At 65.2% G+C, this 53,976-nt stretch carries 61 protein-coding genes and 1 pseudogene; 30 read left to right on the top strand and 32 right to left on the bottom strand.

What is annotated here, in order from left to right; translation table 11 throughout:
- The first annotated feature begins 21 nt into the window (after positions 1-21).
- Positions 22-381, top strand: coding sequence for a hypothetical protein (locus ACHQ4I_RS02085; protein ID WP_420769921.1), 360 nt, complete (start codon positions 22-24; stop codon positions 379-381).
- 130 nt (positions 382-511) lie between these two features.
- Positions 512-1,456, top strand: a complete 945-nt coding sequence (locus ACHQ4I_RS02080; RefSeq protein ID WP_420769920.1) for a TY-Chap domain-containing protein — start codon at positions 512-514, stop codon at positions 1,454-1,456.
- Positions 1,457-1,782: 326 nt separating this feature from the next.
- Here ACHQ4I_RS02080 and ACHQ4I_RS02075 read toward each other — a convergent pair whose 3' ends face one another.
- Both ACHQ4I_RS02075 and ACHQ4I_RS02070 read right to left on the bottom strand, forming a co-directional pair.
- Positions 1,783-2,340 (bottom strand): class IV adenylate cyclase, encoded by a 558-nt coding sequence (locus ACHQ4I_RS02075; RefSeq protein ID WP_420769919.1) that lies wholly within the window; start codon positions 2,338-2,340, stop codon positions 1,783-1,785.
- 132 nt (positions 2,341-2,472) lie between these two features.
- Positions 2,473-2,808, bottom strand: coding sequence for a cupin domain-containing protein (locus ACHQ4I_RS02070; RefSeq protein ID WP_420769918.1), 336 nt, complete (start codon positions 2,806-2,808; stop codon positions 2,473-2,475).
- A gap of 463 nt (positions 2,809-3,271) precedes the next feature.
- On the opposite strand from ACHQ4I_RS02070, the gene ACHQ4I_RS02065 reads away from it, so the two are divergent.
- Complete coding sequence (locus ACHQ4I_RS02065) at positions 3,272-3,790, top strand: hypothetical protein (RefSeq protein ID WP_420769917.1); 519 nt, start codon at positions 3,272-3,274, stop codon at positions 3,788-3,790.
- A 45-nt stretch (positions 3,791-3,835) separates the two neighbouring features.
- On the opposite strand, the gene ACHQ4I_RS02060 is transcribed toward ACHQ4I_RS02065, so the two are convergent.
- A complete protein-coding gene (locus ACHQ4I_RS02060) occupies positions 3,836-4,264 on the bottom strand; it encodes a hypothetical protein (protein WP_420769916.1) in 429 nt (142 codons plus the stop codon).
- Between ACHQ4I_RS02060 and ACHQ4I_RS02055 the strand changes: the two genes are divergently transcribed.
- The 4 genes from ACHQ4I_RS02055 to ACHQ4I_RS02040 are packed head-to-tail and all read left to right on the top strand — an operon-like array spanning position 4,263 to position 6,981.
- Complete coding sequence (locus ACHQ4I_RS02055; protein WP_420769915.1) at positions 4,263-4,640, top strand: WXG100 family type VII secretion target; 378 nt, start codon at positions 4,263-4,265, stop codon at positions 4,638-4,640. The two genes, ACHQ4I_RS02060 and ACHQ4I_RS02055, sit on opposite strands and share 2 nt — an antisense overlap.
- On the top strand, positions 4,637-4,924 hold the full coding sequence (locus ACHQ4I_RS02050; protein ID WP_420769914.1) for a WXG100 family type VII secretion target: 288 nt from the start codon (positions 4,637-4,639) through the stop codon (positions 4,922-4,924). Before ACHQ4I_RS02055 ends, ACHQ4I_RS02050 begins: the two co-directional genes overlap by 4 nt.
- A 15-nt stretch (positions 4,925-4,939) precedes the next feature.
- Positions 4,940-6,286, top strand: coding sequence for a putative toxin (locus tag ACHQ4I_RS02045; protein WP_420769913.1), 1,347 nt, complete (start codon positions 4,940-4,942; stop codon positions 6,284-6,286).
- Complete coding sequence (locus ACHQ4I_RS02040) at positions 6,283-6,981, top strand: HEAT repeat domain-containing protein (RefSeq protein ID WP_420769912.1); 699 nt, start codon at positions 6,283-6,285, stop codon at positions 6,979-6,981. Before ACHQ4I_RS02045 ends, ACHQ4I_RS02040 begins: the two co-directional genes overlap by 4 nt.
- Before the next feature lie 304 nt (positions 6,982-7,285).
- Here ACHQ4I_RS02040 and ACHQ4I_RS02035 read toward each other — a convergent pair whose 3' ends face one another.
- From ACHQ4I_RS02035 to ACHQ4I_RS02010, 6 genes are all read right to left on the bottom strand, one after another.
- Complete coding sequence (locus ACHQ4I_RS02035) at positions 7,286-7,510, bottom strand: hypothetical protein (RefSeq protein ID WP_420769911.1); 225 nt, start codon at positions 7,508-7,510, stop codon at positions 7,286-7,288.
- A gap of 18 nt (positions 7,511-7,528) precedes the next feature.
- Entirely contained in the window at positions 7,529-8,335 is an 807-nt protein-coding gene (locus ACHQ4I_RS02030) for an ADP-ribosyltransferase (protein ID WP_420770167.1), read from the bottom strand.
- A 701-nt stretch (positions 8,336-9,036) separates the two neighbouring features.
- Positions 9,037-9,327 (bottom strand): WXG100 family type VII secretion target, encoded by a 291-nt coding sequence (locus ACHQ4I_RS02025; protein WP_420769910.1) that lies wholly within the window; start codon positions 9,325-9,327, stop codon positions 9,037-9,039.
- Between the two features lie 33 nt (positions 9,328-9,360).
- Positions 9,361-9,651, bottom strand: coding sequence for a WXG100 family type VII secretion target (locus tag ACHQ4I_RS02020; protein WP_420769909.1), 291 nt, complete (start codon positions 9,649-9,651; stop codon positions 9,361-9,363).
- A 409-nt stretch (positions 9,652-10,060) separates the two neighbouring features.
- Positions 10,061-10,999, bottom strand: coding sequence for an ADP-ribosylglycohydrolase family protein (locus ACHQ4I_RS02015; protein ID WP_420769908.1), 939 nt, complete (start codon positions 10,997-10,999; stop codon positions 10,061-10,063).
- A 231-nt stretch (positions 11,000-11,230) separates the two neighbouring features.
- On the bottom strand, positions 11,231-12,319 hold the full coding sequence (locus ACHQ4I_RS02010) for an ADP-ribosylglycohydrolase family protein (protein WP_420769907.1): 1,089 nt from the start codon (positions 12,317-12,319) through the stop codon (positions 11,231-11,233).
- 162 nt (positions 12,320-12,481) lie between these two features.
- Here ACHQ4I_RS02010 and ACHQ4I_RS02005 point away from each other — a divergent pair, with 162 nt between their 5' ends.
- Both ACHQ4I_RS02005 and ACHQ4I_RS02000 read left to right on the top strand, forming a co-directional pair.
- Positions 12,482-12,739, top strand: coding sequence for a hypothetical protein (locus ACHQ4I_RS02005; protein ID WP_420770194.1), 258 nt, complete (start codon positions 12,482-12,484; stop codon positions 12,737-12,739).
- A 12-nt stretch (positions 12,740-12,751) separates the two neighbouring features.
- Positions 12,752-13,114 (top strand): hypothetical protein, encoded by a 363-nt coding sequence (locus tag ACHQ4I_RS02000; RefSeq protein ID WP_420770193.1) that lies wholly within the window; start codon positions 12,752-12,754, stop codon positions 13,112-13,114.
- 87 nt (positions 13,115-13,201) lie between these two features.
- On the opposite strand, the pseudogene ACHQ4I_RS01995 reads toward ACHQ4I_RS02000, so the two are convergent.
- Positions 13,202-13,414 (bottom strand): annotated as a pseudogene (locus ACHQ4I_RS01995) (dihydrofolate reductase family protein); the annotation flags it as partial.
- A gap of 274 nt (positions 13,415-13,688) precedes the next feature.
- Between ACHQ4I_RS01995 and ACHQ4I_RS01990 the strand changes: the two are divergent.
- Entirely contained in the window at positions 13,689-14,120 is a 432-nt protein-coding gene (locus ACHQ4I_RS01990; protein WP_420769906.1) for a restriction endonuclease, read from the top strand.
- A gap of 319 nt (positions 14,121-14,439) precedes the next feature.
- On the opposite strand, the gene ACHQ4I_RS01985 is transcribed toward ACHQ4I_RS01990, so the two are convergent.
- The 7 genes from ACHQ4I_RS01985 to ACHQ4I_RS01955 all read right to left on the bottom strand — a co-directional run bounded on the left by ACHQ4I_RS01985 (position 14,440) and on the right by ACHQ4I_RS01955 (position 19,686).
- Complete coding sequence (locus ACHQ4I_RS01985) at positions 14,440-14,901, bottom strand: hypothetical protein (protein ID WP_420769905.1); 462 nt, start codon at positions 14,899-14,901, stop codon at positions 14,440-14,442.
- An 8-nt stretch (positions 14,902-14,909) separates the two neighbouring features.
- Positions 14,910-16,199 (bottom strand): hypothetical protein, encoded by a 1,290-nt coding sequence (locus tag ACHQ4I_RS01980; protein WP_420769904.1) that lies wholly within the window; start codon positions 16,197-16,199, stop codon positions 14,910-14,912.
- A complete protein-coding gene (locus ACHQ4I_RS01975) occupies positions 16,196-16,501 on the bottom strand; it encodes a WXG100 family type VII secretion target (protein WP_420769903.1) in 306 nt (101 codons plus the stop codon). The genes ACHQ4I_RS01980 and ACHQ4I_RS01975 overlap by 4 nt, the downstream gene beginning before the upstream one ends.
- Positions 16,498-16,833, bottom strand: a complete 336-nt coding sequence (locus ACHQ4I_RS01970) for a WXG100 family type VII secretion target (RefSeq protein ID WP_420769902.1) — start codon at positions 16,831-16,833, stop codon at positions 16,498-16,500. Before ACHQ4I_RS01970 ends, ACHQ4I_RS01975 begins: the two co-directional genes overlap by 4 nt.
- 378 nt (positions 16,834-17,211) lie before the next feature.
- A complete protein-coding gene (locus tag ACHQ4I_RS01965) occupies positions 17,212-17,349 on the bottom strand; it encodes a hypothetical protein (protein ID WP_420769901.1) in 138 nt (45 codons plus the stop codon).
- Positions 17,350-18,648: 1,299 nt separating this feature from the next.
- Positions 18,649-19,014, bottom strand: coding sequence for a hypothetical protein (locus tag ACHQ4I_RS01960; protein ID WP_420769900.1), 366 nt, complete (start codon positions 19,012-19,014; stop codon positions 18,649-18,651).
- A gap of 378 nt (positions 19,015-19,392) precedes the next feature.
- Positions 19,393-19,686 carry a hypothetical protein gene (locus tag ACHQ4I_RS01955; RefSeq protein ID WP_420769899.1) on the bottom strand — a complete coding sequence of 98 codons (294 nt, stop codon included), beginning with the start codon at positions 19,684-19,686 and terminating at the stop codon, positions 19,393-19,395.
- Positions 19,687-19,888: 202 nt separating this feature from the next.
- Here ACHQ4I_RS01955 and ACHQ4I_RS01950 point away from each other — a divergent pair, with 202 nt between their 5' ends.
- Complete coding sequence (locus tag ACHQ4I_RS01950) at positions 19,889-21,670, top strand: ABC transporter ATP-binding protein (protein WP_420769898.1); 1,782 nt, start codon at positions 19,889-19,891, stop codon at positions 21,668-21,670.
- A 204-nt stretch (positions 21,671-21,874) separates the two neighbouring features.
- Positions 21,875-22,279 (top strand): hypothetical protein, encoded by a 405-nt coding sequence (locus ACHQ4I_RS01945; RefSeq protein WP_420769897.1) that lies wholly within the window; start codon positions 21,875-21,877, stop codon positions 22,277-22,279.
- Positions 22,280-22,312: 33 nt separating this feature from the next.
- On the opposite strand, the gene ACHQ4I_RS01940 is transcribed toward ACHQ4I_RS01945, so the two are convergent.
- Together ACHQ4I_RS01940 and ACHQ4I_RS01935 are read right to left on the bottom strand one after the other, a co-directional pair.
- Positions 22,313-23,515: a lipid-transfer protein gene (locus tag ACHQ4I_RS01940; protein ID WP_420769896.1), complete on the bottom strand. Its 1,203-nt coding sequence runs from the start codon at positions 23,513-23,515 to the stop codon at positions 22,313-22,315.
- Complete coding sequence (locus ACHQ4I_RS01935; RefSeq protein ID WP_476445380.1) at positions 23,508-23,954, bottom strand: OB-fold domain-containing protein; 447 nt, start codon at positions 23,952-23,954, stop codon at positions 23,508-23,510. Before ACHQ4I_RS01935 ends, ACHQ4I_RS01940 begins: the two co-directional genes overlap by 8 nt.
- Before the next feature lie 133 nt (positions 23,955-24,087).
- On the opposite strand from ACHQ4I_RS01935, the gene ACHQ4I_RS01930 reads away from it, so the two are divergent.
- The gene (locus ACHQ4I_RS01930; protein WP_420769895.1) at positions 24,088-24,873 is read left to right on the top strand and encodes a GTP-binding protein; all 786 of its coding nucleotides are present in this window, start codon (positions 24,088-24,090) and stop codon (positions 24,871-24,873) included.
- A gap of 340 nt (positions 24,874-25,213) precedes the next feature.
- Entirely contained in the window at positions 25,214-25,666 is a 453-nt protein-coding gene (locus ACHQ4I_RS01925; RefSeq protein WP_420769894.1) for a hypothetical protein, read from the top strand.
- A gap of 50 nt (positions 25,667-25,716) precedes the next feature.
- Here the strand turns inward: ACHQ4I_RS01925 and ACHQ4I_RS01920 are convergent, their stop codons facing one another.
- The 3 genes from ACHQ4I_RS01920 to ACHQ4I_RS01910 all read right to left on the bottom strand — a co-directional run bounded on the left by ACHQ4I_RS01920 (position 25,717) and on the right by ACHQ4I_RS01910 (position 27,638).
- A complete protein-coding gene (locus tag ACHQ4I_RS01920) occupies positions 25,717-25,884 on the bottom strand; it encodes a hypothetical protein (RefSeq protein WP_420769893.1) in 168 nt (55 codons plus the stop codon).
- A 29-nt stretch (positions 25,885-25,913) separates the two neighbouring features.
- Positions 25,914-27,167, bottom strand: a complete 1,254-nt coding sequence (locus ACHQ4I_RS01915; RefSeq protein ID WP_420769892.1) for an FAD-dependent monooxygenase — start codon at positions 27,165-27,167, stop codon at positions 25,914-25,916.
- Positions 27,168-27,263: 96 nt separating this feature from the next.
- A complete protein-coding gene (locus ACHQ4I_RS01910) occupies positions 27,264-27,638 on the bottom strand; it encodes a hypothetical protein (protein WP_420769891.1) in 375 nt (124 codons plus the stop codon).
- 301 nt (positions 27,639-27,939) lie between these two features.
- Between ACHQ4I_RS01910 and ACHQ4I_RS01905 the strand changes: the two genes are divergently transcribed.
- Entirely contained in the window at positions 27,940-28,284 is a 345-nt protein-coding gene (locus tag ACHQ4I_RS01905) for a YrdB family protein (RefSeq protein WP_420769890.1), read from the top strand.
- Between the two features lie 13 nt (positions 28,285-28,297).
- Here ACHQ4I_RS01905 and ACHQ4I_RS01900 read toward each other — a convergent pair whose 3' ends face one another.
- Positions 28,298-28,780 carry a DUF6194 family protein gene (locus ACHQ4I_RS01900; RefSeq protein WP_420769889.1) on the bottom strand — a complete coding sequence of 161 codons (483 nt, stop codon included), beginning with the start codon at positions 28,778-28,780 and terminating at the stop codon, positions 28,298-28,300.
- Positions 28,781-28,865: 85 nt separating this feature from the next.
- Between ACHQ4I_RS01900 and ACHQ4I_RS01895 the strand changes: the two genes are divergently transcribed.
- The 3 genes from ACHQ4I_RS01895 to ACHQ4I_RS01885 all read left to right on the top strand — a co-directional run bounded on the left by ACHQ4I_RS01895 (position 28,866) and on the right by ACHQ4I_RS01885 (position 31,387).
- Complete coding sequence (locus ACHQ4I_RS01895; RefSeq protein WP_420769888.1) at positions 28,866-29,555, top strand: MerR family transcriptional regulator; 690 nt, start codon at positions 28,866-28,868, stop codon at positions 29,553-29,555.
- 129 nt (positions 29,556-29,684) lie between these two features.
- Positions 29,685-30,629 carry an ATP-binding cassette domain-containing protein gene (locus ACHQ4I_RS01890; RefSeq protein ID WP_420769887.1) on the top strand — a complete coding sequence of 315 codons (945 nt, stop codon included), beginning with the start codon at positions 29,685-29,687 and terminating at the stop codon, positions 30,627-30,629.
- Positions 30,626-31,387, top strand: a complete 762-nt coding sequence (locus tag ACHQ4I_RS01885) for an ABC transporter permease (RefSeq protein WP_420769886.1) — start codon at positions 30,626-30,628, stop codon at positions 31,385-31,387. The genes ACHQ4I_RS01890 and ACHQ4I_RS01885 overlap by 4 nt, the downstream gene beginning before the upstream one ends.
- On the opposite strand, the gene ACHQ4I_RS01880 is transcribed toward ACHQ4I_RS01885, so the two are convergent.
- Entirely contained in the window at positions 31,371-34,535 is a 3,165-nt protein-coding gene (locus ACHQ4I_RS01880) for an AfsR/SARP family transcriptional regulator (RefSeq protein ID WP_420769885.1), read from the bottom strand. The genes ACHQ4I_RS01885 and ACHQ4I_RS01880 overlap by 17 nt on opposite strands.
- 251 nt (positions 34,536-34,786) lie before the next feature.
- On the opposite strand from ACHQ4I_RS01880, the gene ACHQ4I_RS01875 reads away from it, so the two are divergent.
- The gene (locus tag ACHQ4I_RS01875) at positions 34,787-35,431 is read left to right on the top strand and encodes a DUF4097 family beta strand repeat-containing protein (RefSeq protein ID WP_420769884.1); all 645 of its coding nucleotides are present in this window, start codon (positions 34,787-34,789) and stop codon (positions 35,429-35,431) included.
- A gap of 79 nt (positions 35,432-35,510) precedes the next feature.
- On the opposite strand, the gene ACHQ4I_RS01870 is transcribed toward ACHQ4I_RS01875, so the two are convergent.
- Entirely contained in the window at positions 35,511-36,320 is an 810-nt protein-coding gene (locus tag ACHQ4I_RS01870; protein WP_420769883.1) for an AraC family transcriptional regulator, read from the bottom strand.
- Between the two features lie 54 nt (positions 36,321-36,374).
- Between ACHQ4I_RS01870 and ACHQ4I_RS01865 the strand changes: the two genes are divergently transcribed.
- The 5 genes from ACHQ4I_RS01865 (at position 36,375) to ACHQ4I_RS01845 (ending at position 40,863) form a co-directional block, all read left to right on the top strand.
- Entirely contained in the window at positions 36,375-37,370 is a 996-nt protein-coding gene (locus ACHQ4I_RS01865) for a zinc-binding dehydrogenase (protein WP_420769882.1), read from the top strand.
- Between the two features lie 221 nt (positions 37,371-37,591).
- A complete protein-coding gene (locus ACHQ4I_RS01860; RefSeq protein ID WP_420769881.1) occupies positions 37,592-37,729 on the top strand; it encodes a hypothetical protein in 138 nt (45 codons plus the stop codon).
- 3 nt (positions 37,730-37,732) lie between these two features.
- Positions 37,733-37,933, top strand: a complete 201-nt coding sequence (locus tag ACHQ4I_RS01855; RefSeq protein ID WP_420769880.1) for a ferredoxin — start codon at positions 37,733-37,735, stop codon at positions 37,931-37,933.
- Positions 37,934-38,013: 80 nt separating this feature from the next.
- Positions 38,014-39,240: a cytochrome P450 gene (locus ACHQ4I_RS01850; RefSeq protein WP_420769879.1), complete on the top strand. Its 1,227-nt coding sequence runs from the start codon at positions 38,014-38,016 to the stop codon at positions 39,238-39,240.
- Between the two features lie 66 nt (positions 39,241-39,306).
- Positions 39,307-40,863, top strand: coding sequence for a serine/threonine-protein kinase (locus tag ACHQ4I_RS01845; protein WP_420769878.1), 1,557 nt, complete (start codon positions 39,307-39,309; stop codon positions 40,861-40,863).
- A 135-nt stretch (positions 40,864-40,998) separates the two neighbouring features.
- Here ACHQ4I_RS01845 and ACHQ4I_RS01840 read toward each other — a convergent pair whose 3' ends face one another.
- Together ACHQ4I_RS01840 and ACHQ4I_RS01835 are read right to left on the bottom strand one after the other, a co-directional pair.
- Positions 40,999-41,643: a dihydrofolate reductase family protein gene (locus ACHQ4I_RS01840; RefSeq protein WP_420769877.1), complete on the bottom strand. Its 645-nt coding sequence runs from the start codon at positions 41,641-41,643 to the stop codon at positions 40,999-41,001.
- Between the two features lie 181 nt (positions 41,644-41,824).
- Positions 41,825-42,745, bottom strand: coding sequence for an RNA polymerase sigma-70 factor (locus ACHQ4I_RS01835; RefSeq protein WP_420769876.1), 921 nt, complete (start codon positions 42,743-42,745; stop codon positions 41,825-41,827).
- Between the two features lie 165 nt (positions 42,746-42,910).
- Here ACHQ4I_RS01835 and ACHQ4I_RS01830 point away from each other — a divergent pair, with 165 nt between their 5' ends.
- Positions 42,911-43,990 (top strand): NAD(P)/FAD-dependent oxidoreductase, encoded by a 1,080-nt coding sequence (locus ACHQ4I_RS01830; RefSeq protein WP_420769875.1) that lies wholly within the window; start codon positions 42,911-42,913, stop codon positions 43,988-43,990.
- A gap of 109 nt (positions 43,991-44,099) precedes the next feature.
- A complete protein-coding gene (locus ACHQ4I_RS01825; protein WP_420769874.1) occupies positions 44,100-44,771 on the top strand; it encodes an NAD(P)-dependent oxidoreductase in 672 nt (223 codons plus the stop codon).
- Between the two features lie 102 nt (positions 44,772-44,873).
- Here the strand turns inward: ACHQ4I_RS01825 and ACHQ4I_RS01820 are convergent, their stop codons facing one another.
- On the bottom strand, positions 44,874-45,569 hold the full coding sequence (locus ACHQ4I_RS01820) for a helix-turn-helix transcriptional regulator (RefSeq protein ID WP_420769873.1): 696 nt from the start codon (positions 45,567-45,569) through the stop codon (positions 44,874-44,876).
- A 121-nt stretch (positions 45,570-45,690) separates the two neighbouring features.
- Between ACHQ4I_RS01820 and ACHQ4I_RS01815 the strand changes: the two genes are divergently transcribed.
- The 3 genes from ACHQ4I_RS01815 to ACHQ4I_RS01805 all read left to right on the top strand — a co-directional run bounded on the left by ACHQ4I_RS01815 (position 45,691) and on the right by ACHQ4I_RS01805 (position 48,674).
- Entirely contained in the window at positions 45,691-46,203 is a 513-nt protein-coding gene (locus ACHQ4I_RS01815) for a DUF2231 domain-containing protein (protein ID WP_420769872.1), read from the top strand.
- 31 nt (positions 46,204-46,234) lie between these two features.
- Positions 46,235-46,648 carry a hypothetical protein gene (locus ACHQ4I_RS01810; RefSeq protein WP_420769871.1) on the top strand — a complete coding sequence of 138 codons (414 nt, stop codon included), beginning with the start codon at positions 46,235-46,237 and terminating at the stop codon, positions 46,646-46,648.
- 487 nt (positions 46,649-47,135) lie between these two features.
- Positions 47,136-48,674, top strand: coding sequence for an FAD-dependent monooxygenase (locus ACHQ4I_RS01805; RefSeq protein WP_420769870.1), 1,539 nt, complete (start codon positions 47,136-47,138; stop codon positions 48,672-48,674).
- Positions 48,675-48,841: 167 nt separating this feature from the next.
- Here the strand turns inward: ACHQ4I_RS01805 and ACHQ4I_RS01800 are convergent, their stop codons facing one another.
- The 4 genes from ACHQ4I_RS01800 to ACHQ4I_RS01785 all read right to left on the bottom strand — a co-directional run bounded on the left by ACHQ4I_RS01800 (position 48,842) and on the right by ACHQ4I_RS01785 (position 53,274).
- The gene (locus ACHQ4I_RS01800; protein ID WP_420769869.1) at positions 48,842-51,133 is read right to left on the bottom strand and encodes a heavy metal translocating P-type ATPase; all 2,292 of its coding nucleotides are present in this window, start codon (positions 51,131-51,133) and stop codon (positions 48,842-48,844) included.
- Positions 51,134-51,175: 42 nt separating this feature from the next.
- Complete coding sequence (locus ACHQ4I_RS01795) at positions 51,176-52,093, bottom strand: hypothetical protein (protein ID WP_420769868.1); 918 nt, start codon at positions 52,091-52,093, stop codon at positions 51,176-51,178.
- A gap of 25 nt (positions 52,094-52,118) precedes the next feature.
- A complete protein-coding gene (locus ACHQ4I_RS01790; protein ID WP_420769867.1) occupies positions 52,119-52,337 on the bottom strand; it encodes a heavy-metal-associated domain-containing protein in 219 nt (72 codons plus the stop codon).
- Between the two features lie 199 nt (positions 52,338-52,536).
- A complete protein-coding gene (locus ACHQ4I_RS01785; RefSeq protein ID WP_420769866.1) occupies positions 52,537-53,274 on the bottom strand; it encodes a carboxymuconolactone decarboxylase family protein in 738 nt (245 codons plus the stop codon).
- A gap of 138 nt (positions 53,275-53,412) precedes the next feature.
- On the opposite strand from ACHQ4I_RS01785, the gene ACHQ4I_RS01780 reads away from it, so the two are divergent.
- Positions 53,413-53,970, top strand: a complete 558-nt coding sequence (locus tag ACHQ4I_RS01780; RefSeq protein WP_420769865.1) for a TetR/AcrR family transcriptional regulator — start codon at positions 53,413-53,415, stop codon at positions 53,968-53,970.
- Positions 53,971-53,976 lie beyond the last annotated feature (6 nt).

The raw sequence follows: 53,976 nt of genomic DNA, 5'->3' as shown, positions 1-53,976 counted from the left end.
TTCGACGACTTCGAGGCGGCCGTGCGCTGGTGTGAGCCGGCCGAGGTGGTCGGTGTCGCCGAGGCGCGCCGGATCCGGGAGATTCAGCTCGGCACTGCAGTCGGCTGCATGACGCTGGTGGAGTGGTTGCGCAAGTACACCGCGCGGCTGACCGGTATCGAGGAACGCACGCGGCACGACTACATCCGCTACATCGACGTCGATATCGAACCGTTCTTCGGCTCCTCGCTGCCGATCACCGCATTCAACCAGGATCTGGACGCCGCCTGGATCGTGCACCTCGAGCAGGACAAGGGCAACGGCGCGAAAACCATTCACAACAAACACGGATTCCTCTCCGCCGGTTTGAACGCGGCTGTGGCCGAACGACCCTCCCGCTAATCCCCTTACAACCCAGTCCACAGCACGCCTGGGTCGCCGACGGCTGGCTGCCGCGCATGGTGCCGTTGTGGACCTTGCTCGCCAGGCGTGTGCCTACCGTCGTGGTGGTTGTTTGGGCAAGGATGGCAGTGTGCCCGATGACTGGACCGAGATCCTCGAAGAAATGCCTTATTTTCTCGAACCCGACATCACCGACGATGGCGACATCATCTACGAGTGGGCGTTCTACCAGCTGCAAGACACTGATACCGGTTTCTTCGTCAACTTCACCTCCGAGGACAAGGGTCTGGCGATCACGGTTCCCGTTCCCCGGCATCCCGTCGTTACCGAGCGAACGCTCGCTGTCCTTCATGCCCAGCCGGAGAACCTGAGATGGACTCAACCAGCTCGGGACTGGCCTGATGCGGCTGCGGAATGGCAGACCGGATGGCGCTACTTCCACGGCGACCCGGCCATCGCCACGTCGGTCGTGGCCGTCATGCGCGACGGGCTGGGCATGAACCCTGCCCGGCTTCGGTGCCGCGCCTGGGATAACAAAGGCCCCAACAGATTTCACACTCACCTGGTGACCCACGACCAGCCGACGGATCGAGGTCTGCCAGCCCGATGCACCGACTGGCACGAGTTCGCCGAACGTCTCGACTGGGTCCTGCATACCCTCCCGCGTCACTCGACGGTCGTGCTCGGTGAACACGATCGCGAGCAGGGGTGTTTCATCCAGTTCGCGCTCAGCGGATACACGTTGTTCTCCGAGGCCCGTGATCTGGACCGCGCGGGGCTCGGCACAGCAGAATTCCGTCGCCGAATGGTTGAACTGGGTTGGGGATACGACACCTCCACGATGCCTGGTATCTCGATCTGGTCGGGCCCTGAAGCGCGATCATGCTACAAACCCTGGCTACGCGATGCTCCCCGGCGGGCGGTCGATACCTTCCGGACGGTGTTCGGGCTCGACAGTCCACATGAGTTGGCCGTCCATGCCTTCTGCGATCGCGCCGAGGTCTCTATGTCCTACGTGGCCAGACAACTCGGCATCACACAGCATGTGCCCGAAACCGCAAAGCACTCGACATGACCCGTCCGCGACCGGCGAGACGATCGAGATCAGGCCACGTCAGTACCGGTTAACGGGACGCCGACCTACGCCGCACACGGCCAACCTGCCGCAGGCGCGAGAATCTTTCCGTTACACAACATCCGCTCTTGCCGCATGGCGCAGCATCGCGGATCGGAAACGAAGGTCTGCGGACACGCTCGGGCGCGCAGACTCGCATCTGATGCGACTTTCTCGCATCAGAGCGGAGCTCGTGGACTGTCGACGATTTCGCTTTGCTGCTGCCGGATTGCAAGCCGAAGTCGACACTCCGCCAGGACGTTTGGATCCTGATGCCTGAGGTGGGGCTAAGCGCCTGTGGTATCGCTGAACAGCAGCGTCGGCTCAATGAGGATGTCGCGACTGGTCTCACTCTTGTAGATTTCATCGACGCTGCCGAAGCGTGCCTCAGCGTAGTCGAGGCCCAGCTGGTCCGCGGCGTGGCGGACCGCCGCTTCGTTCGGGCCCTCGATCTCCAAGAAAGTCGGCAGGTCCGGCCAGGTATCGAGGTCGAACACCACGTCGCCCAGCTGCCATTCCTCGCGATAGTTCTCCTGGTAGCGGACCTCGTGCAGGCCGAGGTGGGTCAAGATCTCGGCCACGGCGTGCAGGTCACCGACCGTCGTTTCGATCTCGGTGGTGCCGTCGATTGTGCTGGCATCGGTGACTTGCTTGAGGGTGAGCGTCGAGCGAGAGCCCTCATTCCGGAGCCGCACCCACGCGCCCGGGGCGAGTGCATCGTTCTCGAATATCTTGCGGGTCAATAGCGTTCGTGGGAATGACCGGGTGGCACCAAGGGCGGTGAGGTTGGCGCGCACGGCGTCGACGTCGATGGCCAGGAACTTGGCTTCGTACTCATGCTTCATCGAGGCTGGATCCGCCTTTCGTGTGGTTTGTCCGGGTACTTCGCGTTGCACCGGTGAGCTCCCGTTCACTCGGCGTCTGGTCTTGACGGCCGGCTGTGCGTTGTCTGGTGCGACACCGGCGCGTTCAAATCTTCAGCGATGCGAATGCCATGTTCGCGGTCGTGTCGTGATCACGTCGCCGGGTTCGATTCGAGACGACACCTCGGCGGAGAAGACGAGCGAGAACTTGCCCGGTGCGGACTGGTGGAAGTCGAGCGCTTCCAGGATTCCCTGGTAGGTCGTTCCATCCGTCTTGTGTAACTCGACCTGTTGGCCAATCGTGAAGTCTCCCACTGCTGCCCGACCGACGACGAACGGATTCGGTCTGAAACGCACCGGGAAGATGTCTTCGACATAGAATTCGCTCACTACTTGTTCTCGTTTCTTCCCAGCGAGATGGCGTTGCCGGAGCGCATCATCGACGGGCATGCCTCATCTTCCAGCTTCTGGTCACTCTTGTTCCTACTCTGCCCTTGTGCGTACTCGTCGAGGTGGCCGCGCTCGTGCATCGAGTTCCGTGGTAGTGCCAGTTCGTCGGCAAATATGCTGGGGGCCCAAAGCGATATGTCCTGGTGCCGTGCTTGCGCTGGCCTCCATGTAGGCGAAGTAGCCCACGTCATTGGCGGAGCTGGCCGCGTATACGCGGATGCCCGTGAGGTCGACACCGGCTCGGCGAGCCTATTCCTCGATGGGTTCATCGGCGGATGGACTCCGCTTTCGAGAACCTCCCGGTTCGTCCGGCACGTGTTTGAATTCGGTCATGGATCTTGTTCGAGGCGACCGGTCTCGGTCGGCGCCCATGGTCCTGGTAGCACTGTCGGTGGTCGCTGCGTGTAGCACACCCGGATCCGACACACCGTCGACATCGACCGCAACCGTACCCACGCCAGCAGTGGGCTACCCGTGCGACGCCAATGCCGTTACGGGCCGCGTCTTCACAGACGACCGCGGGCCCGAGCAGCCGTTCAGTGTGATGGTTCCCGAGCTTCCGGGATGGAAGCGCACCGAGGTCCCGGGCGTCGACTCCCCCCGGGGACTGACCATTCAGCGCAGAGATCAGCTTCCGGATGTGTTCCATAGTCCGACCGCCACGATCACCGTCAACCCGCTCGGCCCCACACCGACGGTGGAGGACGCCGTGGAAGCGATGCGGCGGATGGTGCAGGCGACACCGGGTTGGCGGACTCAGGACGATCAGAAGATCACAGTGTGTGGTCAGGGCGGCGGAAAAGTCACCGGTGTCTTCCCGCTCGCCCAGGTCGAATGGTGGCAGGACTACCGCCTCGTCGTATGCGCATGCAACGGCGCAATCCACCCGGTCTTATTGGTCGGTCGGACATCGGTGGCGGACCTGGGCAGACTCGTTGCCGACATCGCCATCATCCTCAACGGCGTCCAGATCGTGGCGTGACATCCGGGGCCTGCGTCAGCTTATGGGAACGCAGTGCGGGCCCTGTCAGGTCCACAATCTGCCGGTGCCGACCGCACCATCGGCGGCGTTGAAGTCGATCTGCAGTTGGTCGGGTGTTGCCGTGTAGGGCACCAGGATGTCTACGGCGGGCCCGTCCCGATGTTCGAGAACAGCCTTGATGGCGCTGCCGGTGAACGGTGCTGACACAGTGACATCGAACACAGTCGCGCGGGCGCGCAGGGTAGTTCGGTCGGCGCCGATTTCCATTGCGCTGGTGGCTGTTTGCTCGCCACCGTTCCCACGTTGCTGGGTGTACCGGCGCATGCTTTTCCGTCCCGCGCGGTCGATGACCAGCATGAACGGCGCGAAGGATTCGGATTCTGCGAGGATATGGGCTGCGGCGTCGACCCCGTCGCGCAGGAGAGTGTCATAGTCGTCCTGCACGTGCGGCGCGGCTTCGGTTCGCCAGTCCATGCGGATACACCTTGCTCGAGCGAACTACGGATCGATAAACTTTCCCCGTTGTACGGGGGTGGCCATGAGTTTACAAGTCGATCCAGCGGTTCTCCGTCAGGGCGCATCCGAATTGCAGGTCCAGCGAGGTCTTCTCGACGATGTCTTGGCCGGCATCCGTTTCGAGTACTCCCGCCTGCAGGAGGTGTGGTCGGGTCGGTCCGCGGACTACGTGACCGCGCTATGGGATGGCTTGGTCCCGCGGATCGGTACCCATATCAACGAGCTGAATCGACAGGCCACAAGCTTGACCACGGCCGCCGATGCCCTTGTCGCTCAGGATGAGCGGTTCTCTAGCCAGGTCACGGCGAGGACGTCGAGTCTGGACCTTCCATGACTGCTCGCCACTACGACCTGGATGCCATGCAGACCTTCATCGATTTGGTCGACCAGGCGATCGCCGCCGTCGGCGATCACGGTGCGAAGACGAAGAACATCGCCGACGGCGTCCTTACCCAGTTCAGTGGCGCTGCCGCCCAAGCATTCTCCGACAGCCAGCGCGAATGGCTCTCCAGTACAACGACACTCGTCGACGAACTCCGCGCGGTGCGGGACAAGATCGCGGTCGCACACAGCAACTACCTTCAGGCCGAACAGGCCAATCGGGAAATGCGCTCGTGAGCATCGGGGCCCTCGATGACGACGGTTGATCCCGACACCTACTATCGCGTCGGCGAGGCGTTGACGAAGGTGAGTACTGTCCTGGAAGGCCACCTTCGCGCGCTCGACAAAGGTCTGGACGTCTCGCGGTCGGCCGGGCTGTATCCATACGGCGGACCAAGTTGGGGGCGCAGTTTCGACCAGTCGGCAGCGGACCTGTTCGAGGCTGGGTCGACCGCCGCAATGGCATGCAACGCGCTCGGCATCCAGATCCATACGGCGGGACAGAACCTCGCGCGAGGCGAGAACGCCTCACACCCGGGTACGCCCGATCCCATCCCGGATACGCCGAAGGGGACCACTTTGACCATCAACCTCCACCCGACACAGCTGTCGGTCGGCGGAACTGAGGGGAACCCCGATCATTGGGAACTGGTCGAGTCTCAGGTCACCAGGAAATGGGCCGACTGTGATGACACCCGGATCGGAGCTGCGGGAACGCTTTTGTCGTGGTACGGCACCAGAACGTCGGATTTCGCTACCCAGCTGTACCTTGGTGTCAAGGCGCTCTTTCCCGAGGACGCGCAGCGCGAGGACCCGATTCTGACCGAGTACGTTCAGGACACCGCTGCGGTGAGCCGAGCAATCCAGGCTCACTCGGATGCTGCTAGTTACTTGGGCATTGCGTGCACCCAAGTCGCCGCGACCGCCAAATCGGCCAAGGATGATTGCCGCACCTCACTCGGATTGCTGGCCGTCATCATCGCCTCCTACGAAGCGGACAAACTCGCCGCCGAGAGGCTGCCGGCCAGCGACGGAGCGCAAGCAGCGATCGATGCCTTGATCACCTCGAACAAGACCGAGTACGCCAAGGCCATCTCCGGTCGGCTCGGCGATATCGAGACCAAGGTCGCCGACGCCGTGCGGTCGAACACCGGAATTTATACGATGGCGACCACTGAGACCGCCGACCTGAAGGCGATCTTGGGCCGAACTCCGCGTAGCACCAAATACATCGGCAACCGTGACATACGTCAAAATGACGCGGCGGGAGAAGAAGGTGAGCGGCGCGCGGGCATCGACCCTACGGTGACGAAACGGCAGATCACGATCATCGACCGAGACGGCGCCGAGCATACGTCGTTTCCGGACCGTATCGACGATGAGAATCGCCAGGTCACCGAGGTCAAGAACACCAATGAGATCGCGGGCGCCAAGCAGCAGATCCTTATTCAGGAGCAGTGGGCCAGGAACAACGGCTACACCCTGACGCTGATCGTGGATCACCGGACGCAGATCAACGATCCCGACATCCAGGGCATGATCGATACCGGACAGATCGAACTGATTCGTATGGAACTAGACAACGGACCACCCTCATGATCATCAAGTACGCCCGCATGCCGTACGGAAGCGAGAACGGCGGCACCGAGTGGATGAACGACCTTCCTGTCCGCTACAAGGACGGGCAGCGGGGATTCGACCGACGGATCATGCAGGATCTCGCGGCCGTTGGTGTTCCCTGCTACACGCTGGGTGATTTATCCAATGGTCCCCGGACGATCCCGCAGGGCATCCCGATCTTCATCGACTGGCTGGCCAATCTCGAGACTCGGATCCCGGGGCCGGAAACCGAGCACCGCTCCGCGATCCGGTCCGGACTCATCCGCAATCTGATCGACCCCGCCGCCCGCGGCAACCAGGAGGCCATCGATCTGCTGATCGCTCAGGTCCGTCGCAGGCCACCGATTCCGGAGCGGATGCAGACCTGGGCCGGTGATGCCTTGCGCCTGATCGCGGGGCCGAAGAACTTCGTACAGATTGCGGAACTGCTCGAGGAATTGCCGGAGGGGACCGCGATGCTCCCGCTGGTCGAGTACCTCGGGAAGGTCAAGACACCCGAATCCCGTGATATTGCGTTGAAATACCTCGACGGGCCCGCGCGTGGAAGAGCGATCAAGGCGTTGGTCCAGATGAAGGCCACTGGCGTGCGTCACTTGATCGAACCACTCGTCGATGACCGGGCTCCCGCTGTGCGCAAACAGGCCCAGCGCGCCTTGGAGAAGCTGTCATCGTGACCGGGTAGCCCGAGATACCAGGAAGCCCCGGAGAGCGCTTCTTCGGAGGCTTCGTGGCGTCTCTCTTGGAGTGGCCAAAGCCGGTCAGGCCAGGCCGGGGGCGTCGCCGGGCGCGATGCTGCGGATGGCGCGCGCTGTGACGGCTGGCCTCGGCGGCACCGGAGGGCGGCGGCCCAGTCGTGGTGAGTTCTGCGAACTCGGCGGCCAGCCTGGCGGCCTCCCGAGCCAGGACCGCGGTGAAGGCGGTCACGGCGGCCGCTTCAGCGTCGGCCCCTGCTGTACCTGGTCCGGTCCCCTCCTCGCGTCACTTCTTGTCTTCTTCGGGGGTCCACCCCTCGTACTCGGTGCCCGACAAGTCATCGTGGAACCGCTCGGATAGGTCGACACGTTCGGACTCGGGAACCGCGGCCGCGCGTGCCCGGTGTGCGGCCGCGCGTGCCCGGTATTCGGCCATTTCCTCTTCGGTGAATGGCGGTACGCCCGACTCTTCGGGGGTCTGGAAGATCTTGCCCGCAATTTTTTTGGCCATGTTCTATTCTCCTAATTCCTACAGTTCCACTAGTGTAATCACTGTGCGCATGGTTGCCGGGTCGACGCCTTTGTCCACGCACCGGAATTTCGTACCGGACTTGAACAAGATTTCACCCTCGTTCTGCCCCGACCACGGCCCGTAATTCGACATATTCTCGATCGGTTTACCGGTCTTGGAAATAATGGTAAATTCGGTGTTTCCGTCGAATTTGTTGGATTCGGCGAAACGGGACGTCGACGTGAATGCCGTTTCTGTCGTGTCCTCACCGATCTTGTAGCTATCGATTACGTTTTGGGGAAGTTGGACCTTACGGGAGACCTCGCCTTCGAAGTTGGGGACCTTGTCGAGGGCTTGATTCAGTTCGCGTACCCTGGCCGCCTGCTCTTCGGTGAGATTGCCGCTCCGCAGTGCCTCGTTCAGATCCTTATATCCGTTTCCGGTGTAGCGGCTGATCGCGGCGTATTCCTCATCGGTGAGGCCGAGATCTTTCGCGGTCGGCGCTTTGAACTCTTTCGGTGCCGTTTTCGGCTCCACCTTCGGCGTCGCCTTGGCCTTCAAATCCTTGATGCGTTTCAGTTCTTTCGCATGCTTGGCAAGGGTCTGTTCCGATTTCACCCCTTTCGCGATGGCCCGGTTGGCCTTGAATGCATCGATGAGCGCGCGAATCGGGCGCGCGAATCGGGCGGCGATGGCCACGACACGCGCGCTGGCCACGGCGGCGCCGATACCGAAGGTCACCACGCTTGCCGCGATGGCGATTGCGACGGTGATGAGCAGTTCTTTGAGCAGCTCTTCGCCCAGATCCTCGAGGACCTTTTTCATGTTTTCGCGCAGCTCGACCAGGCCGTCGTGGTGGTCTTTCGCGCTGGCGGACAGTTCATAGAATGCGGCGGTGGTGGTCAGGGCGGCGTCACGCAGGGCGCGCAGATCTTCATCGATGTGTTCGTATTCGGGGCTGACAATCGCCTCGAACGACCAGGCGACCCGTTCCAACGCCCCGGCCATTTTTGCTACGGGTTCGGCGTCGGCGATCTTGGTCCAGGTGTCGGCGGCGCGCGCGAGTAGATCGACATTGCCGTCGGGGATGGTGATTCCGATGGCTTCGGCCAGTTGCACACCGCCATCGATCAGGCCCTGGCCGGGTCCTCCGGCGCTGGGCAGCGGCACCCGGCACAGGTATGCCACAGGGCCGGGGGTGGCCGGTTTAGCCGGTGCCGGGGTGTCGGTGTCGACCGTCGCGTTGTATTCGGCAACGGCGTGGTTGTAGCCCATTTCCAGCAGTAGGACGCCGTAGGCGTGCACCGCTTCGGCGAGGTCATTGGACATGTCCAATAGCTCTTCGGCGCGTGTGTCGTAGGTCTTGGCCCATTTCTTGGCCTCGTCGTACGACCCGGTCATGGCGTGGCACTCGTCGAGGGTCGGCCAGAACGAATCAACGGAGGCGAACCAGTCCGCGGCCAGAGAGACGAGCTTGTTACCGGCGTCGTAGTAGACGCTGGTGTCGACATCGAGAACGGTTGCGGTCACGCGCGCCCCAGAGCGCGCAGGTTCTCGGCTACCGCGTCGTTGTAGGCGGTGTGCGCGGTGCGGGCTGCGGTCTGCATGGCCTCGATTCCCTCCCGAACTTCCTGCGCCGCAGTAGCCCATTCTTGATGCGCTTGGGCTTGCCTGTCGGCGGCGTGGCCGTTCCAGCTCTGTTGCATCACGGCCATGCGTTCATCGATCTCGCGTAGGGATTCCCGTAGGAAATCGTTCAGTCCGCCGATGCGGGCGGTTACGTCGTCCAGGTGGTCGAGATCGACCTGATACCTCATGTGCCACAGTCCTGTTCGGTTACGCGGAATCCGCTACGGGAGATCCAGTGAGGATTGCCGCAGCCCGGTGGCGTTGGTTGTGTCGGTGGCTGTGTATTCGACACCTACCACGCCGAGCAGTTCAGCCATGGTGTTCAGGGCTTCGAGTACCTGCAAGGCGCCGTCGCGGGTTTCCTCCCACCCCGTCGAATAGGCGGTGGCCGCAATGCCTTTCCAGCTCGTCATCAGTCCCTGCACGTCTGCGTCGGCCGAGCGCACACCGTTGACGAGAGTTTGCGCGGTCCGCTGCACATACTGTCCGGCATCCGAAACATGGTCGGGCACAATCGCAAACGGTGACGCGGTGGTTGATGAACCTTCAGCCATGCACGTTCTCTCAGTCGTCGGTCGGTCCTGGTCTTAGTAGGTTAGACGCGGACCACGCATGTTCGGTTCCATCAGAGACTCTCGATCCGAACCACGCATCGGTGGCCACTCGTGCAACCAGCTAGTCGCCGGATAGGACGACAACTCCGGTGGTCTGAAACTTCAACGGCGGCCATGGATGTCGGTTCGTCGCCGCAACTGCCTCGCGGACCTCTGGCGTTTGCGAAAGACTGCTGAGGACGATGGAGACCAGCCACAGTAGAGCGTTGGCTGAAGGTTTTCCGGGCCGCGCATGCTGAGGCCGATCCCGGGGCCGCCTGGGCGCGCATGCGATGGCAGGCGGTCGATGCCGGCCGGTCGATCGCGGTCATCTCGACGATGTGCCGGACAGCCATCGTCGAGCACGGCCGAATACTGAATTCTTGCGTCCGCGTGTTCGATCGATGGAGTAGTTGCACCAGTGGGGCAGCGCCTCTCGTGCGGCAAGCCATGTCTGGGGTATCCCAACGATCGGACCCGTGCGGTTGCCGGTGTAGGCGGCGACGATCCCGCCGACGATGGCGCTGGTGGTGTCGATATCTCCGTCTGCTGCAATACATGTGGTGACTGCGGCCGGATAGTCGTCCAGATATGTGGCCGCGACCCACATCGTGAACGGCACCGTATTCTGCGCGGTGACCAGAGATCCGTTGCCGAGTTCGTTCGCGGCCTCGGCGGCGGGGGATCCGAGCAGCGTGCGGGCGCGGCGGATCAGCCGGGTCGTGTCACTGTGGTCGAGGCGGTCCAGGACGCCGGTAATGAATTCGGTCGGTGTGGGCCGTGTCCCGTTCAGGCGGGCTTGCGCGGCGTGGGCTGCGGCGAGTGCAACCGCGACGGCACCGGTGACCCCTTCGGGATGCAGATGCGTCACCTGCGCCGACCGGACCGCTTCGGCGACAACCTTTTCCGGATCGCCGGCATAAAACGCACCCAACGGAGCAACCCGCATGGCCGCACCGTTGCCACAGGAACCTTCGTCACCGAACGCGGCTGCGGCCGCGGTGCGCCAATGCATGCCATCGCGGACTCGGCGCATGGTGGCGACAGTGTTGAAGCCGTAGTCACGGCCCGGGTCGAAGCGTCGCGCGAAAGCGGCGGCAAGTCGATCCTGGTCGATCTCGCCGCGACTGCACAGCTCGGTAACCACAGAGCAGGCCATCTCGGTGTCGTCGGTCCACCCCCACGGCCCGGCAGGAAGATTACCTTCCCGAAGATCTGCGATGGATCGGCGCATGATCGGGAACTGCTGCCCCAAAGCGTCCCCCACGGACAGTCCATCCAAAGAATCAAGCATCAACTCGACATGCATTGCGTCCGATGATAGCCAAGGGGCAGACGATCTACGCGGATGGCGAATGTGTGATCGAGGCAACTATCCGGAAGTTCCGGATGGTTCGCATCGAAGGTGCTCGCGAGGTCGAGCGTATGTACGAGATATCCACGCGATACGACGAGGGCGCCGCCGAAACCCTCGAAGCCGCTTGGTGCTCAGTTCAGTTCAGTTCACCGAAGTGTCGAGCGGATAGCGGGTGTCGAGGCGGGAACGGTCTCGGTAGAAGAAGTTCAGGACGAGATCGTCGGCGATCTGGACCAATTCATCGCGGCCCTCGACCACAGATACCCACTCGGGCGGCAGGGCGGACAATCCGTGGACTGCACCGATAAGGTTGCCGGCCACCGCACCGGTGGAATCGGAGTCGCCGGAATGGTTCACCGATAGCAGTAGCGCGCCACGCACGTCGCCGGTCCGGAATGCGTACAGCGCGCAGTAGACGGCGATGGCGAGACATTCCTCCGCGACCCAGCCCTGCCCAACTTGCTCGACCCGCTCCGCTGTCGGCGGGCCGAGCTGTGCGAACGCCAGCGCACCGGCCAGGGCGGACACTGTCTCGGAGCTGTCTGCCGGTATCGAGGTGAGTCGGATGATGATGTCGCGCACGGCGATCGGCAGTTCGACCCCACTCAGCACGCTGTCGATCAGGGCCGCGAACGCTCCTGCGGCAAGATAGCCGGTCGGATGGCCGTGGGTGAGCTGAGCGCATCGCATCGCGGCGTCGAACGCCTTATGCGGACCGAGCGCGGCGAGACCGAATGGTGCGGACCGCATCACGGTCCCGCATCCCTTCGAATTCGGATTCACCGGCCCCGGCTCACCGGGCAGATGTGGCGCCCGATATTCCTTCGCTTGGAGCCGCAACCCGCTCGTGCACGCATGGCCCGGCGACCGCATCGCATAAAGGAACTGTCGCCCCGCCAACCAGCCGTCGGGTTCGTGCGCGGGCTTGGCTTGCTCCTGGGTGGTCAGCCAGCGCAGATACGCGCGCCGCAGCACTGGAGCTGGATCCGCGCCGGGCGGACAACGCAGCAAGCCTTCGGCGGTGAACATCGTCATCTGTGTGTCATCGGTAATCTGTTGCGGCGCATCGGCTATCAGGCCAGGCAGGAAATCGGTGACACCGGCCACCCCGTGCTGCTCCCTGATCTGCGCCAACTGCAAAAACTCGATTGGCCACCCGAGCGCATCACCAACCGCCCCACCCAACATCGCCCCACGCACCCGGTCGAACAACTTCTCGTCTTCCCGCACGGGCACCGATCCTTGCATGTTCCCAAATCGACGACTTTTGACACACCGCCTAGTCAGCCAGGTCCGCGGCACGGCTGTCGCCTGCAACCCCGAGAAGGTCCACCACTCGCTGCCATTTCGCCGACTGTTCGTCGGCGCATGTCGCGCATATGTCAACCACCCGTGGCGCCGATCAGTGATTTGGCGGATCAGATCGCGGCGAACGGCCCCGCAGCGGGCTTTGTCCTGTACGTCGATCCGGATTTGGGTGGATTCCGCGCCAGGGTACTCGACTTGCTCGACAACCCGGGCACTGTGGCAGAGGCAGGCACCGGGTCAGGGGTTGCTGAGCCTGGACAACGACGACTGGATCGCTCGCAACTGCCACCAATGAATTCGGTTGTCGCGGTGTTGGTTTCAATCGGAATTGCGATCAAATAGGCTAGGAGAGCGATGAATCCGGACAGGGGCGGCACGGGAAGCGCGAAACGTCAGCGAGACCCCCAAGCCATCGAAGCCCGTAACCGTCGGCTGAACAAGATGAGCGAGGACTCGCGCAACCTTCTCGAGAGCGTCGCCGACCGCCTGCCTTCTGACCTGGTCGAAAGCTACCGCACCTATAGCGACGTGGGGGAGTGGGCGATGCTCGTCGACGTGCTGTGTGCCAGTCTCATCAAGCGCCGGATCCCGGTCACTGAAGCCGAACGCGATGCGATGGCGAACGTGCTCGGCCAGTTCAATCCTCCAGTGGAGGGATACCGCTACCTCAGCGACCCCCAAGGCGTGCTTTCTGAGCTCAACGTGGTCGCTGCGTAAAAATCCTCGGGATCTGATTCGGATGGAACTGTACAACGGACCACCCTCATGATCATCAAGTACATACGCATGCCGTAGCGGAAATGTCATCAGGCGGAAGCGGTCGACGAGTTCGTGCTGCAACAGCGTCTGAAGCAGTGTGCCGCTTCCCCAGCTCTGCAACTCGTCGCCGGGTTCGTCCTCTAGCGCGTGCACCGCCGCGACGATGTCACCCGTCAGCAGGCGAGCGGTGTCAGGGTGCTCGCCGCGCCACGTGGCATCAGCCTCGCTGAGCGAATTGGACACGACGTACTTGGGCAACGAGTTGATCGCCGCGGCAATGGGGTTGGCGGATCGGTCTGATCAGGCCAGTAGCCGCGGAAGATGTCGAACGTTTCGCGACCGAACAGGAACGCGCTGGCGTGGCTGTTGAGTTCGATGACGAACTCGCCGACGAGCCGCGATCTCCGAGAACCAGCAGACCAGTCACGCGAACCAACGAACGGCCCCTTACCGTAAAGGCCTACACGTCAGCTGTTAGCTGCTGCCGGTAACGATGCGATTCACCCACCGATCCTCAAACTGATTGCGAAGTATGATCGCTCGCTCCAGGAGGCGCAGTGCAGTACGTGTTCCGTCATTCGAGGCGGCCGAGCATTCGGCGGCAGCGCACATGCGATCTCTCGGATACCGAGATGCGCGAGTGACCCAGAGAGGGTCGGACGGTGGGATAGATGTCATCGCATCGCAGGCTGTTGCGCAGGTCAAATGGCATATGACGCCGGTCGGTCGTCCCGACATCCAGAAGCTGTATGGCGCCCGCGGAACACGGCATCACCTCGACATGCTGTTCTTCGCTGCGGTCGGATTCAGTGCGCAAGCGATCCAATGCGCAGACGAACTCGGCGTGGCTCTATTGGCAAGCTATATCAACTCTCCGCGAATGCTGGTGATTCACTTCGGCTTCGAGAGAAGTCTGACTGCTGACCAGATAGTTGCTTTCGCCAAAGCAACCCGACTTTTGTAGGTCCAAACTCGCTCATTTGGTGTGATCACCGAGCCTTCAGGAGGCCCAGCACCTGCTGGACACCCCGCGGTGTAGCCGGTCCGGTTGGACGTCGGAGGCGTAGAAGTCGGCGGCGGTTGCAGATAAATCTGTACTTGCTACCCGGGCAAACGGCCCGAAGCGCGTTGCTGGGCCGTTCTTCGTTGCCCCTTGGAAGCGGATTTGCATACTCGGCCAAGGTTAGGATTCCGGGTCCTGGATGGTCTTCTAGTGTCGAGGGGTCTGCCGCTCGGAGCTGATTTTGGGTTTGTCCGTCGTTGGCGCGACTTGGCATTGCCCGCTATTTGTTCTCGAATCGGCTCCAGCGAGCCAGGTCTTCAACGATCGGGCCAGAGTCGGGTACGCGGAACCACCACCACCCGCGTCCGGTTATGTCAATGTTCGCGACCGCTGCCATGCGCTTCCCTGAATCTTCGACAGTGATAGACATGAATCTATCGTCTGCTGCGGAGACGTAGCTCGTCATCTTGGTGCCGAGTGGGGCAGGCAGATTATTGATGGCGCTCTCCAGGTAATCCCGTATGGCATAAGCAGCGTTGAGGTCGTATTCGTTCCAGACAGTGCGGTCCGACCAAGGCAGGTTTCTGTCTCGATCGATCTTCTCGACATGGGCCTCCCATGAGTCTGCCAAGCGGATCGCATCGCGTTCTTCGCCCGATTTCAGTGTGATCGAGTTGCTTTTAATATCGGCGATCTCATCTTCGGAGAAATGAAGATGCGCGTGATCGTCGAGGTTCGACATTCTTTTCCTCACAGTTTCCAGGCGGTTGATTTCCAGGGCATTTCGTAGTTCACAACCACCTTGATTCCCTTGTACACGAATTGCTCGGCCTGTTCCGCTGTGCGTCCGTCGCCCATTGGTTCCGGTGTGCCTTTTGTCAGCGCGTCATGAACTTGTTCGGGAGTTGGTCTGTCCATCGTCGGATTCCCGTCCCCGGTATGGCCGTTGATGAATTCTTCTATCTCGGCTTGAGTGTATTCGCTGTGACGGAAGTCTGGTTCATCGGAATCACCGGCGTGGTCGTCGTCGATGGTCGAGGTCATGCCGATGATGGCGGCGAGGCCGGCGATGGCTTTGTCGAGGTCGGTGGTGGGGAGTGCGTGGAAGGCGTCGATGGTGCCGACGGCGCCGGCCGCGAGGCTGGTGAGGCCGATGATTCGGACCATTTGGCTGGCGCGGTAGGAGGTTTGGATTGCGTTGATGGTGAGGGCAACGTCAGCGTCGATCGCGGCGGCTGCGGCGACGGCGGAGGAGCCGAGGCTGAACAGGAACGCGACACCGGCGGTGATGGCGATCAGGCTGATGGACAGCTCCAGCGCGTTGATCGCGCTGGCATTGTCGTTACCGAGGGCGACGGTCGCGTCGTGGTAGTCCTTGACCGGTGTGGCCATCTTCTGGGAGGCGGTGGCGACAGTGTCGGCGCCGGTTTTCAGGGTGGTGAAGTGGTCTTGGATTAGTTGCCGGTTGGTGGCGTCGTCCATGCCGTCGAACAGAGCCGAGATGGCTGAGATGCGGGCGGCGGCGCCGGTGATGGTGTCGTGGTTGGCGAAGGTGTTCCAGGTGGTGTGGGCTTTGTCGAGTTTGGTGTGGTCACCGTTGGGGAGTTTGCCGAAGGCGGCCAGGACTTTGGCGACGAGTTTGTCCAAGAACTCCTTCAGCCCGCCGTGGTCGGTGAAGCCGATCCCGTTATCGTGCACCGAAGACGGGATGGTGACCTTGTATTCGCCGACTTCCTGTGCGTGGATGCGGGGCGCGGTTGGGTTGCTCTTGTTGGCGATGGAGTAGTGGTAGCCGTTGGCGTACAAGACGGCGCCGTAGTTGGTGAGTGCGTTGGCCAGGCTCGAGCAGGCCTGCATGGTCTGCTGGGCGGCTTTGTCGTAGGTCTCACCCCACTCTTTGCAGCCGGGGGCGTCGCCGGCCATCCCGGCGCATTCACCTTTGACCGCATCGTGGACCGGTTTGTCGGCCTTGCGGAGATCGTCGGCGAGGTCGTGGCATTTCTTGGCGGCGTCGTAGTAGGTCTGCCAGTCGACGATCATGCCTGCCCCGACTCCAGCATGCGCCGGTTGACGTCGATAGCACGCGTGTAGCGGCCGTGCGCTTTCTGCGCGGCGTCACTCACGGCGGCGACGCCTTCGGCGAATTCCCGTGCGGCCGCGAGCCATTGGCTGTGGGCGTCGGCGTAAGCGCTGGCTGCCGCGGATTCCCAGCTGCCGCTGTGCAGGGCGGCGACCTTGTGGTCGAGTTCGTCGAGGTGATCGTGCAAGAACCCGGCGAGGCCGTTGAGGCGGGACACGATCCGGTCGAGTTGGTCGAGGTCGACGCTGAATTGAGAGCTCATGGCAGATCCAGGCTGGAGATACCGGACGCGTTGCCGGTGTCGGTGCTCTTGTAGTTGGCCGCGGTGACGCCCAGCTTCTCGGCAAGAGAAGTCAACGCTTGCATGAGTTGTGTTCCGCCGTCACGGGTTTCGGCCCACCCATTGGAGAACTCGTCGGCCGCGTCGCCGGTCCAGTCGGACGTGAGTAGGGTGTCGACCTCGCGGGCAGCGGAATCGAGGGCCTGCTTCATGGCGTCGGCGATGTTGTAGACGTACTGGCCGATCGCCTGCACATCATCAGGAACGACTGACAGATTCTGGCCAGATCCGGTAGGCCCCCCGCTATCTCCCATGCACACGACGATAACGGCGATCTGCCCCGGGCGTCCATATGCTGTCGGCTGCGCCGGTCGCTCCGCACGTACGTCAACCTGACATGGCCACAGCGCTATTCGGACCCCGATACCTGTTCAGCCCAGCCCTGGCGGTCGCACCATTGTTGGCGCGCAGGGTCATTGAGCGATGGGTATCAGCCCGGCGGTGCCGTTGGGGCAGCCAGATCGTCGGTCGTACTGACATCGGCATGGTCGGCACCGCAGTTCGCTGCGGCTATTCGTCTGTCCGATCGACTCGATCGAGGCTTACGACATATAGGCAGCTAACCCGAACGCAAAGACGCCCCGACCAAGTAACAGGTCGGGGCGCCTTGTCATTTCACACTCGCGCCGGTGTCACGGATTGCAACCGCCCATCTGCTGCATCGACCAGGACGCGATGATGTGCGACAGCGCCCCGAATCCGGCGCCGATCAGCGCGCCAGGTATCGCGCCGATAATGAATATCGGGAGTCCGGCGAGCGCGCCGAGCACAGCGCCTATCCCGGCAGACTCCGCAGGAGGTTATAGCGAGAACTGCTGTGGGGCAGGCTGTTTTGTCGGTGAGGGCAAGATTTCCGGCAGTTAGAAATTGTGGCGACCACTGGTCACCTCATCGCGCTCGAACTGTTTGTCCGAGACGATGTTTCTTGCCCACAAGATCTCGCGGATCTGCACGGCCTTCTGGCGGCGGCCTCCCAGGAGGACATGATGCGCTGGCCGAAGGCTGGCAGCGGGGCCGATCCTGGAGGGAGTTGGTCGCTGCGACCGGCGCCTGCGAATGGTCGCGGCCCGGTGCAAACGCCGCGGTTGGGCGGACCTGAAGGAGGTCACCGACCGGATCGGCTTCGACCCGCTCGGCGAGGTCGCCGCCCGGCTGAACCCGGAAAGGGTGTGGGTGCTCGTCATCGACGGTCTGCGGGCAGGGCGGCACATCTCTGTGCATCCGACCCGCGCCAGCGCCGACAGAGCGATCACCCTGCTCCAGGAGCAAGACCGCGCCACTGGTACCGGCAGCACCGACATCACAATCGCCCTTGTACTCCGCAGTCCCGCCGGCCTCGAGCGACGGCAGCCTGAATCTATAGTCGTGCACTGCTGCGAGAATCGCCGGCGCCGACGCCGGGATCTGTTGCGCGCCAGGGGACTACGGATCAGAAGTTCGAGTCGGCTCGGGTGACTGAGCGTGTTCGGGCGCGCGACCCCTGACTGTCGATGACGTGGGTTATCGGTGGTTGGAACGCGGCGCTTTGACGTCGAACCCAACGTCCGGTACCAATCCCGTGACCCGGTGCGGGAGACATCCCGTCGCCCGGTGAGGTGGTGACGTTGTAACCAGAAAGGTGGTAGCTTGGTGCCTCATAACGTACTGAAAATTTCTGAAAGGTCTGTTGCGGCCCGGCATTTGGGCTAGCTCAGCCTATTGACCAGGCGAATCGTGAAGCGCCGGACCAGGGTTCGAATCCCGTCATCCGCTCCACGAAAAGGCTAGGTCAGCACGGTCGAGACAACTTGGTTGTCAAGATATGCGTCGCCACTTGTGGTCACGACGGCTTCTCAGGGCGCCCGCCTTCCGATCCATGCGCGACTGCTCGGCGTCTTGCGCAGCACGGTCTACCTCTCAGAACTCGGCATGGAGTTACCGCAGATAGTCATGGACTTATCTGCGGTAACTCAGTTAGCGCGACTTTCGCAGATCTGGAAGCACATGGCGGGACCCCCGACAGTTCCCGCGGGCGCGCCCGCGCCCCGGATATCAGGACTGGGGCGAGGGGCGCGGGCGCTGGACGGGTATCAGCCGAGGTCGGGCATTAGTGTGACCTTGAGGGTCGCGTTGTTGCCCCCGCTGTCGTCCTTGACGTAGGTGTAGCCCTTCGGGGCTGTCACCCAGGTTTGGTCGGAACCGACGTAGGGGTTATCCCAATAGATCTCGAATTGGCCGCCGCCACCGTTGAGCGAGAAGATAACGTTTCCCTCGGTGCCAGTGGCAAATCCGTCGGATTCGCTTCCCCACTCCGCCTTCGCGGCGGACTTGAAGACGTCCGGTGGAGTGTCTTGGCCATTGTCGCTCCAGATTCCGTGATCGAGTTCTTTGGATTTCTGGGTGAGTTCCTGGCCCGTGAGGTTGTAGGCCTTGATCCAGTACGACCGTTGCGCCATGGTACGGAGCTCCTTCGTGTGTTTCGCCCGTTCGGGCACGACTCTGGCCAGCCCGAACGGGCTCGTTGGTCGATGTGATCTGTTCTCGGGTGAAGCCCGCGTTCCGGCGGGCCGCCACACCTCCCCTTCGGGCGGGGGATGAGCCACCGGAGCGCTTTCCACAGCCCTGGACGTACTCTTACGGGCCGTGAAAGATCAGAAACAGTGGACCGCCGGGTCGAACGTATCGGCGCGAATTACGCAGCTGGAGTTAAAGTTTCCGTAGACACGAATTTCGTGAGCGGATAGCCCATCGCCCGCGAGTTGCGGGTTCTTATGCGACGCGAGCCGTGGCAGGCTGCGTGATCGAATTACTTGCCGCGTGACCGCTACCCCGGGCTACTCGAGCGCAGCCATCCCTTTGCCGATGGCGGCGTTGATGATCTGGTTCCTGTCTTCGATCAGCTCAGCCATGGTCTCATCCTCACTGTGGAAGCACCGGCACCAAGCCTCCACCGGCGGTACGCCGCACCGATCTCGTAGTCGTCGTCCAGGGCCAACCTTCGGAATCAAGTAAACCAAGACCGCAAACAGGCCGCAGCGATTCCGTACATCCAACCCGAAAAACGTCTCTGACCAGCACTTCCGTTGATTTTGCGCGTTTTCTACCGCGGCGATCAGAACATCGAGCACTTGCTTCGCAACATCAATAAGTCCACCGCGCGGTCGTTGGTAAACACTCGATCCACGCCAAGTCGGACGCCTCGCCAACGCACTCGACCCGATCCGCACCTTCCTTATCGGCAGCACGGCGAATATTCACTGGCCGTAACCGGCCTGGACGCGGGATCATTGCTCACCTGCATCGCTCGTTAATTCGAGACGAGGGGGGAGCATGAGTTCACGCGCGACGGCGGTCAAGCTGGTGCTGCGTTTCTATGGCCGGGAAATGGCCTCTCGCAAGGCCACAACGATTCCGGCGCTGTTGGCGCCGGCGCTTGGCAATGTCTGCAATTTGTACGTCGCACCGCTGATCGTCGCCATGATGGTCGGTCGGGTCGCGGTAACCGGGGATACGAGTTTCGGGGCTCTGGCTTCCTATATTCTCGCCTTCGGTGGCACCCTGCTGCTCGCGGAACTGCTGTGGCGCATCGGGATTCACTGCTTGAACCGAGTCGACGCCTACGGCATCGAGCATCTGTATGTGCTTGCCATGGACGAGTTGCTCGCCAAGGACGCGGCGTTCTTCCACAACAACTTCGCCGGTTCGCTGACGAAGCGCTCGCTCAGCTTCGCGGCTCGGTTCGAACAGTTCGTGGATACCCTCGCCTTCGAGATCCTGGCGGCACTGGTGCCGCTGCTGTTCGCCTCGGTTGTGTTGTGGCGCTACAACCCCGTCCTGGTCGCCGTGTTGGTGGGGATGATCGTGGTGACCGCGCTGGTCATCATGCCCTTGATCCAGCGCCGCCAGAAGCTGGTGGACGACCGAGAGGCCGCCATTGCGCAGGTTTCCGGGCATGTGGCCGACAGCCTGGCCAATATGCAGGTGGTGCGCGCCTTCGCTGCCGAACCACAGGAGGCGGCCGAGCATCAGCGGCGGGTCGCCTCGTCGCGGCGAAAGTCGTTGCGCTCCTGGGATTACGCGAACCTGCGGATAGATACGCTGGTGGCGCCGCTGGTGGCGCTCACCAACGTGATCGGCCTGCTGGTCGCGTTGGGTCTCGGCGGCGGGAATGCGGGGGTGGAGGCCATTGTGGTGGCATTCACCTACTACTTCAACGCCACCGGGATCATGTTCCGGTTCAACCAGATCTACCGGCGGTTGGAGACCGTGCTCACCGAGGCGGCGCAGTTCACCGAACTGCTGCTGGACGAACCGAAGGTGCTCGATACCAAATATCCGGAACCACTGCGGCCCAAGGGCTTCGACGTGCGGTTCGAGAAGGTGAACTTCACGCATGGGGGCGCGCGCCAGCTGTTCCACGAATTGGATCTGCACGTGCCCAGTGGCACCAAGGTAGGCCTGGTCGGACGATCCGGTGGTGGCAAGACCACCATCACCCAACTACTGCTGCGGTTGATGGATATCCAATCCGGAACCATACGCATCGGCGGGCAGGACATCGCCCGGCTGCGGCAGGCGGATCTGCGCGGTCTGATCGCCTACGTGCCACAGGATCCGGCCATGTTTCACCGGACTCTGAGCGAGAACATCCGGTTCGCACGCCCGGACGCCACGGACGAGGAGATCCTGCGGGCCGCCAAGGCCGCGCACGTCACCGAGTTCGCGGACGCGCTGCCGCAGGGTATGGAAACGCTCATCGGCGAGCGCGGCGTGAAACTGTCCGGCGGCCAGCGTCAGCGGGTCGCACTGGCCAGGGCCATTCTGCGGGACGCGCCCATCCTGCTCTTGGACGAGGCCACCAGTGCCCTCGACTCGGAAAGCGAATTGCTTGTGCAGCAGGCGCTCTGGGAGTTGATGGAAGGGCGTACGGCGCTGGTCGTCGCGCATCGGCTGAGCACGGTGGCCGGGATGGACCGGCTGGTGGTGCTCGACCGCGGGCGACTCGTCGAGGAGGGGACACACGAGGAGTTGCTTTCCGCGGAAGGAACATACGCGCAGCTGTGGCGGTACCAGTCGGGTGGATTCCTCGGCGAGGACGTGGTCGCTCATTGATCGGATGAGGCCAGCCGCAGTGCCGGATAGGTGATCGTCAGCGGGTCAGCTGGCGCGTTGACGGCCGATCGCGGTGTCAGCGGAGGTGTCAGGTGTGTGTCAGGTCGGTGTCAGTCAGTCCGGCGACAGTGTGTGCATCAACAAAACGACCGGCGCCGACACGGTTCCAGTCGGTGCCACAACCGATTTCGAGGAGTACACGACATGTCCATCACCATCACCCTGACCGACCAGGACAAGAGCACCCTGCGCACCGCCGCCTATGGCGCCGTGTCGCTGATGGCCGCCTCCGGTGCGCCGCACAAGGGCATCACGCACGGTTCTATCGCCCTGACCTCGGCGACCGGGCTGGTCGGGCATGTGCTCGCTGCCAAGTCCAAAGACATCCACTTGCAAGGCAAGTCCGTCGCCGAACTCGCCGACCAGGTGCTGCCGAGCCTGACCGCGGCCATGAGCCTGCTCGTCACCCAACATCCCGACGAGGCCGACAACTTCCGCGACACTGTCCTGGTGGCCGTCGAAGCCGCCGCCCAGCCCCGCAAGGGCGAGCCCAGCCCCGCCGTGGCTGCGATGGCCCGCAAGATCACCGCGGCCCTCGACGCCGCCTGACGGGTGCGGGCTCGGGGCCCTCTCGGTCTCGGTTCAGCGGGTGGCGATGATTGCCGAGCCGTGACCGAAGAGGCCCTGATTCACCGCGATGCCCGCCCGCGCGTTCTCCACTTGGCGGCCGTCGGCCTGGCCGCGCAATTGCCAGGTGAGCTCGCAGATCTGAGCGATCGCCTGCGCGGGGATCGCCTCACCGAAGCAGGCCAGCCCACCACTGGGGTTCACCGGCACCCGTCCGCCCAAAGTTGTTGCGCCGCTGCGCAGCAGTTCCTCGGCGCCGCCCGTGTCGCAGAGCCCGATGTCCTCGTACCAGTCCAACTCCAGCGCGGTCGAGAGGTCGTAGACCTCCGCGAAGGACAGGTCGGATGGCCCGAGCCCGGCCTCCTCGTACGCGGCGTGCGCGATGGCGGAACGGAACGCGTGCGGCGGAGGCTCGACGGCCACGGCGGAGTCCGTCGCGAAATCCGGCAGGTCGAGGACGGTCTTCGGGAACGTCGGCGTGACCGTCGACAGCGCCCGGATACGGACCGGGTCGGTGACGCCGTGGCGGCGGGCGTACTCCATCGACGTCAGCACCAGTGCCGCACCGCCGTCACTGGTCGCGCAGATGTCGAGCAGCCGCAGCGGGTCCGAGACGATCGCCGAGGCCGCGACCTCCTCGGCCGAAACCTCCTTGCGGTAGCGGGCGTACGGGTTGTTCAGGCCGTGCTTGGCGTTCTTCACCTTGACCGCGGCGAAATCGTCGAGCGTTGCGCCGTGCAGCGCCATCCGGCGGCGGGCATAGAGCGCGAAATAGATGGGGTTGGTGGCACCGAGCAGGTGGAAGCGCAACCAGTCCGGATCGTCGCGGCGTTCACCGCCGACCGGCTGGAAGAAGCCCTTCGGGGCGGCATCCGCGCCGATCACCAGCGCTATATCGGTCAACCCGGCCAGGATCTGGGCCCGCGCATTGGCGATGGCCTGCGCACCGGAGGCGCAGGCGGCATAGCTGCTCGAGATCCGCGCACCCGACCAGCCCAATGCCTGGGCGAAGGTCGCACCGGAGACGAAACCGGGGTATCCATTGCGGATCGTGTCCGCACCGGCGATGTAGCCGACGTCGCGGTGGTCCACCCCGGCATCGGCCAGCGCCGCGCGGGCCGCGACCAGCCCGTATTCGACGAAATTGCGCCCCCACTTGCCCCACTGGTGCATGCCCGCACCGAGGACGGCAATGTCGCGATCATTCCTGTCAGGCATCGACCGGCCTCCACATCCACACCGTGTACTCGGCTTCCTCGTCCTCGTACAGCACGCCGAGGGTCAGTTCGACCGGCATGCCGACGGCCAGGTCGTCCACCGTCAGGCCGCGCACGACCTGCCCGAGAATCACCATCTGTTCGACTTCGAGCTCCACCGCCGCGACGACATACGGCTCGAACGGATCGGGCGAGATATAGGGCGGAGGCGGCTTGTACCGGGCATCCGCGTACGACCAGATCCGGCCACGCGTGGAGAGCAGGTACTCGACCAGCTCGGAGCCGTCCTTCGGACTTGCACACTGCGGGTTGCGACAGGCCAGCGTGTTCCGCGGGAAATACGGTGTGCCGCACACATCGCAGCGACTTCCCACGAGACGTACCGCGCCGTCGTCCGCAGTGAACCAATCTGCCACCGCGGGGCGTTGTTCTTTCTGCACAAACCCGACGCTATAGGAACACGTTCTATTTTGGGGCTGAAATCCGCTCCGCCGATGTACGCGCGCAGGTACCGTGGGTGCGGATCGAGGACGCGACGAGACCCTCGAGTCGACTTGGAGTACCGCAACGCCGATGGGCACCAAAGCCATTGACCCGCAGTCGATCCGCAACGTCACGATCATCGGGGACCCCGACGACACGACGCGAGTCGTCCACCGCCTGTTCCGCTGTTTCGCCAGGACCGGGTCCGGCGCGGCGGCCACGGTCCATTGGGTGACGGGCCGCGTCGATCACACAATCCATATCGCCGAGCTGTCGAGCCACGCGCCCATCGCGGACCTGGAGCGGTCCATCCGGGTAGCCGATGGAGTGATCGCGGTCGTGAACGCTGCCGTGAAGAGTGCGCCGCGACTCGAGACGATACTGCGGCTTGCCGATGACTATCAGGTCGCACGGCTGTGTCTGGTGACCGGACTCGGTCATCGCGCCGCCGACTTCGACCGCTGCGTCCGCACGATCGCCGAGACGCGCGGGGCGGTGCCGGTGACGCTGCAGATTCCTATCGGCACCGAGTTCGAAGGCGTCATCGATCTGGTCCCGATGTGGGCGCTCGAGCCGATGGCCGCCGAGTTCTACGGCAGCCATTGGAAAGTCGCCGAGCGGTGGTACCGCAACCTCGTGGCCACGGTGATGGAACAGGACGCGGCGGATTCGGACGCCATCCTCGGCCTGCGAGAGATCCCACCCGAACAGTTGCATGAGCGCATCCGCTGCCTCACGCGCATCGGCGACGCCGTGCCGGTCCTGTGTGACGCGGCGCCGTGGAGTGACGACATCGCCCCGCTCCTGGACGCCATCGTCCGGTATCTGCCGTCTCCCATGCACGTCTGTCAGCCGGAACATGCCCTCGACTATTGACCGACGCTGCCATAGGGCGAATTCGGCAGATCAGCAGCAATAGTCGGGTTTCTGCGTTTGTGCCCCGGGATGTCGCCGACCTGTTGCATCGCGCGAGGGCGTGGCTCGAATTCTATCCTGAGGTGGGCGTCGGGCGATTCGACGAGGCTGCCGCGTTGGACAGCCGCTGCTTCCCGATCACCTTGTCGCCGAACACGATTCCGCCGCAGCGCACAGTGGCACCGGGACTTGATTCGGCGATCGGGATCGGCTAGAACTTGATCGTTGCATTCGCAACGCGAAACATCCTGCACGCCAACTGAGTTCAGCGTGCTGCGGGGTCGGGAGGATAGGAAAAACCATGCGTCGGACTATCGGCAAATTCGGTCGTAAGGCACTCATCGCGGCTTTGCCGCTGGCGGTCGCGGTGACCTTCGCGGGCGCCGGAACAGCTTCTGCCGACGCCCCGGGCGTCGCCCCGGAGACGGCCACCGTCGTACAGATGGTCGCGGCTCCGCAGCTAGCGGCGGTGGTCGAGCAGCCCGCCGCTCCGGATGTCGTGCAGCCGGTGGCGGCGACGATTCCGCAGGATATCGCCACCAATCCCGATGCGGCCAACCATGATCCGCTGGCCAATGGCGCGGCAACAGGTGCGATTGTCGGGGCCGTGTTCGGGGCTGTTGTCTGCGCCGTCACCATTGTCGGCATTCCCCTCATCCCGCTCTGCGCCCTCGGCCCCGCTTTCCAGGGTGCCCTGCTCGGCTTGATCGTCGGCGCAATCGCCCCTGATGTCATTCCGCAGGTTCTGCCCTGATCCTTTGGGGATAAACAATTCTCGTCTTCCGGTAGCCGAATCGAGTTCGGCTACCGGAAAATTGAGATATCGATGTGCGCGGCGCTGATCGCCACCGTGCATTCTTCCTCGGCGTATTCGGCCGCGATCGGTTCGAACCGCTCCACCTTCGGCGTGGGCCGCGCGGCCCGAATTGCGGATCCCCAGATTCGCAGCGCAATCGCGACAGAAATGTTCACCGTGTGCCGGTGCCTGGTTTGTGCGGGAATCAGAACATCGACTGATCGGTCGAGATCGGTTCGGGTGGGTGTCGTGGCGAGGGCAGTGCCATCGCGAGTTCCCCCCGTCGGGCAGCCCGCCACCACCGCCGTCCGGAGTCGACGGCACGCCGGATCTTGCGCACAGTGGGTACCTGTGTGAGCAGGTGTTGCTGATATCGCCACGGCATTTGTAGCCCGTGCCGAGCCGCCATCGCATAGGCGAACTGCACCGCGTTGCGGTCGAGATAGCGGTCGGCGTGTTCGAACCAGATCATGCTGGTACGGGCGGCGGCCTGGATCGGGCGCAGCGCGGCGCGCCGCTGCGCATCGTAGTTCTCCAGCGCGTCGGCGACCTCGGCATGCTCGTACAGGTTCTGTGCGAGCACGACGGCGTCGACGATGGCCAACCGGGTGCCCGAACCGATGGTGAAGTGCGTCGTGTGGGCTGCATCGCCGAGCAGCACCACGTTGTCGTGATACCAGCTCTTGTTGGTGATCTCGGGAAAGCGGCTCCACTTCGCGAACTCGCCTCGTGTCTTGCTGATCAACGAGTGACCGTCGAGAAGGCGCGTGAATATGTTCTCCAGAACACGCAAGTTCTCCAGGTTGTCCAGGGAATCGAAGCCAAGTCCATGCCAAGTCTGCGGTTGGCATTCAACGATGCAGGTGCTGATTTTTTCGGCAACCGACGGGTAGGCATGGAACCAGATCCAACCGGCCGAGGTGTGTTCGAAGGCGAAGGTAAATCGGGTGAAGACCTTGTCCGTACCGAGCCAGATATATCGATTCTCGCCGAGCGTGACGGACGTGCCGAAACGACGATCACCCAGCTGCCGTATCCGGCTGTTCGCGCCGTCGGAGGCGACGATGAGATCGGTGTCGTCGAAGCCGGACAGATCGTGGACCTCTCGCCCGTGCTGGACATCGACGCCTAAGTCGCTCGCCCGTCGGGAAAGTACGTCGAGCAATGCGGCGCGCCCCATGCTGAACCCGTAGCCCCCGAAATGTGCGGTCTGGTCGTCGCGCACATGAATTTCCTGTTCACGCCACAGGACCGACCCGGCGCGCACCGCCTGGGCGCTGTCGGGGTCATTCCCGTACAGAATGTCGAGCAGGTCGTCCCAGTACACGACGCCCCAGCCATAGGTGGACCCGGGAGGATCGCGGTCGATCACCGTGATGTCATGGGCCGGGTCGCGCCGCTTCATCGAGATAGCGAAGTACAACCCGGCCGGCCCGCCACCGATACACACAATCTTCATCTCGTCACCAGCTCCAGCCCGGTTGGTCGAACCTGGGATCGGTACTCGATGCGACCGAGCCCGGCACGCTGTGCGTGTCCGGGCTCGATCACCGGGCTAGAAGCTGCCCCAGCCCCAGCTGCCCCAACCACCCCAGCCGGGCGGGTTCCACCAATTCCACCAATTCCAGCCGGGATTCCATCCCCAGCCGCCGTGACCCCAACCTCCGCCACCCCAACCACCCCAACCGCCCCAGCCACCCCAACCTCCGCCACCCCAACCTCCGCCACCCCAACCTCCGCCGCCACCCCAGCCGTGGCCGCCACCCCAGCCGGGGCTATCGACGGGTTGGGTTGCAGACGGGGGTGTCGTTGCGTGCGCGGTAGGCGCTTGCGCTGCGGCTGCGGCGAACGGAATCGCGGCAACTGCGGCTATGCCGGCGGCGGCCGCCAACCGTGCGAACTTTGTGTGTGAATTCTTTCTCTCGGTCATGATAGGGCTCCAAAATGCTGTCCCGACCTGCTGGAATTCTACGCGGTATCGCCGCGCTCTAGAAGTCGTCGAGGGGCCCCATCTATAATCCGCGCCACATTTCCCCACCGTTTGCCCAATCCGAGGATGCCCGCGGCCAATGCACTCGGGTTGACGGTGGTCGAGCGCGGTCGCGTCACGGCACCATTTCCGGCTCGAGGCCCACGGCCGGTGCCGGGCAGCAACTTGACGAAGCCGAACCCGCCGTGCACACTGCTCTCATTAGAGAGCGACGCTCTCGGAGATTCGCAGGAGAACGGACATGCAGGAAGTCTGGAAATGGGCCAACCTCACGCTGGCTTTCGGGATGGAGTTGGTCGCGCTCGGGGCGCTGGGACTGTGGGGCTGGAAAACCGCCACTGTTACTCCGGTCAAACTCGTGTTGGCTGTGGGCGTGCCACTCCTCGCGGCGCTGGCCTGGGGCCTCTTCGCGGCGCCGCATGCGACCGTCGACAACCCACTGCTCGCGGTCGTCACCAAGGTCGTGGTTTTCGGCGGCGCTGCGGTCGGACTGTGGGCCGTGAGCTACCGAGCGGCCGCGGTCGTCTTCGTCGCCGTCCTGGTAGCGAATCTGCTGGCGATCAGGTTTGGGCACCTGGCCTTATGAGCACGCCACAGGGTCACTTGCGGCCTGTAGCCGGGCTGGGTTTACGGCCGGCCGCTCGTCGACGTGCTGCGTCGTGCGCCGTGCGAAGAAGACTTACCGCTAACGCGTGAGTCTGCGCGTCAGGGTTGACGATCGAGATCCAGCCTTGTGTGCGAAACACAGGATGAGGCAGGACGGTGTCGGCAGCGGTGAAGTCGACTACGCCTGCGCTAACCCGGGGGTCCTCGCCAACGAGTTCGGTGAAAGCGCTGCGGCCGACGTGAATGTTCAGCCGCCATCGGCCCGGCCGGTCGAGGTCAGACGAACTGTCGTCGGGGTAGTTCTTCGTGACGATGGTGGCGTAGGGCTGCTGACGTTGCGGCACTAGGCCATCGGGGGCGTAGTAGAAGAAGTGGTCGCCCCACGCGATCTCGGGGAACGGGCTGCCTTCGGTCGGCGCAAGCTCGAGGACCCCGTCGAACGCTCGGATCGTCTCTAGGAGTTGGTCCATACTCATGGTTCAAGTGTGAGGTTGAAGTGCTTATGGAGGGTTGACTCATGGTCGCGACCACCAGGCCGCGGAGTTGCTGACGGTCTCGGCGGTGGCGGCGGCGACCGGTTACTCGGTCCAGCAGGTCCGTGACTTGGAGAGGCTCGGTGTCATCCCATCCGCGACCCGGGCGGGTAACGGATACCGGCAGTTCTCCGCAGACCACGTCCGAGACCTCGGCGCCTACCGCGATCTCGCCCACGCCGTAGGGCCAGTCGAGGCACGCCGAGCGATGCGCGCAATCCGCTCGCTGCCAACCGATCAGGCGACCGCTCTGGTGTGCTCCTTGCACGCACGGCTCAATCAGGAACGAGAGCAAGCGCTCGCTGCCCGTGCAGCGCTGGAGGCCATACAAGGCGAGGCCGAGACCGACGCCAACCCGGTAGAAGCAGACGCGATGACCATCACCGAACTGTCACAAGCGCTCGAGGTGCCTGCCTCCACTCTCCGCTTCTGGGAGCAGAAGGGGCTGGTGCGGCCAGAACGGATCATCACCCGTGCAGGATCGGCGCGGCGTTATCAGCTCGCAGCGATCCGAGAGGCACGCATCACAGCAGCCCTGCGGGCCGCCGGCTATCGCATTCCCGACGTCCAGAAAGCAATCGCAGCGATCCGGGACCTTGACGACGCAGGTCACTCGCTCGAGGCGCTCGACGCCCGTCTGATCACCATCGCCCAACGCGGACTTGAGCTCATCCGCGCAGGAGCGACGCTTGCCCAGATCATCCGACCAACCGCTTAGCAAGTAGCGGCAGCGCCAGCCGTGAGCTCGGCCTGGTCTCAACAGCCGTGACCTGCGGCGGACACCGTGTCAGTGGGCGTGTCAGGTCGGTGTCAGGTCAGTATCAGCCGGGGTGGCGACAGTGCTCATATGAATAGTTCAGCGATCGCGGCTTCTGGGCTGCGGAAGGCGTACGGGGACAAGGTTGTTCTCGATGGCATTGATTTGGATATCGGTGCCGGGTCGATTTTTTCTCTGCTCGGTCCGAATGGGGCGGGTAAGACGACGACGGTGAATGTGTTGACCACGTTGTTGAAGGCCGATGGCGGGACGGCGCGGGTTGCCGGGCACGATATCGCGTCCGAGACCAAGGCGGTGCGGGCGGCGATCGGGGTCACCGGGCAGTTCGCGGCGGTGGATGATCTGCTGACGGGGGAGGAGAACCTGCGGTTGATGGCGGATATCCACCGGCTGCGGGGCGCCGAGAGCAAGCGGGTGGTCACCGAGTTGCTGGAACGGTTCGATCTGGCGGAGTCGGCGCGAAAGCGGGCCGCGACCTATTCCGGGGGTATGCGCCGGAAGCTGGATCTGGCGATGACGCTGGTCACCAGGCCGAACATCGTTTTCCTGGACGAGCCGACCACGGGGCTGGATCCGCGTAGCCGTCGCACGATGTACGAAATCGTGCGGGATCTGACGGCCGATGGTGTGACGATCTTCCTCACCACCCAGTATCTCGAGGAAGCCGATCAGCTGGCCGACCGGATCGCGGTGCTCGACCAGGGCCGCATCGTCGCCGAAGGCACTCCCGACGACCTCAAGCGCCGAGTGCCCGGCAGCTACATCCAGCTCCGGTTCACCGATGCCATGGAACTGGATGCGGCGGCGCGGATCCTGCCCGGCTCCACCCGAGACGACGGGGATCTGACCTTGCGGGTTCCCGGTAGCGGCGGAACGAAATCATTGCGCCACCTGCTGGATCGGCTCGCCGAATACTCGATCGACGCCGAGGAAGTCTCCGTCCACACCCCCGATCTCGATGACGTTTTCCTTTCCCTGACCGGTCACGCGACCACGGAGGCCAACGCACAATGAGCACCATTTCCGCATCGCTGGCCGATTCCTCGATCATGCTGCGGCGCAATTTCAAGCACATCGCGCGAACTCCGGTCACGGTATTCAACGCGGCTCTGATGCCGGTCGTGATGATGTTGATCTTCGTGTACGTATTCGGCAGCGCCTTCGATGTCGGCGAACACTACATCGATTACGCGACGCCGGGCATGATCCTGCTGGCCATCAGCTACGGGTTGTCGGGCACCGCGGTATCGGTGAGCTCCGACATGGCGAAGGGCATCATCAACCGGTTCAAGGTTATGGATGTCTCCCGTAGCGCCGTACTGACCGGTCACGTCGTGGCCACCATATTGACCAATGCGGTAGCCATCGCGGCCGTTATCGGTGTGGCCTTCGCGCTGGGGTTCCGGCCACCCGCGAGCGCACTCGACTGGCTCGGCGCGATCGGCATCATGGCGGCGACATCTTTCGCGGCCTCCTGGCTCACGGTCGCGCTGGGAATGGCTGCGAAGACTGTGGAATCCGCGGGTATGGCCGTGGTGCCGCTGATCATGCTGCCCTTTGTGAGCAGCGCGGTCGTGCCGGCCGACAAGATGGGGCAGGGCGTGCGGCAGTTCGCGCAGTATCAGCCCTTCACGCCGATCATCGAGGCATTGCGTGGATTTCTCGCCGGCCACCCGTCCGGTGGCTACACCGCCGCCGCGCTCGCCTGGTGTGTTGGGTTCGCCATCGTCGGATACGTGTGGTCACGGGCCACGTTCAGCAAGCGAGCGTAGTCGCTGCCAGGTCGGTCCAGTCCGCCCGCGCACCCTCCCGCATCGCCTCGGTGAAGCCAGCTTCGCCGAGGCGATGTCGTGCTATCCGCTCGATCCGGGCCGCGTCCGGTTGGGAACGATCGGGCAGTCCGCGGACCGCGGCACTCGCCGCGAGCAGCCGCGCGGCCTGTTCGTTTTGTTCGCTGCGCAGCGCTAGGTCGGCGATCCCGGCGAGTACCCGGGCGATGAGGTGGGGGTGCCCTGCCTCGGATGCCGCTCGCAGGGCCGCGGCGTGTTGTTCGCGAGCTTCGTCGAGATCGGCTGCGATGAGACCGAGCAGATCGTGGATCACCGCGCCGACGTTCGGTTGCTCCGCGTCGGCACTCAACATGGTTGTCGCGACGCCGATTTGGCGGTGTGCCTGCTCGGTGTCGCCGCTCCAACGGGCCAGCTCCGCCTTCGCCAGGGCCAGTTCGGCCAGCGCGTTCGGCCAGGCGGCCTGATCCGCGCACCGCTGCGCTTCGGCCATGGCGGCCGCGCTCGCCTCGGCATCATCCAGCAGCCAGTACAGCTGAGCCTGTCGCGACCGCATCTGGACGACATCCTCGATCGCGCCGACCTCGGTCACCACTGCGCTCGCCTGGTCGAAAAGCGCACAGGCAGCTGCGAATTCGCCGCGCATGGCGAAGCGATTGGCCAGCTCGGTCAGCGCGAACGAAATCCCCCATCGCTCGCCGAGCGCCCGGAACTCGGCGAGCGCGGTCTCGAGATATTCGTCCGCCTCTCGCTCGTCCTGGCCGAGCATGATCCGCATCTTGCCCAGTTGTAGCCGGGCCAGCGCACGCACCCAGGGGTCGTCATCGGTGAGCAGCGCCTCGAAGGCGGGCAGTACCGCGTCCGGCCCCTGCAACATGCGTTCCAGCGCCACGACGAATCCGAGCGCGGGGTGGCTGCCCCGGCTGCCCCGGCTGAACCGGTATGCCTTGTGGATCCATTCCTCCACCTGATACTGGTCACTCGGCCCGGAGGACAGGAAGTGTACGACCAGCCCGTATACCGTGGCCCGGGTCTCATCGTCCACCTCGCTGGGCAGGTCGGCGGCCGCAGTGATCAGCTCCAGACCCTCGGCCTTGTGCCCGCTCAGCCACCAGTACCAGCCCGCGGCCGCGGCGAGCCGCAGCGCCTCGGTCGAGTCGCCGGCCGCGAGCGCGCCACGCATCGCGACAGCGATGTTGTCGTGCTCGGTGTCGAGGGTGGCGAGCCACTCCAACTGGTCGGCCCGGCGCAGTCGCGGCTCCGCGGTCGCGGCGAGTTCGGTGAAGTACGCGAGATGCGCTCGGCGCGTCGGCTCCGATTCCCCCGACTCGACGAGCCGGTCCCGGGCGTACTGCTTGATCGTGTCGAGCATCCGATAGCGCGGCCCGCCGTCCTCCACGGTGAGCAGCAGCGATTTCTCGGTCAGCGCGGTCAGCAGCTCGAGCACCTCCCACCGCTCGACCGACACGTTCTTCCCGTCCCCCTGCCATTCGGGCCCACCGCCCGTACCCGCGCAGACCTGCTCGGCCGACTCCAGGCTCGCGCCGCCGGAGAACACCGCGAGCCTGCGCAGGACCATCCGCTCGGCGTCGGTGAGCAGCTCCCAACTCCAGTCGACCACCGCCCGCAACGTCCGGTGCTGCGGGATGGCCGTACGGCTGCCGCCGGTCAGCAGGCGGAAGCGATCGTCGAGGCGGGTGGCGAGCTGATCGAGGGACATGGTGCGCAGCCTGGCCGCGGCCAGTTCGATCGCCAGCGGTATCCCATCGAGCGCCCGGCAGACGCGCGCCATGGTCGACAGGGTGCGGGCATCGGCCGCGAGATCCTTGCGCACCGCACCGGCCCGGTCCCGCAATAGCTGAACGGCCGGGGACGACTCGATCTCGCGGGGGTCCGCGTCCTCGGTGGGCAATGCCAGTGGCACGACCTGCCATAACGCCTCGCCCGTTATGCCGAGCGGTTCCCTGCTCGTCGCGAGGATCCGCAGCCGCTGACACTCCCCGAGCAACCGGTGGGCGAACGTCGCCGCGGCGTCGATCACGTGCTCACAGTTGTCCAGGATCAACAGCGTCTCGCGCTCGCGGATCGCCGCGATGAGCCGGTCCATCGGTTCCGCATTCGGTGCGCCGCCGAGCAGCGCATCCCGGAGCCCGAGCGCGGCGAGCGCCGATTGGGCCACGTCACCGCTCGCGCCGACCGACGCCAGTTCCACCAGCCAGGCTCCGTCGGGCAGGTCGTCGAGCAGGGTCCGTGCGGTTTCCAGGGCCAGCCTGGTCTTCCCTGAGCCGCCGGGCCCGGTCAATGTGGTGAGCCGATGGTCCGCGATGAGTTCGCGCACCGCGGCGACCTCGGGGTATTTGCCGACGAAGCTGGTCAACTCGGCCCGCAGGTTCGTCTTGCGGTCCTTCTCCTGCGCTCCCACTTCGCCGCGCAGCAGCGCAACGTGCAGTGCGGACAGCTCCGGCGAGGGGTCCACGCCCAGCGTGTCGGCCAGGGCCTCCCGTGCACGCTGGTACACGACCAGTGCCTCGGCGCCACGACCCGCGGTGGCGAGCGCACGCATCAGCGCGGCGACGAGCCGTTCCCGCACCGGATGCCGTGCCACCAGCTCGGTCAGCTCGCTGACCAGCTCCGTACCCCGGCCGAGGCGGATCTCCGCTTCGTATCGATCCTCCATGGCGGCGAGGCGCAGCCCGTCGAGCCGGGTGATTACCGCGTCGACGGCCGCACTGTCCTGCACGCCGACGTCCTGCATCACCGCACCGCGCCACAGGTCCAGCGCCTCGCGCAGCAGCTCGGCCTGGTGCGCGTCGTCACCGCCGCGGGCCTGGTCGAGAAGCTGTTCGAACCGTACGGCGTCGACAGCGTCGGATTCCACCGTCAGCCGGTATCCGCCCGCCTGCACGTCCAGCGACCCGTCCGGCAGCACCCTTCGCAGCCGAGAAACCAGTGCCTGCAGGGCATTCGCCGCGTCGGACGGCGGTTGCTCACCCCAAATCCAGTCGACCAGCGTCGCTTTCGGGACCGCGCGACCGGGTTCGAGCGCAAGGGCGATCAATAGGGCCCGTAACCGAACACCTGGTACCTCTATCAGTTCCCCGTCATCGACTCGAATCTGAAGCGGTCCAAGCATCCCGATCTGCACTCGGACCATTCTGCCGTGGACGACGAGTCAGCGGATCCCTGTGGCCCTCGCCGAGGCGGACCGGTGCCTGTTCCTCACCCCTTTGTCCGCTGTGACCAGGCCGAACACCGTGTCAGTTGGCGTGTCAGGTCGGCGTCAGGTCGGTATCAGCCGCACTGGCGACAGTAGTTCAGGTGAGCGGCACAGCGATTGCAGCTTCCGGGCTCACCAACCAATGCACACACTGAAGGAGTACAGCCATGCCCACTTTCCAGACACCGGAACCGATCGTCGTCGCCGTCGAGGTGCTCAGTGCCGATGTCACGGTCATCGCCTCCGACCGTAGCGACACCGTCGTCGAGGTCCGGCCGGCCGATGCGTCCAAAAAGGGCGACGTGCGCGCCGCCGAGCAAACCCGGGTCGAATTCGTCGCCGGCACCCTGACGGTGCAGACGCCGAAGGATTGGCGCACCTACACCCCGTTCGGCGGCAACCCGTCGATCGAGCTGCGGATCGAGGTGCCCACCGGCTCGCGGCTCGAGGGCGCCGCCGGGGTGGGCCGCTTGCTGGGCGCCGGCGAACTCGGCCAGTGCGACCTGGAGATTGCCGCCGGCGACATCATCGTCGAGCGCCCGGGCGGTTCGGTGACCGCTAAAACCGCCAAGGGCGATATCCGCATCGGCGAGGCGTCGCGCGGGGTGCTGCGGCTGGAAACCTCCGTCGGTGAGTTGGAGGTCGGTATCTGCCCGGGCAGCGCGGCGCGGCTGGAAACCAAGGCCCTGCACGGCAGCGTGCAGAACCAGATGGGACCGGTCGACCGGGCGCAGGGCAATGGGGACACCGTGCAGGTGTACGCGCGAAACTCCTACGGCAACATAATCATCCGGCACACCACCGCCGCCTAGTGCACCCAGCCACAACAGCACCCGGTCCTGTCCACGCACACCGCTCACCGGCTGCACGACTGTCCGGTGACGGTGCAGGTCATGGGGTGGTGCGCCGATGGTGATCGGTTCGGTAGCGGCCCGGGGTGGTGCCGATGATGTCGGCGAAAGCTGCGATGAAGTGGCTCGGGTTCGCCCATCCGCAGGCGTGGGCGACGCGGGTGGTGTCGTGGCCGTCGGCGAGCAGGACCAGTGCGTGATAGACGCGTAGCTGGGTGCGCCACTCGTAAAAGGTCATGCCGAGTTCGTTGTGGAACAGTCGGCTCAGCGTGCGGGCGCTGGCTCCGATTCGCTGCCCGAGTCCGGCCAGTGCGGTGTTGTCCGCGGGGTCCTCGTACAGAATCCGCGCAATGGCTTGCAACCGATCGTCGCGTGGTTGCGGCAGTCGCAGCGGCTGCTCCTGCGCTTCGTGTAGTTCATCGACGAGGACGCGACGCAGGCGAGCGCGCGCGGCGCGGTCATAGTCGGATGAGACGCGGTCGTAATTGCGTGGGCCCGTGAGGGTGAGCAGGATTTCGCGGGCGAGGTCGGAGACCATGAAAACGGCAGGATGGCCCGGAACGAGCCTGGCCAGGGATGCGGGCAGGAACAGGATCCGCATATCGGTGTCGCCGTGCGCGCGGTGGTAGTGCCCGAATCCGGCCGGGGTCCATGCGACCCGATTGGCGGGAACGATCGATGTGCCGTCTTCGGTGTGCACCGATAGGACGCCGCGGGCTGCGTACACCAGGTGCCCACGCGGATGGGAATGCGCTGAACTCGTTCCCCCCGACGGCCACAGATGCACCCCTCCGGACGGCCATAGCCGTGACGTCGGACCGGTCCGGGCAGGTTGGCGGCCGATGGGCATAAGTTGGCAATCTACCGGTGGTCGGCCATACCGCGTCCTGACGACAGTGAACGCATGCGCGAAAACATGAGTATGCGAGCGGCGGTCTGCGTGCGGGCGGGCGGTCCGGAGGCATTGGAGATCCGAGAGCTGCCGATCCCGGTGGTTCGGGACGGCTGGAGCCTGGTGCACGTGAAAGGCGCGGGCTTGAACCGGTCGGAATTGCGGACCCGCCAAGGCTATTCCCCGAACGTGATGTTCCCGCGGGTACTCGGGATCGAGTGTGTGGGAATCGTGGCGGCCTCGACCGATCCCGGTTTGCCGGAGGGGACGACCGTCGCGGCGGTGATGGGTGAGATGGGACGGCAATTCGACGGCGGCTACGCCGAGTACGCGTTGCTGCCGAACTCGCTGCTGATGCCGATCACCACCACGTTGCCCTGGGATGTCTTGGCCGCACTGCCCGAGACGTACTTGACCGCGCGGGGCGCGCTGGACGCGTTGGGGGTCGCGCCGGGCGACCAGGGCCGCCTGCTGATCCGCGGCGGGACCTCGTCGGTCGGGATGGCGGCCGCGTCGATCGCGTCCGGATACGGTGTCGAGATCGCGGCCACGACCCGGCAGCACGGCAAGATCGACGCGTTGACCGCGGCCGGCGTCGACCACGTACTCGCCGACGACGGCGGGTCACTGGCGGCGAGCGTGCACACGCTGTGGCCCGAGGGGCCGGACTACGTGCTGGATCTAGTCGGGGCGAGCACGCTGGTGGACTCGCTGCGCCTGGTCCGTCGGGGCGGGCGAGTGTGCATGGCGGGCTCGCTCAGCGGGTGGTTGATCCCGGACTTCGAACCGATAGCGATGATCCCGTCCGGCACCACACTCACGGCCTTCCACAGCGACGACTGCAAGGGCAGCGCGGGCGCGACCGTGCTGCAGCGGGTCGTCGACGAGGTCGAGGCCGGCGTTTACCGACCCAACCTGGACCGTGTCTTCGGCTTGGACGACATCGTCGCGGCCCACCGCTACATGGAGAACAACCGAGCCACCGGGAAGCTCGTCGTAGTGCCCTAGCCGCGTGGGACGGTCCCGTGGACTCGTGGGCCACCCGTCGAAAGCCTTGGCGCAAGCAGACTTTCGGCTCGCTACGGCGACTCGGCGACCCACGCCGACCGCGCTGTCCATGAGGTTCGAGCCTTCACGGCGTTGTGCTGCTGTGTAATTCGCTGGGCGCGGCGGTGGCCGTGTCAGGTCGGTGTCAGGTCGGTATCAGCCGGGCTGGCGACAGTGTTCCTATGAATAGTTCAGCAATTGCGGCTACTGCGCCGCGGAAGGCCGACGGGGACAGGACGATCCGCGGTGGCGTCGAGCTGCGCACCGACGCGCTCGGCTACGGCGTGCGCTCCCTTCCAATCGCCTCGGGGGAGGGGTAACCGATGGAACTCAGAGTGGACCGGGAGCGCTGCATCGGCGCCGGCATGTGCGTACTGACCGCCCCCGAGGTATTCGACCAGAACGACGAGGACGGCCGGGTGGTGCTGCTGGATACCGCACTCGCGCCCGAGTGGGAGCCGGCCGTCCGCGAGGCCGCCGAGATGTGCCCGTCCGGCGCGATCGCCATCGTCTCCGGCGACTAGCGCCAGCGGCCGCCCACAGCCGGAAACGCTGCGCATCGCAGCCACCCCTCCCACCCCAATTACCTGATTAGGACACCCCGATGACTCAAACGGTTCCCGTCCCGCACGGCCTCCCCATGGAACGCAATGCGGGCCCCTTCGACCCGCCCCGCGAAATCACCCGACTGCGCGCGGCTCGTCCGGTCAGTCCCATGGTCTTTCCCGACGGTCACGAAGGCTGGCTCGTCACCGGCTACGACGCCGTCCGCCAGCTCATGGCCGACACTCGGTTCAGCTCCCGCCAGGACATCGGCGTCGTCCACGTGCCGTACGAGACCCCCGGCATGCCGGTCGCTACCGAACCTTCCCCGCAGATCCCGGGCCTGTTCGTCGCCATGGACCCGCCGGACCACACCCGGCTGCGGCGCAAGCTGACCGCCGCCTTCACCGTCAAACGCATGAAGCAGCTCGAAGAGCACATCATCGACATCACCGAGCGGCAACTGGACGAGATGGCGCGCCTGACCCCGCCGGTCGACCTGGTCAAGGCGTTCGCGCTGCCGGTGCCCTCGCTGGTGATCTGCGAACTGCTCGGTGTCCCCTACGCGGACCGGGAGAACTTCCAGGTCAACTCGGCCAAGTTCTTGGTCAAGGACCAGCCGCTCGACGAGAAGATGGCCGCGTACGGCGCGATGACCACCTATCTGGCCGAACTGGTCACGCGCAAACGCGCCGAACCCGGCGAGGACATACTGTCCGACCTGGCCCGCCATGACGACCTCACCATCGAGGAGCTGACCGGCATCGCCTTCCTGCTGCTGCTCGCGGGCCACGAGACCACCGCAAACATGCTGGGACTCGGCACATTCGCGCTCTTGGAGCACCCCGAGCAGCTGGCCGAGCTGCGCGCCGACCTGGATCTGGTGCCCGATGCCGTCGAGGAACTCATGCGCTACCTGTCCGTTGCCGACATCTTCTATCGCTACGCGACCGAGGACATCGAACTCGGCGGCGAAACAATCGGCAAGGGATCGACCGTCGTTGTCTCGCTGCTGGCCGCCAACCACGACCCCCGGCGCTTCGACAATGCCGACACCCTGGACATCCATCGCAGGGCCCGCGGGCTTGTAGCCTTCGGTCACGGCATCCACCAATGCCTCGGCCAGCAACTGGCCCGCATCGAGATGCGCGCCGGTTTCGCCGGACTGCTGCGTCGCTTCCCGACCCTGGAGCTCGCCATCCCCGCCGGCGAGGTGAAACTCAGGACCGACATGAATATCTACGGCGTCCACGAACTGCCGGTCACCTGGACGCAAGCGGCCCGGTAAATCGCCGGCCGAGTGCGTCACCGTCCCGGTCGCGGTGGCATCGGTCCGCAGCGATACGGTCAGGGTGTGTCGGTGCAGAGCGCTGGCGGCTCGTTCGGGGACTACCACCTCGAACGCTTGGTGGGTCGTGGCGGAATGGGTGAGGTGTGGTTGGCGCGCGACCGCACCGGCAGCACCGTCGCATTGAAGGTGTTGTCCGCGGCCTATTCCGCCGATCCAGGCTATCGGCGCCGTTTCGAGCGGGAGGCCCGGCTGGGCGCCCAGGTGCACAACCCGCACATCGTGCCGATCCGCGCCTTCGGTGAGGTCGAGGGTCATCTGTTTCTGGAGATGGCCTACATCGAGGGCATCGACCTGGCCACGCGGCTGCGCTCGGGCGCGCTGGCGCCGACTCGGGCGGTCGAGGTCATCGCCCAGACCGCGGCGGCGCTGGATGCCGCGCATGCGGCGGGACTCGTCCACCGGGATGTGAAGCCGGGCAACATCCTCGAGGACACCAGCGGTTTCGTGTATCTGATCGACTTCGGCATCGCCCGCGCCGCCGACGGCAGCGTCCTCACGGCAACCGGCATGGTGGTGGGCACGCTGGGCTATATGGCGCCGGAACGGTTCACCGGCACGGCCGATGCCCGCTCGGATGTCTATTCGCTGGCCTGTGTGCTGTATGAAACCCTCACCGGGAAGGTGCCGTATGGCGACGGCGACCCGGCACAGCAGATGCATGCGCATTTGAAGTCCGAACCGCCGCGTGCCTCGCGGGCTGCCGGAGGTGTCCCGCCAGCGCTGGACGTTGTCATCGCCCGCGGTATGGCCAAGGAACCGGCGCAACGCTACGCCAGCGCGGGGGAGTTCGCCGCCGCGGCCGGTGCGGCCTTGGGCGGGCTCGCATCGGCGCAACCGACCCCGCCGGTCGCGGACCCCGGGATATCGGGCAGTCATACTCGCGTCATGACGGCCGTTGGGCCGCCCCCGACCTTGGCCGAGACCCCGTCGACGCGGCAAATGCCCAAGCCCCGGACATTCGTACCTGCCGCGGATCCTCGGCGAAAGCCGCTGGTGCGCCGATGGTTACCGATCGCCGCCGGGCTCGCACTGGTCGCCGTGGCGGCACTGTGGCTGCTGAGCGGCGTCCTCGGGTCCAACTCCGCTCCGCGCACGACGACCTCCGCTGCTGCCTCGACCAATTCGCCGCCGCCCTCGACCGCCGGACAATCCCCGGTTCCGGCTGGTGCGGTGCGCGACGGGAACTTCGCCTTCACCGTGACCGAGGTCGTGTCCAACGTGAGCCGCACCGGATCGGCGACCCCGGGCGGTTCGTACACCATCGTGACGCTGACGGTCACCAATGTCTCCCAAGGCGGGCAAGTCTTCCGCATCGCGGATCAGCGCTTGATCACCGCCGCCGACCGCTCGGTCGCACCTGATGCGACCGCGACCGCCGCACTCAACCCGTCCGGCAACGGCATCGACCAGATCGATCCCGGCAGTACCCGCACGTTCCGGCTGGCCTTCGACCTACCTGGCAAGAACGGCAAGAAGAACGACAAGAAGACCGATGTCGCGAGCCGGCTGGTCCTGCACGGCGCCCCGTCGTCCGCCGGGGTGACCGTGCCGCTCGGCTAACCACAAGCCCCGCCCGATATCGACGCGTTGACCCAACCGCACTGCCCGCTACCTGTTCGCGGGCAAGGTGGCATGCTGGTGACCGCGCCGAGTAGTTCGGCGCAGCACCCGCAGGTCGTCCTGCGCGAGTTCGGGTCACCGCCGCCAGAAAAAGTGGTGTACCACCCCGCTCGGGCTCGGGATCTGCTCCAGATGAAAGCGGTCGACGAGTTCGTCGGGGCTCGCCCACAGTCTTTCGCCGCGGCCGAGTTCGACTGGCGAAACGGCGATATGCATGGTGTCGATGAGGTCGGCGTCGAGGAACTCCCGGACGGTTGCGACACCGCCGCCGATTCGCACGTCCTTACCCTCGGCGGCGTCGAATGCCTGCGTGAGCGCGTCTTTCGGGGACGCATCGAGGAAATGGAATGTGGTGTCGCCCAGGGTGATCGAGGGCCGCACGTGGTGGGTGAGGACGAATACCGGCGTGTGGAACGGGGGTTCGTCGCCCCACCATCCCTGCCAGTCGTAGTTCTGCCATGGTCCGCGCTGCGGGCCGAATTTGTTGCGCCCCATGATCTCTGCGCCGATGTTGTTGGTGAAGTCGCGAGTGCAGTAGTCGTCGAAGCCGTAAGTTCCTCCGGGGTCGGTCCGGGTGGGCCAGTGCGCGGTGGCCCCCGCCCAGGAGAAGAGCGCACTCGGATCGGCGTGTCCGAACGGCCGCTCGAGGCTTTGTCCCTCCCCGGAGCCGTATCCATCGCTGGAGACATTGAAGTTCTGAACTCGGACCAACTGAGTCATCGGAAGCCTTTCTGGTTGCAATATGCAATCGGTTATGAATCTACCGAGGCTGATCTCTTTGTGCAACCAGTTGCTCATCGCAAGCTGTCTGTGGCCCCTGCCGGTGAAGGCCCGGTTGGGCATGTGGGGTCCGAACCGGGCTCGCGCGGCCGGACGAAGCAAACCGGCTCGTGTCCCGAACTCAACGGTGCAGTGCGGTCTCGCGTTGCATATGGGACAGCTTCTGGGGGTTGCGCACCGAGTAGATGCCGCTGATGCGGCCATCGTCGATGCGCACCGCCATTACGGTGTCGAGTTCACCGTCGAGCCGGATGATCAGCGCCGGGTAGCCGTTGACCTGTGTCGGTTGCAGTGTCGCCGCGGCGCCGATGGTGTTCCAGTAGGCGGCGAACACGCGAGCCACTCGGTCGGCCCCGACGATGGGGCGTGGCAGGGCTTGCTTGATTCCGCCACCGTCGTTCAGGGCGACGACGTCGGGCGCGAGGATGTCGAGCAGGGTCTGCAGATCGCCGGTCTCGACCGCGCGTTGGAATGCCGCGAGTGCGTCGCGGGTCTGGGCCGAGGAAACGACTCCGCGCGGTCGGCGGGCTGCGACGTGGGACCGCGCCCGGTGGGCGATCTGGCGGACCGCGGCCGGGGTTTTGTCGACGGCGTCGGCGATTTCGTCGTAGGCCAGGTCGAATACTTCGCGGAGCACGAATACCGCTCGTTCGGTCGGGGTGAGTGTTTCGAGTACGAGCAGCATGGCCATCGAGACGCTGTCGGCCAACTCGATGTCCTCGGCCACATCGGGCGCGGTGAGCAGCGGCTCGGGCAACCAGGGGCCGACATAGGACTCCTTGCGCCGGTCAAGGGTGCGCAGTCGGTCGAGTGCCTTGCGGGTGGTGATCCGGACCAGGTAGGCACGCGGATCCTGCACGGTGTCGAGATCGACATCGGCCCACCGCAGCCAGGTCTCCTGCAGGACGTCTTCCGCGTCGGCGGCCGAGCCGAGCATCTCGTAGGCGACGGTGAACAGCAGGTTGCGGTGGGCGAGCAGTGCCTCGGTGGCGGGATCCGGTCGGTCGTCATGAGGCAGCTCGGTCATTGTTCGCTCGCTCATGGTCGGTTCCTGCCTGTTCGCTCTCGACTGTGCCACACACGAGACGCCGGTCCCGACCACTTTGTGACACGTGCGATCGGTGGCGCACGTCACGTGGCCGCACCGTCACAGGGGCGTGATCGTCAGCGTCTTGTGTTCGTCCAGTTATCGAGTCAGGAGGCTGACATGCAGGTTGTAGTGGTTGGCAGTGGCTACTCGGGCACGCTCGTGGCGAATCGGGTGGCCAAGAAGGTGAAGGATGCCGAGATCACGGTGATCAACCCGCGCCCGGACTTCGTCGAGCGGGTACGGCTGCACCAGCAGATCGCGGGAACATACTCGGCGGCGACTCCCCTCGCGCAGATGCTGCGGGCGGGCATCGAGTCACGGGTCGGCACCGTCGACAAGATCGGCAACGGCACCGTCGCCCTCGCGGATGGCGCGAGAATCGATTTCGACTATGCCTTCCTGGCGGTGGGCAGCACGGTGGTGCCGATGCCGGGAACCGTCCCGGTGGGCACGTGGGAGGGCGCGCAACAAGCGCGCGCGGCGCTGGCGGCGCTGCCCGCGGGCGGCCGGGTCACCGTCATCGGGGGCGGTGCCACGGGCATCGAGACGGCGGCCGAGATCGCCGAGGCCAGGCCGGATGTGCGGGTGCGGCTGGTCGGTTCCGCGGTGGCCGGTGGCCTTTCCGATGGGGCGTATCGACGTGTGCGCGCCGGACTGGAGCGGTTGACGGTCGACATCTTCGACGATGACGTGACCGAAGTCGCCACGGGCGCAGGGCAGTTGGACGGCGTCGTGCACCTGCGATCGGGAACGGCATTCGCCTCCGACCTGACCCTGTGGGCGATCGTGTCCGGCGTCCCCGACCTCGCCGCGCGCAGCGGTCTCGAGGTCGACGCGCGCGGCCGCGCGGTCGTCGACGAATACCTGCGCAGCGTCAGCGACGAGCGGATCTTCGCGGTGGGCGACTGCGCGGCCGTGCCCGGAGCACGTTTCGCCTGCTACACCGCCCTGCCGCAGGCCATTCACGCGGCCGATAATTTCGCTCGCCTGCGCGCGGGCCGCAAGCCCAAACCGCATTCCTTCCCGTACTTCAGCCGCGGCCTCTCGCTGGGCCGCAAGGACGCGGTCGCCCAGTTCACCCATACCGACGACGCCGTCCGGCGCGCCTACTTCGCCGGACGCACCGCGGTCGCACTCAAGGAAATGGCCACCCACAGCGCGTTCTCTTCCGCTCGCGCAGGCGTTTCCAGCTTCTGATGAACAGCGCCACCGCACGCGCTCGGCCACTCGCGCGGGTTCCGTTCACCGGCAAGTGTCGTAACCACGGAAGGACGTATCTTCATGCGTATCACAGTCTTCGGAGCCAATGGTCCCACCGGCCGCCTGCTCACCGACCAGGCGCTCGCCGCAGGACATCAGGGTCGCCGCGGCCACTCGGCAGCCGGAATCGTTTCCGCTGCACCATGATCGGCTCGAGGTAGTCGGTGCCGACGTGCTCGATCCGATGGCCGTCGACGCCGTCGTGGCGGAGCGGGATGCGGTGCTGTCGACGCTCGGGGTGCCCGCTGGGAAGGAACCGATCAGCACCTATTCACGTGGTGCGGCCAATATTGTGGCCGCGATGGAACGCCATCGGGTGCGCCGGCTCGCCGTGGTCAGCTCGAGCGGGGTCGATCCGCAGCCGTACTCCGATGGCGGGTTCCTGTTCAATCGAGTGCTCCTGCCCTACGTGACACGGGTGGTGGGCAAGACGCTGTACGACGACATGCGGCGGATGGAAGCCCTGATCCAGGCCAGCGATCTGGACTGGACGATCGTGCGCCCGAGCGGGCTCTACCACCTGCCGTCGGTCACCGACTACACCATCGTCGAGGGCCATGCCGATGGCAGGTTCACCGCCCGGGTGGACTTGGCCGCGAGCATGCTGGCCCTGTTGGACGACCACCGCTACCTGCGCAGCACAATCGGCGTCATCACCACCGTCGACAATCCCACCCTGCTCCAGTGGATCCGCCGGGAAGCAGCCGCCAAGCGCTGAGCCCGTCCGCATCCCGCCGAGGCGCTGCTGCGATTGCGGTTTCGTAGGGTCGGCGTCGCGGTCATCATGTACACGCCCCGCACCGTCTAGCGTCGCCGCGAATCACATAGCGGTTGAACGCATTTCGACGCAGCATTCGCCGCTGGTCGGGGCCGGTACCGCGGTAATGGCTTCGGCGTGGAGTCCGGTGACGAGACCCGCGAGGTATGCGTGGTTGATCCCGCACACCAGTTCGGGAGATTTGGCCGCGAGCGGTTGGAACGGGCAGTTGCGCAGCCGCAGGCAGCCCGCCGCTTCCCGGCTCGGCTCGAAACCCTGGTCGGTGAGTGTGGAGTGCAGGACGGTCAGGGCGCGTTCGGCCCCTAGCCGTCCGGGGCGCAGTCGCGCTCGTAGGTGCTGGCCGAGCCGGGTACCGCGGTCGGCGGCGACTCGTATCGCCGCCTCGCGCGCCGTCTCACCGGCGGTTTCGGTGCGGACCGCGTCCATCAAAATCTCGGCAAGCACTTCGTGACGGCGGTCGGGGATGCTGATCCGCACCTCGGTGTCGGCGGGCTCGTACACCTTCGGCGCGCGCCCGACCCGCCGGATGTCGCCGACGTGTTCGTAGCGTGCCCGCAGCAGTCCGGCAGCGACGAGCTTGTCCAGGTGGAACGCGGCCAACTTGCGCGAGATCCCCACCTGCTCGGCGGCCTCATCGCGGGTGATCGGGCGATGAGCGCGGCGGATGTACCAGTACATCCCGTGCCGCAGCTCGTCGGCTAGCGCGGCCACGGCACCGATCGCCGCATAGCTGCTCACCCGACCACGATAACGCCCAATTGTGTTGGTCGAAACCGAGTGGGTATCCGCGCAATATGGCCCTACTCGGCTAATTACACCAATAGCTTTTGGCACAATTAGACGGCGTCAGGAGGTTGTCGTGACCGGTGACATGCAGCAGGCCAAGCGCCCGGTCAGCGCGATGCTGGCCGGTCCGTACGGACATCCGTTCCACCCGATTCTGGTCACGGTGCCGATCGGGGCGTGGGTGGCGAGCGTGGTGTTCGACATTGCTTCGCACGTTGTGGATGACCCGCAGTTCCTCGCCCGTGGCTCGGAGTGGCTCATCGCGCTCGGTGTGCTCGGCGCATTGGCCGCGGCCGCGGTCGGTTTCCTGGATCTGTTTGCCATCCCGACCGGCACCTCGGCGTTTCGCACCGGCCTGGTGCACATGAGCCTGAATCTGGCGGTGACCGTCGCCTTCGCGATCGACTTCTGGTGGCGGCGTTCCGACGGCGGACCACATGGCGCCGTGCCAATGGGCCCGCTGGTGTTGTCGATCGTCACCCTCGCGGTGTTGGCCGTCTCGGGTTATCTCGGCGGCAAGCTCGTCTTCCACTACGGCGTCCGGGTGGTCGATGAAACCACCCAGGCCATCGGCTACCGACGCTGAATCCCGTCCATCCTCATCCTCAGGAGACATCATGGGCATCGCGGCACTGATCCTCTGGTTGCTCACCGCTGTGGGCGGTTTCGTACTGCTCGGCACCTGGATCGCGAAAGGCGGTACGCGGCCAACGGGCACCACCCTGCTCCCGGTGCCGGTCGTGTTCGGCCACTTCCTGCTCGCTGTCGCGGGGCTGGTCGTGTGGATTGTCTACCTCGCTGTGGACAAAGTCGCACTCGCGTGGATCGCGTTCGCCTTGCTGATCCCGGTGGCGCTGCTCGGGTTCTTCATGCTGCTGCGCTGGCTGCCCACCTATCGCGCCCGCGCCACGATCGAGGCGCTCGAGCCCGCTGAACGTCATTTCCCGGTCGCGGTGGTGGGCGGTCACGGGGTGCTCGCGGTCACCACGGTGGTGCTGGTGCTGCTGACCGCCATCGGCGTCGGACGCTAGCGCCCGTCGAGACAGCTCCTGCCGTATCGAGCCTGGGGGCCGGGTTCCGTCGAACGTGGTCGAGGTGGCCGCCCAGGCTGTATTCGGCCGCCGTTTGACTACGCTCGGCGAGCAGCCGGAGTGGGTGGGGCGGCAATCTATATGGACGGGGAGTAGTGGCTCGCGGCCGAGCGGCGGCAAACCCCCGAGGTCTGCGCCGTCGAGGAAGTGCTCGACGGAACTGTGCTGTGTCGTGCCATCACCAGACGTCAGCGAGGTGGACCATGGGGCAGCTGAGAGCGTCCGGCGTGTGGACGCAGGCGAACTGCCGTACCGGCCACTTCATGAGGAGGTTGTCCGTCCGTAGCGGACATAAAGAAAAGGAAAGGAGCACTTCTCCCTTTCCCTTCTCAACATATAGCGCACCTGGGGGCTTGCGGCAAGACCCGGGTAGTGCCGCAGAATCTTCGGCCGAAGGTCAGAAACTGCGGAAATGGGAGTTGCGCCAATGCGTGTGGAAACCGATGTGATCATCGTGGGCGCAGGTCCGACCGGCCTCATGCTGGCCGGTGAACTGCGGCTGGCCGGAGTGCGAGCGCTGGTGCTGGAGCGGCAGCCGCGGCCCCGAGAAACCCCGAAGGCCAGTGGTCTCGGCGGGCGGATCCTGCATCTGCTGCGCTACCGAGGGCTGCTGGAACGATTCGAAGCGGCCAGCTCCGGCCCCTACCCGCCGCCCCGATTCCCCTTCGGCAATCTGTATCTGGACCTGACACAGCTGGCGGATCCGCCGATGCATGCGCTGCCGATCCCACAGCGGGCCATCGAGCGCGTGCTCGACGAACACGCTGGTGAACTCGGCGCCGAGATCCGCCGCGGACACGAGGTGGTCGGGGTGAGCCAGGACGACGCCACGGTGACCGCGGACGTGCGCGGCCCGGACGGTCCGTACCGGGTGAGCGCCCGATACCTGGTCGGCTGCGACGGTGGACGCAGCCGGGTCCGCGACATGGTGGGCATCGCGTTCCCCGGCAGCACATATTCGGAGGTCAACCGGCTCGCCCAGGTCACCGTGCCGGATTCGGTGACCGTGCTGGAAAACGGGGACCTCGACGTGCCCGGGATAGGCAGAATCGGCAAGGGTTACACGCGAACCGATCGTGGTGTGTTCGCGTTCGCGGCCCAGTCCGGGGTTCTGTTCCTACAAACCAGCGAAGACGAGTCCACCGAATACGACAATGACGAGCCGATGACCCTGACCGAGCTCCAGGACAGCATCCGCCGCGTGCTCGGCGCGGATCTCCCGCTGGGGGAACCGACTCGGTTGTCGCGCTATGTCTTTCAGGATCGGCAGGTCGAGCGATACCGCGACGGGCGGATCCTGCTGGCGGGTGACGCGGCCCACCTGTTCCCCGCCACCGGCACGGCACTCAACGTCGGCATGCTCGACACGGTCAACCTCGCCTGGAAGCTGGGCGCCGACATCCATGGCTGGGCACCGGCCGGTCTGGTGGACACCTATCACGACGAACGCCACTTCGCCGGGGCGCGTGCCCGACTACAGACCCGAGCCCAGGTGGCACTGCGGCGCGGAGACGACCCAGCGGCCGAAGCGCTTCGGGAAGTCTTCCAGGAACTGCTCACCGACGAGTCGGCACAGCGCCGCCTGGGAGCCCTCGTCGCAGCCACCGACATCCGCTACCCGCTGCCCGGCTCCGACCGCCACGCCTTGACCGGCGCCTTCGCGCCCGACCTCACGCTGCACACCGAGCAGGGCATCACCAGCGTCGCGGAACTCATGCACACCGCGCGGCCCATCCTCCTCGACCTGGCCGACCGCCCGGACCTGCGCGAGGCGGCCCGAGACTGGCAGCCTCGCATCGAGATCCGCACCGCCAAAACCGACGACCGACCGGCCGATGCCCTACTGATCCGCCCGGACGCCCACATCGCCTGGGCCGCAACCATCGATGAACCCACCGACACCGCCGCACCCGCCCTCCGAGAAGCGCTCTCCAATTGGTTCGGCACACCCGATAGCGAGACGTAAGTCGGGACTCCCTTTTGGCCGCGACCGGAAGTGCCGCCGCCGCATGGGCAACTGGAAGTGCCGCGATGGCCTTGGGAAACACCGGCATTCTGCAGTGAGGTCATAGCCGGTCGGATCGCAGACCGAGGTGGGACGGCATCTTGCCGTCCCGCCTCATCTGTGTGCTGCTACTGCGCGGTGGAGCGGAAGCTGCGCAGGCGCAGGCTGTTGCTGACCACGAAGACCGAGGAGAAGGCCATCGCGGCACCGGCGAGCATCGGGTTCAGCAGCCCGGCCATGGCGAGCGGGATCGCCGCCACGTTGTAGGCGAAGGCCCAGAACAGATTGCCCTTGATGGTGCCCAAGGTCTTGCGGGACAGCCGGATCGCGTCGGCGGCCGCGCGCAGGTCACCGCGGACCAGGGTCAGGTCGCTGGCCTCGATGGCGACATCGGTGCCGGTGCCCATTGCCAGGCCGAGGTCGGCCTGGGCCAGGGCCGCGGCATCGTTGACGCCGTCGCCGACCATCGCGACCACCTTGCCCTCGGCCTGCAGCCGCTTGACGGTGTCGACCTTATCGGCGGGCAGCACCTCGGCGACCACCTCGTCGATACCGACCTGTGCCGCAATGGCTTTCGCGGCCGCGGTGTTGTCTCCGGTCAGCATGATCGGAGTGAGCCCGAGCGCTTTCAGCTGCGAAATCGCCTGGGCCGAAGTGGGTTTCACCGCATCGGCGACCACCAGCACACCGCGCGCCTTACCGTCCCAGCCCACCGCCACTGCGGTCTTGCCGTCGGCTTCGGCCGCATGCATGGCCCGCTCCAGGTCGGCGTCCAGCTGCTGGGCCCAGTCGGCGAGCAGCCTTGCGCGCCCGACGATCACCGCGTGTCCGTCCACCACGCCCTGCACGCCGAGGCCCTCGATATTCGCGAAGCCCTCCACCGGCCGCAATGAGCCGACCTTGTCGCGCGCGCCCTTGGCGATCGCCTGGGCGATCGGGTGTTCCGACGAATCCTCCAGCGCCCCGGCCAGCGCCAGCACCTCGCCGGTGTCCTCGCCCGCCGCGGCGACGACATCGAGCAGGGTCATCTTGCCGGTGGTGACGGTGCCGGTCTTGTCGAGCACCACGGTGTCCACCCGACGGGTCGACTCCAGCACCTCCGGACCCTTGATCAGAATGCCCAACTGCGCACCACGACCGGTGCCGACCAGCAATGCGGTCGGGGTGGCCAAACCGAGCGCGCACGGGCAGGCGATGATCAGCACCGCGACCGCGGCGGTGAAGGCCGCGGCGACCGAACCGCCGGTGCCGAGCCAGAATCCGAGCGTCGCGATCGACAGCGCTATCACGATCGGCACGAAGATCCCGGAGATCTGGTCCGCCAACCGCTGTGCCTGCGCCTTACCGGTCTGCGCGTCCTCGACCAGCTGCGCCATCTGAGCCAGCTGGGTATCGGAGCCGATCCGATTGGCGCGCACCACGATCCGCCCGCCGACATTGACCGTCGCGCCGACCACCGCATCCTCGGGACCGACCTCGACCGGCACCGATTCACCGGTGAGCATCGAGGCGTCGACCGCCGAGGAACCCTCGACGACCACACCGTCGGTGGCGATCTTCTCGCCGGGCCGCACCACGAACAGGTCACCGACGACCAACTGCTCGACCGGGATTCGCTGCTCAGCTGTGCCTACCCACCCCGCCGACTCCGTCGGCTGCCGTCCCCCTGTGCCGCGCAGCACCGAAACCTCCTTGGCGCCGAGCTCTAGCAGCGCCCGCAGCGCCGCACCCGCCCGCCGCTTGGAGCGAGCCTCGAAGAAGCGTCCGGCCAGGATGAACGTGGTGACCCCGGCGGCGGCCTCCAGGTAGATGCTGCCGGTGCCGTCCATCCGCGAGATGGTGAACTCGAATGGATGCGTCATGCCCGGCATTCCGGCGGTGCCCCAGAACAGCGCGTACAGCGACCAGCCCAATGCCGCGAGGGTTCCCATCGACACCAGGGTGTCCATGGTGGCGGTGCCGTGGCGCAGGTTGGTCCACGCGGCCCGGTGGAAGGGCAGCGCACCCCACACCACGACCGGCGCGGCCAGCGTCAGCGACAGCCACTGCCAATTGGTGAACTGCAGCGCGGGCACCATCGCCATCGCCACGACCGGAACCGTCAGCACCAGCGAGACCAGCAGGCGGGTCCGCAGCGCGGCCGTCGGATCCTCGTCCGCGGCGGTTTCCGCGGGTTCCTCGATCTTCGGGGCGGGCAGTGCGGCGGTGTAACCGGCCTGCTCGACTGTGGCGATCAGCTGCTCCGGTGAGATATCACCGCTGAAATCGACCCGCGCCTTCTCCGTCGCGTAGTTGACCGTCGCGGTGACGCCGTCGAGCCTGTTCAGCTTCTTCTCGATGCGATTGGCGCAGGACGCGCACGTCATGCCACCGATCACCAATTCGACCTGTCCGGCGGATGGTTGTGTCGCGGTGGTCATCGTGTGCTCCGTTCTGTGCGACTCAGGGTAGTGAAGTAGTGATCAGTGGCCGTGTCCGGTAGGTTCCGCGGCGGGTCGTGCCGCGGCTGCGGAGTCGGTGACCGAGAGGGTGAATTCGGCGGTGCGGACCACGCCTTCGTGCTGGAAATCGAGGAAGAGCCGATAGTCACCGGCGCTCGGCGCGTCGACGTAGAAGGTAATGCCGGGTCCGGCCGGGGTCACACCGTCGCCGGGGCTGCCGTCGGGGTGGACGTGCAGGTAGCCGAGGTCGGCGGCGCGCAAGGCCACCAGGTGACCGTAGGCCGCCAGGTAGGGCTGCAGATCGGTGACCGGTTTGCCATTGCGGGCGACCGAGAGCACGACCTTCGACGGCTGGCCCGGGGTGACCGTGCCGTCCAGCGTGACGGTGTACTCGCCGACCTTCGCGATGGTCGACGGTGCGGGTAGCGCCTGGGCGTCGTAGTTGCCAGCGACCCGCAGGTCGGCGCCGAGGGTCATGTTCTTGCCGCCTTCGGGGGTGAAGTCGGCGAAGACGCGGTAGTCCCCGGCGCGGGTGAGATCCAGTGGCACGCTCCAGGTTCCGGCCTGATCGAGCGTCGGGTGCACGTGCTGGAAGACAGCCATATCGCGGCGGACCACGATGAGGTGCAGATCCTTGTCGTGGCTGCGGACGTAGCTGGTGACCGGTGCGCCGTCGCGATTCAGGATGCGCAAGCGCAGGGGCACGTTCGCCGCGGCGGTGGTCTGCGGGGTGTCCAGGCGCAGGGTGTATCCGTTTTCGCTGGCCATGAGTCCCGCGGGCACCTCGTCGGACTTCGGCTCGTCCATGGCCCCATGTGCCTTCGAATCGTGCGCGGACTCGCCGGGTTCCGGCCCGACGGTAGCGCCGATGGCGAGCGCGATACCGAAAACCGCCGCGAGACCGAGGGCGTAGCCGGCGAACTTGCTGGACGCGTTCATCGGGGGATGCTCCGTTCTGGTGTGGTTACTCGGCGAGCCGGTATCCGGCCTTGTCGACGGCGGCGGCGATTGCGCCGAGTTCTACCGCCTTCGCGCTGCCGACGGTCACCGTGCCGCTGGCGAGGTCGATGTCCACGCCGGTGACGCCGTCGATCGCGCCGACCTCCTTGCTGACCGAGTTGACGCAGCAGCCGCAGGTCATACCCGTGACGGTGACAGTGGCGGTGGTGGCTGCGGTGCTCATCTGCTCTCCTTCTGGCGACGACGGCCGGTGCCGTCGAACTGGGATCTACCATACCCCCCTAGGGTACATTGTCAAGCCTGTAGGGCTACCCCGTGAGGGTATGAGCGCATAACGCCCTGATATGCCGAGAGCCCGGCTGGGGGATCGAATGATCACCCGGCCGGGCTCGCGATGGTCGTATGAAAGTGGTGGTGGATGGTCAGGATTCGCCGCGGTAGGTGACCACGGCCACCGCCGGTGCCGATACCACCTGCACCTGCGCCGTATCCGAGACCTTGACGTGCAGGAATCCGCCTTCGATCGACACCTCGGCATCATTGATCTCGCGTACCTGCGCTCCGTCCCGGTCGAGCAGTGAATAGCCCTCTACCAGAGCGACTTTGGTGGCCTTGCGCCATTTCGCGGTCATCCGAGTGCCTTCCGTGGGTGCGGCCGGTGGGAAGTCCAGTTCCGGCCGGGCGACGTGATTGAAGTAGTTCGACAGGACATTCAGCGCGATATGGCCGACGACCTCGCTCAACTCGGCATCGCTCACGCCCCGTTCGCGGGCCGAGGCGATGACGTGGTCGTCGACGCGACCGCGCGACCGCAACACCTCACGGGCGATTTGCAGCACCGCGTCCGCGTGTGGATCCTCGGCATGCGCCGCGCGGGTGGCCGCGATCGCCTCCTCGGTGAAACCCATCCGACCCGCCCGCATGCTGTGTGCGGCAACGCAGTAATCGCAACCGTTTTCGCTCGCGACCAGCAGCGCAAGTTGCTCGCGGACGCGGGCGGAGAGCTTTCCGCGGGTCAGTGCGTCGCGCATGGTCAGGTACCCGCGCAGTGTCGCGGGGCTGTTCGCCATGGCGGCATAGAGATTCGGAACCCGGCCCAGCTGGCGCTGCACCTCGGTGAGCAGATCGGCCTGCTCGGCGTCGGCGGTTTCGATGGACACAAGCGGTAGCCGAGACATCGTGACTCCCAAACTCGAACGTAATGGTACCGATCGGTGCCGAATTGGAACGGTACTGATCGGTTCCGAATACGTCAAGTCGGATGGTACCGATCGGTGCCGTTCTGGTAGCGTGTTGGCATGGCAACCCAGGCCAAGCAGCGATTACTCACCACCGCCGAGGAACTCTTCTACGCCGAGGGCATCCGGGCGGTCGGCGTAGACCGGCTGCTGCAGGAGTCCGGCGTCGGGCGGGCCTCCTTCTACCGCCACTTCGCGAGCAAGGACGATCTTGTCGTCGCGGTGCTCGAGGATCGCGATCGCCGCTGGCTGGCGTGGTTGCGGGAGTCGGTCGAGGCGAAGGCGAGCGATCCGGCGGACCGTCCGCTGGCGGTCTTCGACGCACTATTGGAACGCTTCGCCCGCAAGGACTTCCGCGGGTGCGCCTTCATCAACACGATGGTCGAAGTGGCCGATCCGGACTCCGCCGCGCACCATGCGGCCGACCGGCACAAGCGTCGCGTCATCGACTACTTAACCGAAGTCCTCACCGCCGCCGGCCGCTCCGACGCCACGGAACTGGCCGCCGAGTTCGCCCTGCTCGTCGACGGCGCGATCGTCACCGCCGTCCGCGAGAGCTCCCCGGCCGCCGCCGCCCGCGCCCGATCGATCGCACACCGCCTGCTCGCCCCGACCTGACACCGC

Source organism: Nocardia nepalensis (assembly GCF_048910785.1).
Taxonomy (GTDB): domain Bacteria; phylum Actinomycetota; class Actinomycetes; order Mycobacteriales; family Mycobacteriaceae; genus Nocardia; species Nocardia nepalensis.
The sequence above is the reverse complement of the archived record's forward strand: the minus strand, read 5'-3'. Positions and strand labels throughout refer to the sequence as shown.

Bases quoted from the DNA above. Each gene is read 5' to 3' on its own strand.
- ACHQ4I_RS01805 (WP_420769870.1), top strand. From the start codon at position 47,136: ATGCGTGTGGAAACCGATGTGATCATCGTGGGCGCAGGTCCGACCGGC.
- ACHQ4I_RS01925 (WP_420769894.1), top strand. From the start codon at position 25,214: ATGCGTCGGACTATCGGCAAATTCGGTCGTAAGGCACTCATCGCGGCT.
- ACHQ4I_RS01870 (WP_420769883.1), bottom strand. From the start codon at position 36,320: ATGCCCATCGGCCGCCAACCTGCCCGGACCGGTCCGACGTCACGGCTA.
- ACHQ4I_RS02075 (WP_420769919.1), bottom strand. From the start codon at position 2,340: ATGAAGCATGAGTACGAAGCCAAGTTCCTGGCCATCGACGTCGACGCC.
- ACHQ4I_RS02045 (WP_420769913.1), top strand. From the start codon at position 4,940: ATGACGACGGTTGATCCCGACACCTACTATCGCGTCGGCGAGGCGTTG.
- ACHQ4I_RS02025 (WP_420769910.1), bottom strand. From the start codon at position 9,327: ATGAGGTATCAGGTCGATCTCGACCACCTGGACGACGTAACCGCCCGC.
- ACHQ4I_RS01780 (WP_420769865.1), top strand. From the start codon at position 53,413: ATGGCAACCCAGGCCAAGCAGCGATTACTCACCACCGCCGAGGAACTC.
- ACHQ4I_RS02000 (WP_420770193.1), top strand. From the start codon at position 12,752: ATGAATCCGGACAGGGGCGGCACGGGAAGCGCGAAACGTCAGCGAGAC.
- ACHQ4I_RS01985 (WP_420769905.1), bottom strand. From the start codon at position 14,901: ATGTCGAACCTCGACGATCACGCGCATCTTCATTTCTCCGAAGATGAG.
- ACHQ4I_RS01885 (WP_420769886.1), top strand. From the start codon at position 30,626: ATGAGCACCATTTCCGCATCGCTGGCCGATTCCTCGATCATGCTGCGG.
- ACHQ4I_RS01915 (WP_420769892.1), bottom strand. From the start codon at position 27,167: ATGAAGATTGTGTGTATCGGTGGCGGGCCGGCCGGGTTGTACTTCGCT.
- ACHQ4I_RS01905 (WP_420769890.1), top strand. From the start codon at position 27,940: ATGCAGGAAGTCTGGAAATGGGCCAACCTCACGCTGGCTTTCGGGATG.
- ACHQ4I_RS01975 (WP_420769903.1), bottom strand. From the start codon at position 16,501: ATGAGCTCTCAATTCAGCGTCGACCTCGACCAACTCGACCGGATCGTG.
- ACHQ4I_RS01945 (WP_420769897.1), top strand. From the start codon at position 21,875: ATGTCCATCACCATCACCCTGACCGACCAGGACAAGAGCACCCTGCGC.
- ACHQ4I_RS01960 (WP_420769900.1), bottom strand. From the start codon at position 19,014: ATGGCGCAACGGTCGTACTGGATCAAGGCCTACAACCTCACGGGCCAG.
- ACHQ4I_RS01865 (WP_420769882.1), top strand. From the start codon at position 36,375: ATGCGCGAAAACATGAGTATGCGAGCGGCGGTCTGCGTGCGGGCGGGC.
- ACHQ4I_RS01890 (WP_420769887.1), top strand. From the start codon at position 29,685: ATGAATAGTTCAGCGATCGCGGCTTCTGGGCTGCGGAAGGCGTACGGG.
- ACHQ4I_RS01950 (WP_420769898.1), top strand. From the start codon at position 19,889: ATGAGTTCACGCGCGACGGCGGTCAAGCTGGTGCTGCGTTTCTATGGC.
- ACHQ4I_RS02030 (WP_420770167.1), bottom strand. From the start codon at position 8,335: ATGAAAAAGGTCCTCGAGGATCTGGGCGAAGAGCTGCTCAAAGAACTG.
- ACHQ4I_RS01835 (WP_420769876.1), bottom strand. From the start codon at position 42,745: ATGAGCGAGCGAACAATGACCGAGCTGCCTCATGACGACCGACCGGAT.
- ACHQ4I_RS01855 (WP_420769880.1), top strand. From the start codon at position 37,733: ATGGAACTCAGAGTGGACCGGGAGCGCTGCATCGGCGCCGGCATGTGC.
- ACHQ4I_RS01795 (WP_420769868.1), bottom strand. From the start codon at position 52,093: ATGAACGCGTCCAGCAAGTTCGCCGGCTACGCCCTCGGTCTCGCGGCG.
- ACHQ4I_RS01840 (WP_420769877.1), bottom strand. From the start codon at position 41,643: ATGACTCAGTTGGTCCGAGTTCAGAACTTCAATGTCTCCAGCGATGGA.
- ACHQ4I_RS02035 (WP_420769911.1), bottom strand. From the start codon at position 7,510: ATGGCCAAAAAAATTGCGGGCAAGATCTTCCAGACCCCCGAAGAGTCG.
- ACHQ4I_RS01860 (WP_420769881.1), top strand. From the start codon at position 37,592: ATGAATAGTTCAGCAATTGCGGCTACTGCGCCGCGGAAGGCCGACGGG.
- ACHQ4I_RS02060 (WP_420769916.1), bottom strand. From the start codon at position 4,264: ATGGACTGGCGAACCGAAGCCGCGCCGCACGTGCAGGACGACTATGAC.
- ACHQ4I_RS02050 (WP_420769914.1), top strand. From the start codon at position 4,637: ATGACTGCTCGCCACTACGACCTGGATGCCATGCAGACCTTCATCGAT.
- ACHQ4I_RS01875 (WP_420769884.1), top strand. From the start codon at position 34,787: ATGCCCACTTTCCAGACACCGGAACCGATCGTCGTCGCCGTCGAGGTG.
- ACHQ4I_RS01790 (WP_420769867.1), bottom strand. From the start codon at position 52,337: ATGAGCACCGCAGCCACCACCGCCACTGTCACCGTCACGGGTATGACC.
- ACHQ4I_RS01970 (WP_420769902.1), bottom strand. From the start codon at position 16,833: ATGGGAGATAGCGGGGGGCCTACCGGATCTGGCCAGAATCTGTCAGTC.
- ACHQ4I_RS01880 (WP_420769885.1), bottom strand. From the start codon at position 34,535: ATGCTTGGACCGCTTCAGATTCGAGTCGATGACGGGGAACTGATAGAG.
- ACHQ4I_RS01850 (WP_420769879.1), top strand. From the start codon at position 38,014: ATGACTCAAACGGTTCCCGTCCCGCACGGCCTCCCCATGGAACGCAAT.
- ACHQ4I_RS02040 (WP_420769912.1), top strand. From the start codon at position 6,283: ATGATCATCAAGTACGCCCGCATGCCGTACGGAAGCGAGAACGGCGGC.
- ACHQ4I_RS01940 (WP_420769896.1), bottom strand. From the start codon at position 23,515: ATGCCTGACAGGAATGATCGCGACATTGCCGTCCTCGGTGCGGGCATG.
- ACHQ4I_RS02055 (WP_420769915.1), top strand. From the start codon at position 4,263: ATGCGGATACACCTTGCTCGAGCGAACTACGGATCGATAAACTTTCCC.
- ACHQ4I_RS01800 (WP_420769869.1), bottom strand. From the start codon at position 51,133: ATGACCACCGCGACACAACCATCCGCCGGACAGGTCGAATTGGTGATC.
- ACHQ4I_RS01900 (WP_420769889.1), bottom strand. From the start codon at position 28,780: ATGAGTATGGACCAACTCCTAGAGACGATCCGAGCGTTCGACGGGGTC.
- ACHQ4I_RS01930 (WP_420769895.1), top strand. From the start codon at position 24,088: ATGGGCACCAAAGCCATTGACCCGCAGTCGATCCGCAACGTCACGATC.
- ACHQ4I_RS01810 (WP_420769871.1), top strand. From the start codon at position 46,235: ATGGGCATCGCGGCACTGATCCTCTGGTTGCTCACCGCTGTGGGCGGT.
- ACHQ4I_RS01830 (WP_420769875.1), top strand. From the start codon at position 42,911: ATGCAGGTTGTAGTGGTTGGCAGTGGCTACTCGGGCACGCTCGTGGCG.
- ACHQ4I_RS01990 (WP_420769906.1), top strand. From the start codon at position 13,689: ATGATCGCTCGCTCCAGGAGGCGCAGTGCAGTACGTGTTCCGTCATTC.
- ACHQ4I_RS01825 (WP_420769874.1), top strand. From the start codon at position 44,100: ATGGTCCCACCGGCCGCCTGCTCACCGACCAGGCGCTCGCCGCAGGAC.
- ACHQ4I_RS02070 (WP_420769918.1), bottom strand. From the start codon at position 2,808: ATGCCCGTCGATGATGCGCTCCGGCAACGCCATCTCGCTGGGAAGAAA.
- ACHQ4I_RS01910 (WP_420769891.1), bottom strand. From the start codon at position 27,638: ATGACCGAGAGAAAGAATTCACACACAAAGTTCGCACGGTTGGCGGCC.
- ACHQ4I_RS01980 (WP_420769904.1), bottom strand. From the start codon at position 16,199: ATGATCGTCGACTGGCAGACCTACTACGACGCCGCCAAGAAATGCCAC.